The following is a 56,764-nucleotide window of genomic DNA, read 5'->3' as shown; positions in this document are numbered from 1 at the left end:
GAGTGAAGTGGCGATTGGGCTCTACCCCTGTTCGGCCTTTGAATCTCGGTGTTCGCGCCCGAGCAGGATATAGAAGGCTGGTAACACGAAAATCGTAAACAAGGTCCCAATACCTAGCCCAGCGCTGATGGTGAGGCCGATGGCAAAGCGACTTTCCGCCCCGGGGCCGATAGCCAACAGCAACGGCACCATCGCGACGATCAGCGCCGCCGACGTCATGATAATCGGACGCAGGCGGATAGAAGCGGCTTCAATCACGGCATCAACCTTGTTAAGCCCGTTCTCCTTCTGCAGCTGATTGGCGAATTCGACAATGAGAATGCCGTTCTTGGAGACCACGCCGATCAGGGTGATCAACCCCACCTGGGTGTAGATATTCATGCTGGCGAAGCCAAGCACGATGAATGCCATGGCGCCGGCCACTGACATCGGTACCGACACCAGAATAATGAACGGATCTCGCCAGCTTTCGAACTGCGCGGCAAGCACCAAGTAAATGACCAGCAGCGATAGGAAGAAGGTCACCATCAGGGCACTGCCCTGGGTGGCCTGCTGCCGGGTCTGGCCGGTGTAGTCGTAGCTGAAGCCTTGGGGGAACACCTCGGCGGCAGTTTGCTCCATGTAATCCATGGCAGTACCCATGGCAACACCAGGTTTGACCACCCCCTGCAGCGTCAGAGAGTTCTGCTGGTTGAACTGGGTTCGGCTGGAAGGCTCCACATCGTGTGTAAAGCTTACCACGCTACTCAGTGGCACCAGTTCACCGCTATCGGTGCGGATCTGATAGTCGTTCAGCTTCTTTTCATCCAGACGGAATTGCCGATCCACCTGAGGAATGACCTGATAGGAGCGCCCTTCCATATTGAAACGGTTGATGTAACCGCCGCCCAGCATGCTTGAAAGGGTCTGGCCAACGTCCTGCATGGATAACCCCAAATCCGCCACGCGGTCCCGGTCCACATCGATACGGGTAACAGGCCGGTCGAAGTTAATGGATTTCTGCAGGAACATGAAGTTACCGCTACCCATTGCCGTGCCAAGCAAGTCATCGGCCACCTGATTGAGCTGCTCGTAGCTGTTACCCGTCGAAATCACGAACTGGAACGGCAGGCCTCCACCTGAGCCCGGCAGTGCCGGAGGAGGGAATACCGCCGTTTGTAAGCCTGTGACCTTTCTCAACTCAGCATCCAGCTGGGGCTGCACCTCAAACTGAGACATCTCCCGCTCGCTCCAGGGCGCCATCTTGAAACCGCCGAACACGGCGTTCGGGCTGGTAATCCCGATGATCATGAAGTCTTCTTCATAGCCGGGTAGCGTCGACATGCGGTTCTGGGCCTCGGCCCCTTCCTCTTGCAGGTAATCCAGCGTTGAGGTCTGCGGCCCTTGTCCCTGATAGAAAAGAATGCCCTGGTCTTCCGTGGGCGCCAGCTCGCTTTGGCTCATGGTTACCATGAAATAGATAGAGCCAAGCACCACGACCGCAAAGAACACCACAACGGATTTGGTCTGCATCAGCGATCTCAAAACCGACTTATAGCCATTGGCAAGGCCATTGAAAGCGCCTTCCACCAGCTTCTCAAACCGGCCGGGATTGCCATGAGGCTTGAGCACCTTGCCCGACAGCATAGGCGACAGAGTCAAGGCGACAATCCCGGAAATCACCACGGCGCCGGCCAGCGTAAAGGCGAACTCCGTGAACAGGGACCCGACGAGCCCCCCCATGAAGCCGATCGGCGCATACACCGCCACCAGCGTGGTCGTCATGGCGATAATGGGCACCGCCATTTCACGGGCGCCGTTAATCGCCGCATCAAAACGGGACTCCCCCTTTTCGATGTGACGATGGACGTTTTCCACCACAATGATGGCATCATCCACCACCAAACCGATGGCCAACACCATAGAAAGCAGCGTCAGCAGGTTCAGGGAAAAACCAAACGCCAGCATAAAAAAAGCAGCCCCCACCAGGGAGAGCGGGACGGCAACCGAAGGCACAATGGCCGCTCGAAGGGAGCCTAAGGAAAGAAACACCACCACCAATACAATGACCAGAGCCTCTAACAGTGTCTTGATCACTTCGTTGATGGAGTCTTCGATGAAATCCGAGGCGTCGTACGCCAGGCGCACGTTTAGCCCCGACGGCAATTGGCGCTCGATCTCTGGCAATTCCTCTTTCACTAGCCCCGCCACGGTCAGCGGGTTTGCGCCAGGCGCCAGCTCAATCGCGACATAAGTCGCCGGCTGTCCTTTATACAAGGCCAACTGATCGTAGGTCTGGGAGCCCAGCTCGACCCGGGCAATATCCTGAAGGCGAATCTGGGAGCCTTGGTACTGCTTAACCACAAGGTTGCGGAACTTGTCTGGATCAGCAACATCCGTGTTGCTTGTCATGCTGATTTCGGTGTAGGTACCTTTGGTATTGCCGACCGCGGCCTGATAGTTGTTGGCGCGCAGTTTGGCCACCACTTCTTGGGGGGTCATATCCACGGCCGCTAAGCGTTCCGGGTTCAACCACACCCGTAAGGCGAACGTTCGCCCTAACAGTCCCGCCTTACCCACACCGGCAAGAGCCTGTAATTTTGGCTGTACGACCCGAGTGAGGTAGTCGGTAATCTGTGGAACCTCCAGCTCCTCACTGTAGAAGGCGATGTACATCAGCGCCGTGGAATCCCCTGTGGTAGAGGTGATCACCGGGTCCTGAGCTTCGGCTGGCAGCACGTTACGCTGGCTAGCGACCTTGGCCTGAATTTCTGCGAGTGCCGCATTGGCATCGTAGTTCAGCTCCATCTCCGCCTTGATGGTGGAGGTACCCTGGGTACTGGTGGACGTCAGGTAATCAATTCCGCTGGCTTCAGCGATAGCCTGCTGCAAGGGGGTGGTGATAAAGCCTTTAATCAGGTCTGAACTCGCCCCCGGGTAAGCCGTTGTCACGGTGACGGTGGTGCTTTCCAGCTTTGGATACTGGCGGATTTCCATGTCCATCGCCGCCCTTATCCCTAACAGAAGGATGAGCAAGCTGACCACCGTCGCGAGCACCGGACGGCGGATAAAGATGTCAGTGAATCGCATTACTCAGATGCCTCCTGCGGTTGCTCATCTTCCTGTATCTCGACCTTCTGGCCGACGCGTAGACGAAGCAATCCCTTAGCCACCACCGTTTCACCCGCCTTCAAGCCAGACAGCACCGCCGCCCGCGTGTCACGGGTTTCACCGGTGGTGACGGTGCGCCGGTTGACGGTCAGTTCTCCGTTGTCATTTTCTTCGATCACGAACACGTAATCGCCATAGGTGTTATAAGAGATGGCCGTACGCGGCACCGTGATAAATGTCTCATCCTCTGGCTGTCGCGTCTCGATGGTGGCAAACATGCCCGGCCGCAGGCGTTTCTCAGGGTTATCCACCGTGGCACGAACGCGCACGGTGCGGGTTTCAGGGCTGACCGAGGTATTAATGGCGCTGACGCTGCCTGCAAATATCTGCTCTGGAACCGCCGCGACCGCCACGCCCACCGCGTAGCCCGTCGCCACATTGGGTAAATCTTTTTCCGACAAGGTATAATCAACGAAAATTGGATCCAGCATGTTGATTTCCACAATCGGAGTGCCGGTAGAAATATACTCTCCCTGATCCACCATGCGGATACCCAGCGTGCCGTCAAACGGCGCCCGAATAATCTTCTTGTTAAGCTGTGCTTCCGCTTCGTTCACCCGAGCCCTGGCCGCGTCAAAGTTGGCCTTAGCTTCGTCGTACTGGGATTGGGAGACGGCATTCTTCGCCAGTAGATTGGATATCCGTTGGAAGTCCTGCTCCGCCAACTGGGCTTCGGCTCGACGAGTGCGTAGAGCGGCTTGATCAATTTCCGAATTCAGCCGAACAAGCACATCCCCCTTATTGACGACATCACCGGAGTCGAAATTGATCTCCTCAATGACACCGGGTAGCTCATTCGCCACCTCGATACCGTTCACGGCTTCGATACTGCCCACGGCCTTGATGGAAGGCGTCCAGCTTTCCGTTCTGGCCTCGGTCGCGGAGACTTGGATAGGGGCCTGGGGCTGAGACTGTTGCTGTTGCATCTGGCCAGACTGGTAAAACTTGTAGCCAAAGATGCCTCCTAACACGACACCAAGGAAAATGATGACAATCAGAAAGCGGAAAGCAATGCGCATAATGTAAGTCCTGTCACTCCGTAACAAGTGATGCAAGTTTCAAAAGGTAAAAAGCGGATCGTCGACGGGCATCAGCCCTCGCGCTGTGGGCGTTGTCCAATATGGGTCACGCTGCTTTCGCTATCTTCGGGCAGGGTGAACTCCACGCTCTCGCCTTCCAGCCACGCATTAACCTCTTCAAGTGCGGCGACATCGAGCGTGCCCGCTTGTTGGCGCAGGGTCAGCAGGTTAATCACATAGTCATAGCGGGCGCTGGCGTGGTCAGCGATCGCATTGTACAAACTTTGCTCAGCGTTCAAGACATCGACGATATTGCGCGTGCCCACTTCATACCCCGCCCGGGTGGCATCCAGCGCGCTCTGGTTAGAGACGATGGCTTGTTTTCGCGCCTCAACGGTAGCCACGTCATTACTCACTTGGGTAAAGCGCGAGCGTACTTGCTGTACGGTTTCACGACGCTGATCCTCGAAGTCGTACTGGCTGGCTTCGAGTAAGAAGGTGTTTTCCTGAATCGTCGCGGTGGTGGTCCCGCCGGTATAAAGCGGGAGCGAGGCGCGAACGCCTACCTGGCTATCGGTGTTATAGCCCGACGTGCCATCGGCGTCGCTATCGGCATAGTTATAGTTGGCAAAGGCATTGACCGAAGGCAGGCGCTGCGCCTCGGCCAGCGCCAACCCACTACGGGTTAGCTCAACGCCGGCTTGGCTTGCCAGTACAAGCGGGTTGTTCTCAACGGCAAGCTCTACCCAGTGCTGGCGATCATTAGGCGCAGGCGTCTTGACGGGCATCGCCTCGCCCAGCGCCTTGATGCTGTCGTAGCGCTCGCCGGTTAAACGCTCTAGGGCTTCAAAGCGCACTTGTAGGTCGCTCTCCGCGGCAATGCGGGTCGCGCGCGACTGATCATAGGCTGCTTTGGCTTCTTCCACTTCGGTGATGGCGATCAGCCCGACGTCAAACTGCTCACGTGCCTGCTCAAGCTGACGCCCAATCGCGCGCTCCTGCGCCCGGCGCGCTTCAAGCAGCTCATAGGCGCGTAAAATTTCAAAATAGGTGGAAGCGACATCAATCAATAACTGCTGCTCGGTAGCGGCCAGTTCATACAGCTGACGATCGATCTGGCGCTCCGCCCGCTCCACCTCGCGCGTGGCGATGGCATCAAATAGCGCCTGGGTCGCTTCAAGCGATACGCTGACGCTATTGATATTGTCATCGATGGCCGCTGGGGCAAATGCCGGGTTCGATACACGCTGACCGCTCGTCTGGCTTTCGTAAGTACGGCTATGGGCCACACTGCCGGTGGCACTGACTTGCGGTAATAGCGCCCCTTTTGCCGCTTCGCGCGCCGACTCCGTACTGCGAGTGACCAAGCGCGCCGAACTAAGCGCCGCGTTATGATTCAGCGCATCCTGGGTAATCGTGAGCAAATCCGCCGACCAGGCGGGGGCTCCCCAGGTCGCTGCCACTAGGGTGGGCAAAAGCGTACGTCGCCACCAAGCGCCTTCGCGCGTCAATGGAAGAGCAGAAGGAAGTCGCAGCATGTCATCATCCTCGTTAATGATCCGTCGTCAGGCACAATATACATACATTGTCGCATGTTCATAAGCGCTTGCCAGGGCCTTGTGTGTTTTTGCACGTTTTTTACCCTATAACGTCTGCCCGCCAACTACGCTATGCTGCAATGCAATACCTACGATATTGCCCCACCAGAATAGGAGCCGCCCTTTATGGATGCCGTTGCCATTGTCCCCGTGGATTCGCTCGATATCGCCGTGCGCGTCTGGCACCCTGATGCGCCGCATACGGTGATCGCCTGGCACGGCCTGGCACGACACGGCGGCGATTTCGAGCAGCTTGCTCGCCTGCTCGGCCCCAAGTGGCGTGTGCTGGCGCCCGACACGCCGGGGCGCGGGCTCTCCAGCTGGTCTTTCTACCCCGCCCAGGAGTATTTATACGCTCACTATATGAAAGTAGCACTCGCGGTGCTGGATCACTTCCAGCTCGATAGCGTGCCTTGGGTCGGTACTTCGATGGGCGGGCTGTTAGGCATGCTCCTCGCCGCGGACAGCGAGGCCGCCCCCCGGTTTCAGTGCCTAGTGCTCAACGACGTTGGCCCGGAACTTGAGCCGCAGGCGCTCGCGCAGATGGCCACTTATTTCGCCACCTTGAAGCGCTTTAGTACATTTGCCGCGCTAAAAGAGGCGCTCAAGGAAAACTATCGGGGGTTTGGTATCGATCAGGAGAGCGAGTGGGACGCGATGGCCACCGCCAGCGCTAGGCGTCTGCCCGATGGCGCCTGGACGTTTCATTACGACCCGCGCATCGGCGAGCAGTTTATCCACGACACGCCGCGGGATATGTGGTCGGACTGGGCCCAAATCCGCTGCCCTTTGATGCTGATTCGCGGCGAGCAGTCACCGCTCATCACGCCTGAGAGCGTGGAAAAAATGCGCCAAGCACAGCCGGAGATGACCACGCTGGAAGCGCCCGGCTGCGGCCATGCGCCCATGCTCAACGTGGAGAGCCAAGTCACACCACTGCGGCACTTTCTTGAGCACCACGTCCCCGAAGCAAAGGCCAGCTTATGGCAGCGGTTGACCGAGCGCATAAAGCAGCGCTAACCCGACAGTTTGGCCACACAGCGCTCCACGCCGCGGCGATAAGCACCGCCAAACAGCAACAGGTGGTTGAGTAGCGGGTAGAGCTGAAACAGCGCTTCGCGCCTTGGCCAGTCGGCCGGGGCGTGGCCATTCCAGTAGGCCTCGAAAAACGCCTCCCCCGGGGCGCCAAACAGTGTCAGCATGGCAAGATCCACCTCAGGTAAGTGGTAGTAGACGGCAGGATCGATCAAGGCGGGGCCACTCGGCGTATAGAGGACATTTCCCGACCAGAGATCGCCGTGAACCAAACGGGGGGCCGTATCCGGCAACCACGTCTCTAGCGCCTCGGCAATGGCCTCGATACGCCGGCGCAGCGGCTGATCGAGCAATCCCCGCTCATGGCAGGCCGCGCTGAGGGGCAGCAGCCGGCGCTTTCGCTGAAAGTCCCGCCCATCGGCCAGCGGCGCGTTGGGTTGCGGGGTATGGCCACAGGCATTGTCTTGGTGCCAGCCGTGCTGCTCGCCGTGGTGTGCGTGTAGCGCACGCAAGCCCTCGCCCAGCGCGGCGCCGTCGCTTCGCCCGGACGGGTTTAGTGCCTCCATCACCAGCCACTCTCCGGCTTGGCCGAGCACGTCAGGGATAACCAGCGGCGTTTGCGCGGCTTTTAACGCCTGAAGCCCGTCGGCCTCGCCCTGCAAGCGCGTGGCGGCGTCGTGTTTGACCACCACCGTGCCTTGGCGCGTTTCAAGACGGTAGACAGCGGCCATATCGCCGCCGCTAAGGGCTTGAAGATTGCTTACCGGCGTCAGCTTCTTTTCTTCCAGCAGGCTCTGTAAGCTAGGGGGAATGGATGGAGACGTTGGCATAAATCAGGAGGCTCCCATGTATAAACTTGCCTTTTTTGTTCCCGTCGAGGACGCCGCGCAGGTGAAGGAAGCGATCTTTGCCACCGGCGCCGGGCGCATTGGCGACTACGAGGCGTGCTGCTTTGAGACCCGCGGAACGGGGCAGTTTCGCCCCCTCTCCGGTGCCAACCCCTATATCGGTGAGCCTGGGGCGCTGGAAACCGTCGACGAGCTCAAGGTCGAACTGGTCTGTCAGGACGACCTGATTAATGAGGCCGTCGCGGCGTTAAAGCGGGCCCATCCTTACGAAGAGCCCGCTTACGAGGCATGGCAGCTGGCGGATCTGTGATCACGCCCCCCTCAGGCACTGCCAAAATAGCGCTCACGATCTTCCGGGGTGACCGTGCCCGTGTGCAGAGGGAAGTGCCCGCTAGGGCGGTCCTGGTAAAAGTGGCGCAGCGTTTGCTCAATCGTCGGGAACGCCAGCGCCTCCCACGGGATTTCATGCTCCTCGAACAGCGCCACCTCTTCGCTCTCCGCCCCGGCGCCAAAATCGCCGAGCAACTCAGCGCGGAAAATCATATAGACCTGATTAATGTGGGGCAGGTCGATCAGCGTGTATAGGTTCGCGAGCGAAACCTCGGCGCACGCCTCTTCCAGCGTTTCCCGAGCGGCCGCCTGTTGGGTGGTTTCGGCGTTCTCCATGTAGCCCGCGGGCAGCGTCCAGTACCCCTTGCGCGGCGCAATCGCCCGGCGGCACAGCAGCACTTTACTGCCGCTGACGGGCAACGTACCCGCGACGATGCGCGGATTTTGATAGTGCACCGTACCGCAGGCATCACAGAGATGGCGCGGACGGTCGTCCCCTTGCGGGACGGCAAAACGGACTTTCTCACCACACTGACTGCAAAAGTTCATCGCGCGCTCTCAACAGGCCACAACAGAGGTCAACGCTTGACGCCAACACCCGCTGCTGATTAAAAAGAAAGAAACCCAATGGAATGCCCATGTTAGAGAAACTGCGTGAACGGCTGCAACACCACACGCCTCAACGCTTGAGTCACTTGCCGTTACCCGAAGCGGCGGTGCTGCTGCCGATCGTGACCCGGGATGCCCCTACCCTGCTCTTTACTCGCCGGGCCAGCCACTTGAACACCCACAGTGGCCAGGTGGCGTTTCCCGGCGGCAAGCGCGAGCCACAGGACCCAGACCTTTACGCCACGGCGCTGCGCGAGGCGCAAGAAGAGATTGCGCTCGCGCCTCGCTTGGTGCAATCTCTCGGCCGTTTGTCGGATGTAATCTCGCTGCACGGGATTCGCGTCACGCCCTGGGTAGGGCTGATCCCGCCCGATCTGCCACTAGAAGCCGACCCGAATGAGTTAGACGCCATTTTTGAAGTGCCGCTGACCTACTTTTTTGAAGATCAACGCACCCATACCGACGTCATTACCGTCGACGGAGTCGTGCATTATGTGCCCAGCTACCGCGTCGATGGCCACATTATCTGGGGCCTTTCGGCCATGATGCTGGTGGAACTGCTTGCTGAAGGCTTTGGCATGCCGATAGACCTTTATCAGAAACCACCCGGCGCCCTGCATCACTACCCGGAACGCACCTCGTCACCCCGTACCATGCCTAAGAGAAACCGCCCGTCATGACGCCGACCACTTTATCCTCAGCGGCACTTTTTAGCCCCGCGACGCTCAACGCGCTCGCCGACGCTCTGGTCGAACAGGGCTGGTTCGTGGGCCAAAACGTCATCGATGCTAAGCTGTGCCACACCCTGCATCACGAGCTTGAGCAGTTGGCGCACCACAACGGCCTGAGCGAGGCGGGTATCGGACGGGGGAATGCGCACCATCTGCGCAAGGATATTCGTGGTGATGCCATCCGCTGGCTGAATCGCGAAAGCGACGCTCAGCGCCACTATCTGGCCGGCATGGCAGAACTTCAGCAGACATTGAACCAGGCGCTATTTTTAGGGCTGTTTGAATACGAAGCGCACTTCGCCCACTACCCTGCGGGCGCGTTCTATCAGCGCCACGTCGATAGCTTTCGCGGCCGCGCCAACCGCGTGGTATCAACGGTGGGCTACTTGAACCCTGAATGGCCCGCCGACGGCGGCGGCGAAATGGTCATTTACCACCCGGAAGACCCCGAGCGCGAAGTCGCCCGCGTCGTCCCCGAAGCCGGCACCTTTGCCTGCTTTCTCTCCGAGACCGTGCCCCACGAAGTGCTGCCTACCCGTACTGCCCGCGCCAGCATCGCCGGGTGGTTTCGCCGCAACGCATCGCTCGGTGGCATTCTCGACCCGGCGCGCTGAGCCATGGATACCCCGGAAACCTTGCGCGCCCGAGTAGAGGCGCTGGAGGCGCGCAACACGGAGCTGGAAGCACAAAAGCGCCACTACCAATGGCTCGCTGAAAGCACCACCGACTTGATTTCACGCCATGCGCGCGACGGCACCTTTCTTTACGCCTCCAACGCCGCGCGCGAGTTACTTGGCTATGAGCCCGAGGAGTTGATCGGCGTCTCGGCGTACCAGCTTTTCCACCCCGCGGATTTAAGCGACCTACTCAATAAATCGCCCCGGGTTTACTATCACAATGGCTTTTATCAGCAGACCTACCGCTTCCGGGCGAAAAGTGGTCGCTACGTGTGGTTTGAAACCACCAGCCGCACGCGTCGCGACCCCAAAACTGGCGAGCTGATCGATATTTTGAGCGTTTCGCGCGATGTGGGGCGGCGCATTCAAGCCGAGGCGCACCGCGAACGCCTCGCTCAGGTGGTGGAGTCGAGTTCGGATTACGTCCTTTTTGTCGGGGCGGACCAGCACATTTTCAGCGCCAACGAGGCGGCGAGGCGCCAGTTTTCCCTGCCAAGGGAAAATCCCCACGCCCCGCTCAGCCACGTCTATACCGCTGCCTCACTTGAAGTGTTGGAACAGGTCGTGATGCCCGCGGTCACCCGCTACGGCTCCTGGAGCGGCGAGCTGGAAATGCGCGGTCGCGCCAGCCATCTACCGGTGCTCAGCGTGGTGCAGGCCCATCGTGGGCGCGGCGCCGAGCCGGGCCACCTTTCCCTGCTCAACCACGATATTCGGCTGCGTAAGGCGGCCGAAGAGCAGGCAAGGCGCCATCAGGAGCAAATCGCCCACGCTAACCGCTTGGCCACGATGGGAGAGTTGACGTCTAATATCGCCCATGAGCTCAATCAACCCCTCGGCGCCATGGCCAACTACGCCAGTGGCGCGCTGCTACAGCTTCGCACCCACCCCGAACAGCCTGCCCACCGCTTGGCACACCCGCTTGAGCAGATCGACCAGCAGATCCAGCGGTTGGCGAAGCGGCTTCGCCATATCCGCACCTTCGTTCGCAAAGGCGGTACGCAGTGCCGACCCGTGGCCCTTTGCGAGGTCATCGACGCGGCCTGGTCGCTGTGTCAGTGGCAGTACCAGCAGGCGCGCGTGCAGTTTCTGCCGGTGCTGCCGAACACGCCGGTATCGGTCAGCGCCGACCCCGTAGCGCTAGAGCAGGTCATCGTTAATTTACTGCTCAACGCGCTGGAAGCCAGCCGCCACCAGCACGACGCCAACCGCGTGCAGTTGAGCGCCGAGGTCAAAGAGAAGCGTCAGGTAGCGCTGCATGTCGATGATCAAGGGCCGGGGGTTCCTCAAGCGCAGCGGGCGACTATTTTTACCGCCTTCCACTCCACCCGCGCGGAGGGCTTGGGCATGGGGCTGGCGATCAGCCGCTCGCTCATGGAGGCGATGGGCGGGCAGCTTAGCGTGAGCGAAAGCCCCCTGTTTTGCGGCGCGCGCTTTACCGCTACACTGCGCAGCGCTTCCCCTTAACCGCCGGTTGGAGAACACATGCCCAACACCACCCCCGCCACCATCGCGATTGTCGATGACGATCAGGCGCTACGCGACTCGCTGGCGTGGTTGCTAGCCTCCGTCGGTTTGGAGGCGCAAACGTTTGCCGACGGCGAGCGGTTTTTAGCCGCGCCGGTCACTTGGCAGGTCGTGCTGCTGGATGTGCGCATGCCGGGGCTCAGCGGGCTGCAAGTCCAGCAGCAGCTCGCCGATCACGGCCAAAGCGCCCCGGTCATCATGATGACCGGCCACGGCGATGTCCCCATGGCGGTGGCGGCATTAAAAAACGGCGCCTTCGATTTTATTGAAAAACCGTTCAACCACCAGCAGCTCATCGATAGCGTGCAACAAGCGCTTGCGCTCGCCCAACAGCGCAAGCAGCGCGATCTCTCAATGGCAGCGCTACACGAGCAGTTCAACGCCTTACGCCCCAAAGAGCAGCTCATCGTCAAGTATGTGGCCGAAGGCATGACCAGCCGGGAAATTGCCACTCAGATGGCGCTGAGCAGCAAAACGGTGGAAGTTTATCGCCAGCGGGCGATGAAGCAGCTTGGCGTCACCAATGCCGCCGCGCTGGTCCGTTGTGCCGTGGCGCTTGGCGTGGTAGCCCCCTTGAACGCCACGCCGCCGCCTTAACGTCGCGCTTTAATCGTTGGGGAAGAAGGGGTTAAAGCGCTCAACGGTCTCCTCGATCGACTCTTCCACGCGCTCTTGGCTAGCCTCTTCCGTGGTTAACTCTTCCAGCATATCAGCGCTATCTTCCGGCGGTGACACATCCAGCAGCGGCTCCGGTGGTGCATCCGCCGCGAGTTCGTCCATACTACGCTCACCACGCTCTTCGGTGGCTTCGCTCAAGTCGATGTTGATCTCGACGCGGCGGTTTTGCGCCCGCCCTTCGGCCGTCTCGTTGGTCGCGCGCGGCTCGGTGTCGGCAAAGCCTTGTACCAACAGACGATCCGGGGCTAATTGTTCATTTTGCAGCAGAAGATTGGCCACCGAGGCGGCGCGCATGGCGGAAAGATCCCAGTTACTTTCAAAGCGCGCCGTGTTGATCGGCACGTTATCGGTGTGCCCCTCAATCGCCACCGTACCTGGCAACCCTACAAAAATTTCCGACATATCCGCGAGCAGCTCGGCAAACGAAGGCGTCACGGTATCCGAACCCGACATAAAACTGCCCCGTTCCTGAATGCGGATCACCACCCGAAAGCCATCGACCTCGACGCTGGTCACTTCGCTATTGCCGGTGTCCTCTAGTAAGGTGCGAATCTCTTGGGCCACTTCTAGCGTTTGCTGACGGCGCTTAGCCTCCAAGATTTGCCGCATGGACTCCAAGTTTGGCTGCTCTTCCATGGTGCGCTGGCGGATCTCATCAAGCAGCGTGCGATCCGGCACGGCCGGCGAAAACTGATCCAACGCCGCGCTAGTGCCTTTGGGTATTTGCTGAGCCTCTATCTCACGCTGCACGCCAAACGCCTTGGAGAGCTCCCCGGCAATCGTGCGAAATTTTTGCGCATCCACCTGCGAAAACGAAAGCAGTAGCACAAAAAAGCACAATAGCAGCGACATCAGGTCCGCATACGTGACCATGTAAGATGGGACATTACTCTTCTTAGCCATGAATCACGCCGACTCTTCTGAGCCGCGCTCGCCGGCATCGTCGTCTCGGCTACGCCGCTCGGGGGGCAAGTAAATCGTCAACATTTGCTCTAGTACGCGGGGGTTTCTATCGCCCTTGATCGCCAGCAACGCATCGATCCAGAGCTGCTGCATCTTGGCTTCCTGGTTCATCCGCAGCCAGAGCTTGTCGGCAATGGGTAGCGCGATCATGTTGGCGATCATGGTGCCGTAAAGGGTGGTGAGCAGGGCGACAGCCATGGCCGGGCCGATCATGGAAGGGTCGTCCATGTTGGCGAGCATCTGGACAAGACCCACCAAGGTACCGATCATCCCCATCGCCGGGGAGACTTCCCCTAACGCGGAGAAGACACGCCCGCCGGCTTCGTTGCGTTCCAGGGTCAGTAGGCGCTCCTTGCCCATCATCTCTTGAATCATTTCCGCGGTAAAACCATCGGCGAGCATCTGCAGCCCTTTGGCCAGAAAGGGGGAGTTGACATCCTGCCCCTCCAGCACCAAAAGCCCCTGCTTACGCGAAAGCTTGGAAAGCTCTACCAGCTCGTCAATGCTCTCTTGGGTATTAGGCAGCTGAAATTTAAACGCGCGAGCAGCCGCCTTAAAGGCGAACTTAAACTGCGTAAGGGTAAATTTCGCCATGACGACAAAAAAACTACCGCCGACGACCAGTAACAGCCCGGTGGGGTTGATAAACACTTCAGGGGAAGTGCCTAAAGCCACCGCCAAGCTTACCAGTACGGCGGCTCCCAATAGTCCTATGAGTGTGGCGAGATCCACGGCAACTCCTGAAAAATGTAAGCGTCTGAAACCGATCGTTGGTAGCAGACCATAGAGCGAAGCGTAGTGCGCGTCAACGCTCGTCAGTTAAAAGCCTTAGTCATTTATTACCACTTGGCGTTCAGCGTATCGCCAATTCGCAGCATGCGCCCTTCGCCCTCGCTGAGCGTGGCATTTTGGCCGAAGTGCGCTCCTTTAAGATGCGGCTGTGTATTTAACTCAAGCAGGGTTTTCAGTGGCTGAGCCGTCTCGGCAATCTCTGCCGTTTGTTGGTCAATCGTGATGATTTTGCAACGTTGGCACGGCTTTCTTAGGGAGAGCACCACATCATCGGTCATTAGGCTCTGCCAACGATCCTCCTCCCATGCCTTCGTATGGTGCACGACGATATTGGGCCGAAAGCGCTCCATGGGCACGGGCGCTTCCCCATTGGCCCTCAAGGCTTCATTGAGCACCGCGAGCGACGCGGTATTGGTGATTAAAAACGGATAGCCATCGGCAAAGTAGGTGTGAGCGCTCGACACGACCGGGCGGGTAAACGCCGTGGCAAAGCGCGCAAGCGTCAGCCCCTCGGCGTCTTGGCCCAGCGCGGCCGTAAGCCAACGGCTGACGTCATCACTCTCTAAAAACGCCTGACACGTATCCCCCCAAACACTTACGTCATATACATTGCTTTCCGGCTCGGCCAAGGGGACATAGCAGGGTGCGACGTTAGGATGCGAAAGTACCAGCGCCTCATACGTTAGCGCGACCGCCACCGTGGCCAGCGCCGGCAGCTGGCGCTGGGTGACAAACTGTCGATGCTTGTCCACCCACATCCAGCGTCGATCCCACGCCAGACCATGCGCGTGGACCTGCGCTTGGGTCAACGCAATCCCTTTTAGCGACTTCACCGGATAGCAATAAAGCTTCTCAATGTGCATCGTGGCTCCCTGGCTTGGCAATGACACGCTTTACCAACAGCGGGCCAAAGATTTCAAAGATAATGGTCGACGTAACCACCGTGGCGACGATCAGCTGACCTTGATCAGGAAAGCGTTCAGCGGCGAGTAGCGCCATCCCCATCGCCACCCCTGCCTGCGGCAGTAACGCAAGGCCAATATCCGCTTGCAGGTGGCGCTCGCGAACCGCCAGCACGCCCAAATATCCCCCCGCATAGCGCCCGATACTGCGCAGCACAATATACGCGGCCACAAGCCCCAATGCCGTACCCAAATGGGCCAGGTTGAGGCTCGCGCCAGCCAAGACGAAGAAAAAGACCAAAAACGGCCATTCGATTTGCTCTATCTCGCTAAAGGAGCGCCTATGGTGCGAGGAGACATTGACGATCACAAACCCTGCCACCATTGCCGTTAAGAGCGCCGATACGTTGAGATAACTGGAGAGCCCCGCCATTAAAAGCATCAACGCCAGCGCTTCTGCCTGTGTGGGTCGGCCTGGCTTTAGTCGCCCGGTAAGCCACGCCGCGGGCAACCCTAGCGCCACTCCCAGCAACACAGCCCCGCCTAGCTCCCATAGCGCGTGCACGATAGACGCTCCACCGCTGGTCGCCCCGACCCAGCTAAGCACCGCCATACACAGGCCAAACACAATAATGCCCCAGGCATCGTCGATCGCCACGATGCCCAGCGTCACCCGAGCAGCAAGGCTATTTTTCCCGCTCTCTTGAATCGCTTCGCTTACCGCAGCAGGGTCGGTGGCCACGGAAATAGCCGCTAATGAAAGCGCCAAGGCAAAGGAGTAACCCAATAACCAGAGACCCGCAAATACCGTCACCAGCGAGCCAGCCACCACTGCCGCAGAGAGGGCGAAAATCAAAGGCCCTGTCGATTTAAGCCGAGACAGCGTCAGTTCACCGCCGAGCAGAAACGCCACCATCACCAGCGCTAGATTAATCAGCGGCTCGCGCAGCCCGTTTAGCGGCTCGGCATCACCTCCCAACATCCATTGCTGTATTAGCGCGTAGCCGACCCCGACCAACACCAGCAAGGAAATGCGGGGCAGCGCCGTTCGCCGCGAGATGGTATCCACCACAATACTGAGCGAAAGCAAAACGCCCAAAATGAGCAGCGTCCAGGCGCTGGTACTAATACTCTGGCTCTGCTCACTGATATAGGACCATAGCGCCTGCATTAAATCACCACTCCCTGTCTGGAAACTCATCACCCGGCATCACGGTTAAAAGGTTATGGTGGCAGAAGCGAAAACCGCCCGCCATGTCTACTGGCTTAGCCACTAGTACAGAGTTATTGCAGTTCGTTACTTAATGGCACACCACCCGATCACCCTGAGTGTTGAAGGGGATAGGGTGATGTGCTGACGCTGATATGTCCTTCGACAGGCCCAGGACGAACGGAAATATCAGAGGCCATCGCACCAACATTGTGTTGTGCGTTAACTGCGGTAGCCCTGGCCACTAGTAGACGCCACCTATTAGCGTGCTAGGCTTAAGGCACTGATAGCCAATGCGTCATAATAGGAGCACCGATATGAGCGAAGAGAGCTACACGCCTCCCCGCGTCTGGAAATGGGAACCGGGTAACGGCGGTAAATTTGCCAATATCAACCGCCCCGAAGCCGGCCCCACCTACGACGAGGCGCTGCCCGAAGGCAAGCACCCGCTACAGCTCTACTCGCTGGCCACGCCCAACGGGGTCAAAGTCACCATCATGCTGGAGGAGCTGCTGGAGCGCGGTATCAACGATGCCGACTACGACGCCCACCTGATCCAAATCACCGAAGGCGAACAGTTCAGTAGCGGCTTTGTCGAGGTCAACCCCAACTCCAAGATTCCCGCCCTGCTCGACAAGAGCACCAACCCGCCGCAACGCGTGTTTGAGTCCGGCGCTATTCTGCTCTATTTAGCGGAAAAATTTGACGCCTTTCTGCCCAAGGAGAGCGCCAAACGCACCGAGTGCCTCTCGTGGTTATTTTGGCAGATGGGCAGTGCGCCACTGCTTGGCGGAGGGTTTGGCCACTTCTACGCTTACGCCCCGGAGCCAATGAAATACCCCATTGATCGCTTCACTCTGGAGGTAAAACGCCAACTCGACGTACTCGACCGTCACTTGGCGGAAAACCGCTACATGGCCGGCGACGAGTACAGCATTGCCGATATGGCGATCTACCCCTGGTATGGCGCCCTGGTACTAGGGCGGCTCTACGATGCCGCCGAGTTCCTTGAAGCGCACACCTATACCCACGTCAAACGCTGGGCAGACGACATCAATATCCGGCCAGCGGTTCAGCGCGGGCGCATGGTCAACCGCACTTGGGGCGAGCCCGAAGAGCAGCTACATGAGCGTCACGACGCCAGCGATTTCGAGCATAAAACGCAGGATAAAATCGGCACTCAGGATGAGTGACGACATGGCAGATCGTTAGTCAGAACAGCTAAGTCAGATAAGAAGAGGCGGCGCCGTTTTTGGCCCGCCTCTTTTTTATTCACGCGATTAATGAACGCGGGCTTAGAAGCTCGGTTTACGCTTCTCGACGAAAGCACTCATGCCTTCGGTCTGCTCGTCGCTGGCAAAGCAGAGCGCAAACAAAGAGGTCTCTAATGCCAAGGCGCTGCCGAGGTCTTGGTCCATGCCGTCGTGAATCGCTTGCTTGGCACCGCGCACTGCCATTGGGCCGTTGCCCATTAGCTGCTTGGTGAGCTCATCGGCGTAGGCTTCAAGCTCGGCTTGCGGCATCACCCGGTTGACCAAACCAATGCGCAGCGCCTCGGTGGCGTCAATCTTGCGCCCGGTGGTGCAAAGGTCCAGCGCCATCGCCGGACCCACGCGGCGCGGCAAACGCTGAGTGCCGCCAAAACCGGGAATAACCCCAAGCAGGACTTCCGGCTGGCCGAAGATAGCGTTATCGCTGGCTACCGCCCAGTCGCAGGCCAATGCCAGTTCGCAGCCGCCGCCAAGGCAAAAGCCATTGACCAGCGCGACCACCGGCACCGGCAGCGTTTCCAGACGCTTGATGGTGCGCAGGGCTTGCCCGGCGAAGGCGCGCGCCTCTTCCGGGGTTTTTTCGCGCATCTCGGTAATGTCCGCGCCGGCGACGAAGGACTTCTCGCCCGCGCCGGTGATCAACACCGCCCGCAGGCTCGGGTGCGATTCCAGCTCGGTGAGCTCTTTCTCCAGTGCGGTCAACACCTGGCTGTTAAGCGCGTTTAGCGCCTGGGGACGGTTGATCGTCAGGCGGACCACGCCATCGTTATCGACTTTCTCAATCACGGCTTCGCTCATGGGGGCTCCCTATTGTTCTGAAAACACCTGTTCTGAAAAGACCTGCTCTGAAAGCATCGGTTCTAAACAAGCGATTGTTAAAAGCGGTTAAAGCGGTTATTGACCACCCAACCCTAGCGAACGCTTGGTTGGGTGGCAATCACTTCTTTTGTCGAGCGTGGTGAACACCCACATCCACCGCCCACGAGGTTATTCGTAGACGTGGAAACCGCGCCCGCTTTTGCGGCCCAAGTAGCCCGCATCCACCATGCGCTTGAGCAGTGGACAGGGGCGGTATTTGGGGTCGCCAAAGCCCTCCTGCAGCACTTCCATGATCGCCAGGCACACATCCAGACCGATCAAGTCCCCCAGCGCCAGCGGCCCCATCGGATGGGCGGCACCCAGCTTCATCGCCTCGTCCACCGCCTCGGGCGTTGCCGCGCCCTCCTGCACCAGAAACGCCGCTTCATTAATCATCGGCACCAGCAGACGGTTGACGGCAAAGCCGGGGGAGTCGCCCACCGGCACCGCGGTTTTGCCCAGATCGCGGGCGAGCTGCTCAATCCGCTCGACGGTGGCGTCACTGGTCTGCTCGGCGCGGATGACTTCGACCAGCTTCAACACCGGCACCGGGTTGAAAAAGTGCATGCCCACCACGCGTTCGGGTCGCTCGCAGACCGCCGCCAGGCGCGTCAGCGACAGCGACGACGTGTTGGAGGCCAAAATAGCGTCGCTGCTGAGATGGCTTAAATCACGAAATAGTTTCTCTTTGAGTCCCGGCTGTTCGGGCGCGGCCTCCAAGATAATCGCGCAATCCGACAGCGCCTCTAGCGCGGTAGAGGTGTTAAGCCGTTCAAGGGCCGCGGTTTTATCTTCCTCACTGATTTTTTCCTTGGTGACAAGCTTGCCAAGGCCCTTGTCGATACTCTTCTGCGCGCGGGTCAGCTGCTCGTCGGCGACATCGTAAAGCCGCACGCTAAAGCCGCTGGCGACCACCACTTGGGCGATTCCCTGGCCCATGGTGCCGGCACCCACAATACCAATTATCGTCTCGCTCATGGTTGGCTCCTGTTTATTCACTGCGACGAAGAGGACTGATTGCGCGCTTCTTCGCGCAGCACGAATTTCTGGATTTTGCCCGTGGAGGTTTTGGGCAACTCACTGAACACAATGGTCTTGGGCACTTTGTAGCCTGCTAGCTTCTCGCGGCAGTGGGCGATAATGTCCGCTTCGGTCACTTCACCATAGCCCACTTTCAATTTGATGAACGCGCAGGGCGTCTCGCCCCATTTTTCGTCCGGCTTGGCGACAACGGCGGCCTCCTCCACCGCCGGGTGCGCGTAGATCGCATCTTCCACTTCGATGGTGGAGATGTTTTCACCGCCGGAGATGATGATATCTTTGGAGCGGTCTTTGATTTCGATGTACCCATCCTTATGCCACACGGCTAGATCGCCGGTATGGTACCAGCCGCCCTCTAGCGCCTGCTCCGTGGCGGACTTGTTTTTCAGGTACCCCTTCATCACGTTGTTGCCGCGCATCAGGATTTCGCCGATGGTTTCGCCATCTTTCGGCACCGGCTCAAGCGTGTTGGGGTCGGCGACGCACAGGGCTTCGAGCATGTGATAGCGCACCCCTTGGCGGGCTTTGAGCTTGGCGCGCTCTTCAAGCGGCAGCTCGTCCCACGCGTCATGCCAAGCGCACACGGTGACCGGGCCATACACTTCGGTCAGCCCGTAAACGTGGGTCACTTCGATACCCAGCTTCTCGACGCCGGAAATCACCGAGGCCGGCGGCGCCGCCCCTGCCGTGGTCACTTTCACCACATGGTCGAAATCGCGCTTATCTTCGGCGGGTAGGTTAACCAAGCCATTGAGCACAATCGGCGCGCCGCTAAAGTGGGTGACCGTTTCATCGGCGATCAACTGCATGATTTTCTTGGGGTCCACCTTGCGCAGACAGACGCTCACCCCGGCGTTGGCAGCGATGGTCCACGGGAAACACCAGCCGTTGCAGTGAAACATCGGCAGTGTCCAGAGATAGACCGGATGGTGCGGCATCGCCCACTCAAGGATATTACTCACCGCGTTCAGGTAGGCGCCGCGGTGGTGATACACCACGCCTTTGGGCTTGCCTGTGGTGCCCGAGGTGTAGTTGAGCGAAATCGCCTGCCATTCGTCCTCGGGGAGCTGGTAGGGATAATCCGCGTCGCCCTCGGCAAGCAGCGCCTCGTACTCCACCTCACCGATACCCTGGGTTTCGCCGACAAACTCCAGATCAGCGACATCGATCAAAAGCGGCTGGGTTGGCAGTTTGGCCACCGCCTCCTGGATGACCCCAGCAAACTCCGGGTCGACCAGTACCGCCTTGGCCTCGCCGTGCTCCAGCATGTAGCTGATCGCCTCGGCATCCAGGCGAATGTTCAGGGTGTTGAGCACGCAGCCTGCGAGCGGCACGCCAAAATGCGCTTCAAACATCGCTGGCACGTTGGGCAGCATCGCCGCAACGGTATCCCCCTGGCTCAGGCCGCGCTTTTGCAGCGCGGAGGCAAGTTGCCGGCAGCGCGCAAAGGTCTCGGCCCAGGTGCGACGCGTGCTGCCGTGTACCACCGCCGGGTAATCGGGGTAGACCGACGCCGAGCGCTCGATAAACGTCAGCGGTGACAGCGGGACGTGATTGGCCTGCGTTTGGGGCAGGTCCTGCTCAAAGATAGACGACATAGTGACCTCATATAGCGGTGATGGCGATAGGGCGCCCAGTGAGTGACGGTTAGTGGCTGACGGCTCAGTCTTAAAAAAAGTCGCTTAAGCACTGCATACCGGCGTCAATCACGGCGCGCTGAGCGCGCCCTTCGGGCAGCCACTGCTTGATGACGAAATCAGCGCTGACGAGCTTTTGGGTATAGAAGGGGTCGTTTGAACCCTCGTCGATCGCCGCCTGGGCTTTTAGCGCGGCCTCACCCATCTGCCAGGCGCACAGCACATGCCCGGCCAGGCTCAAAAAGGGCGTGGCATAAGCCTGTACTGCGTCCTGCCCGATCTCTTGGCCCTGCCCCAGCACCACCGCCATGGCGGCACGCAGGTCATCGCCGCCGGCGGCGAGCGCCTCTCCCAGTTGAGCGAAACGCGGATGGTCTTTAAGCTTTTCAGCCGTGGCGTTGACCTCATCGATGAGCGCGGTCATCGCCTCGCCGCCGTCGCGGGTCAGCTTGCGTCCGGCGAGATCGAGCGCCTGGATGCCGTTAGTGCCCTCATAAATCGGGGCAATCCGAGCATCGCGCAGCAGTTGCGCGGCGCCGGTCTCTTCAACGTAGCCCATCCCACCGTGGACCTGAATGCCCAGCGAGGCAATCTCGACCGCTTGATCGGTGGAGAAGCTCTTGATCACCGGAATCAACACATCGACCCGCGCCTGCGCATCGCGGCGTGCGTTCTCCGACTCGCCGTGGCGCGCGGTATCCATCTCCGCGGCGCAGGTCCCGCGGCGCAGGTCAGCGCCAGCGCACGCAGCGCCTCGGTGCGCGCACGCATGGAGAGCAGCATCCGGCGCACATCCAGGTGATCGCTGATGGCGCAATCCGCCTTGCCCGAGCGCGGGCTGCGGCCCTGAAGGCGCTCGACCGCGTAGGCCAATGCGTGTTGGCAGGCGCGCTCGGCCACGCCGATACCCTGCACGCCGACTTTGTGCCGCGCTTCGTTCATCATGGTGAACATGTGGTTCAAGCCGCGACCTTCTTCACCGACCAGATACCCAATCGCCCCCTCTTGTTCGCCGAAGCTCAGGGTACAGGTGGGGGAGCCGTGGATGCCCAGCTTGTGCTCAATGGAAGCGCAGGTGACATCGTTACGCTCGCCCAGCGAGCCATCCTCGTTGACCAAGAATTTGGGGACCAGAAACAGTGAAATGCCGCGGTTGCCTTCCGGCGCGTCGGGCTTACGCGCCAGCACCAAGTGGATGATGTTTTCGGCGGCGTCGTGCTCGCCCCAGGTGATGTAGATTTTCTGCCCGCGAATGCGGTAGTGGTCGCCTTCGGGGGTGGCCTTGGTGCGCACCTTGGAGAGATCCGAACCCGCCTGGGGTTCGGTGAGGTTCATGGTGCCGGTCCAGCTGCCTTCGACCAGCTTGGGCAGGTAGGTGGTTTTTTGCGCGTCACTGCCGTGGTGGGAAAGCGCCTCAATCGCGCCGGCGGTTAGCATCGGGCAGAGGCCGAGTGCCATATTGGCACCGTGGAGCATTTCTTGCACCGAGCTCGCCACTACTTCGGGCAGGTTCTGTCCCCCGAGTGACTCAGAGACGCCGATGCCGTTCCAGCCGCCTTCGACGTAGGCCTGATAGGCCTCAGCAAAACCCGGCGCCGTAGAGATGCTGCCGTCACCGTGGCGCGTGGTGCCATGTTTGTCGCCAACGTCGTTGAGCGGCGCCCAGACATCGTTGGCGAGTTTGGCCGCCTCTTCCAGCACGGCCTCAATCAAATCCGGCGAGGCTTCTTCAAAACCAGGCAAATCGAGCGAGCGGTGCGCTAAAAGCTCTTCCAATACAAAGCGCAGATCGCGCACGGGCGCGGCGTAGTAGTTCATACGAGGCCTCTAGGGGGAAATTGTCGTGGCAATAGGAAATTATCTACTCGCGATAGTAGATTCCCTATACACCACGTGCCATTCCCCCAAAGTCGAAGCCCCGCTCTGTTTGCGCTTTTTAGCGCTGAGGGCTCACCGTATGCTTTTTGTCGCTGTCATCGTCGTAATACGTCACGTGGCTCTCATCTTCCGCCGGCGGGCCGACGATTGGCTCGGCCACCTCCACATCCGGCACCGCATCAGAGAGGTCTTCAAGGTGCTCATGCTCCAAGGCGCCTTGCACCAACTCCTCGGTCACCACAAGCTCGGCCCCCGCCGCCGACATGGGGGTTGTCGCGGTAAAGGGCGCCACCGGAATAGGTGCCGGACGCACGCTACGCCGCCAAGCGAAGAACAGCACAAAGGCGAGGCTCAAACCACCAAACGCCCAGAAAAGACCATCGTCACCGACCACCGTCATCACCGGTGAAATCATCAGCGGGCTCACGGTCGAGCCGATGGCGTTAATCAGCAAAAGCCCCTGGCTCATGCGCACCAGCGCCCCGGCGGGCGCACGGTCGGCCGCGTGACTCACCGCCACCGGGTAAAGTGCAAACACCCCGCCGCCAAGCAGAAACAGCAAAACCGCCAAAAGCCCCAAAGAGAGCGGCAGCCACAGCATGGCCGCCGAAATCAGCACACAGAACGCGCTGATCGCGATCAGTACCATCTGGCGGTCATGGCGATCCGACCAGCGACCAATGGGGTACTGCAGCAGCATGGCGCCGAGGATCACCACCGCCATCATCTGCCCCACCTGCGTCACGCTCATGCCGATACGCTGCAGATAGAGCGGGAGCAGGCTGTAGGCGGCGGCCACCACCATGCCCGAGCCCAAACTCCCCATCACCCCAGTAGGCGTTAGCATGATCAAGCGATGCGGCGGCAGCGGCTCGGCGTGCTCAATCAGCGGTGACACACGCGGAATCATCGCCATTGGCAGTACCGAGAGCGAGGCCAGCATGCCGATCACCATAAAGGGCGCCGTCTCGCCCATGCCGCTGACGACGCCGAGTAACAGCTGCCCAATCACGCCGGCGGCGTAAAGCGAGATCATGTAAAGCGCGAGCAGCCGCCCGCGCGACTTCGCATCACCCGAGGTCAAAAGCCAGCTTTCAATCACGAGATACACGCCAACGGTCGCCCAACCGCCGATCAAGCGCAGCGCAAACCAGGCCCACGGGTCCGACACAAGCCCTTGCAGCAGCACGGTGACGGCTACCAGCGAGGCAAAACTGCCATAGGCGCGAATATGGCCGATGCGCAGCAGCAGGCGATCGTTGAACATCGCCCCCAGCGACAGGCCGATGAAGTAGGCCGACGACACGATACCGATCATCGTCGCCGACTCCCCGGCCGAGTCCAGGCGCAGGGTGATCAGCGTCGACAGAAAACCGTTGCCGATCCCGAGAATAAAGAGCCCCAACAGGGGCGCCAGCGCTATGGCCAGCATTTGGCGAGACATCGCGACCTCATTTCTCCACTTTTTATAGGGCTGCCGGGCGAGGGCGGCGCGCAATTATTGCCCTGGACGAAGGAAAGTCAATGTTTTTGCATGATCACCGTGTCGGGGCCAGGAAATTCCACCGCAAAGCCGTTCTCCCGCGCCCACCAGCGAAACGTCGACTCGCTAAAAAATACCACGTGGGTAGGGTCTTGAATGTAGTGCCAGCGGGCAAAAGCGGTTGGGTCTTTTACGCGTTTGGTCATCAGCCCCAGATAGCCGCCGGGAGGCAGGCGCGACGCGAGCATGGCCAGCACCTCACCCGGCGCCGACAAGTGCTCCACGACCTCGGTCGCGGTAATAAAATCGTAGCGATCATTCAAGACCGACGTGTCGGGCGCGTAGAAAGGGTCGTAAATGGCCATTGGGTGGCCCGCCTCCTCGAACATCAGCGAAAGCGTCGGCCCCGGGCCCGAACCAAAATCCAACCCCCGCGCGCCGGGAAAAAGCTTTTCGTTCAAGGGCGTCAACAAACGCCCCAGAAAGCGCCGATACCCCGCATCCAGCGGGGAGTTCTCGTGGCGGTCGTAGTGGGCTTTCTCCTCGTCCGCGGATAAATGCCACGGTGGGGGCACAAAAACCAGCGCACACGTGGCACACTGATAGTAGTGACGCACGCACTGAGGGCGCTGATCGCAGTGGTAAAGCTCGCTTGTCGGGGCAAGGCATAGCGGACAGCGCCACATCATCGTATTCTCTCGGTAAATATCACACATTAAGGATTGTGGCATGCTCTCAGGTCTGGATCATCTTGTCGTTACCGTGACCGATATGGCCCGCGCGGTGGATTTCTATTCGCGCGTGTTAGGGCTCGATGTGCGCTATCGCGACGCCCAGCGGGTCGACTTGATGCTTGGCGATACCGCGCTGCGGCTCCATCAAACCGATACCGATATTGCGCCTATCTCGGCCACCCCCACCCCCGGCAGTCTCGACTTATGCCTGCGCTGCCAACTGCCCCTCTCCGAGTTCAAGCAGCACCTTGATGTGCTAGGAGTGGAGATTGAATTGGGTCCGGTCGATCGCCAAGGCGCCACGGGGCCGATCGAGTCGCTCTACCTGCGCGACCCGGATGGCAACCTACTGGAAATTTCACGCCCGGCGCGCTAATGCCCCGCTGTTAATGTCCAAGCACGCAAGTAATGCCAAGTACCGCACGGCGCGTTATCATAGCGCGCCCAATGCCATCAACGAGCACGTACCAGGGATAAAACCGTTATGCGCCAGGGTGCAGAGAATGAATCGCCCATCGAGGGCGAAATTATCAATGAATCGGGCAAAGGGCCAGACACCACCATGGCCATGGTGGTCTACGCGCTCTATCTCGCCAGCTTTGTGGTCGGCTTTACCTCGCTGGTCGGCGTCGTCATCGCCTATGTTTACCGCGGTAAAGGCCCCCACTGGCTAGACGAACACTTCCGCTACCAGATCCGCACGTTCTGGATTGGCCTTCTCTTCGCCACGCTCTTTTCGCTTTTGACCTTCGTGCTGATCGGCTTTCCGCTGCTGTTAGCCCTGGCGGTGTGGTTGATCGTGCGCTGTGTTAAGGGCTTTAAGGGCCTGCAGGAGAAGCGGGCACCGAGCAACGTGGATACCTGGCTAATCTGATCCATGGCCTCCTCTGATAACGCTCCCCAACGCGCGCTCTCGCGGTTCTCTCGCGCCGGCGCGATCGCTTGGCTTTGGCGACGGCTCGCCCGCTGGCCGCTGGCGCGGCTATGGTGGCTGGCGAGCCGGCTGGGTCCGCTGGTGCACCGTTTTAGTCAGCGTGAGCGCTCGGTGACACAGATCAACCTGAAAGCGGTCTACCCGGAGCGCAGCGAAAGCGAGCGCCAGCGCCTAGCCCGTGAAAGCCTTTGCCACTCCACGGCGACGATGCTTGAGCTAGGTCACGCCTGGATGGCGCCGCCCGCGCGCGTCGAGGCGAGTATTCTCGCCGTGCACGGCCGCGACAAGCTCGACAGCGCCCGCGCCGAGGGCCGCGGGGTGATCGTGCTGGCGCCGCACTTTGGTAACTGGGAGGTACTCAACTTCTGGCTCTCAAGCCACTTCCCTTTTACCGCCATGTACGAGCCGCCCAAAATTGCCGCGCTAGACCCGGTGATTCGCGAGGGCCGCGAGCGCATGGGCGCAACGTTAGTACCGACGAACTCTCGGGGTGTCGCGGCACTGCTCAAAGCGCTCAAACGCTCCGAGGCCATCGGTATTCTGCCCGACCAGGAGCCTAGCTGGGGCAGCGGCGTGTTTGCGCCGTTTTTTCATCGCGACGCCTACACCGGCACCCTTCTGCCCAAGCTGGTTGCGCGCACCCAGGCACGGGTGGTCACCGGAGTGGCCAAGCGCGTTCCTGGCCAGGGCTTTGAGATCCATTTTCTCGATGCCGACGCGCGCGTCTATAGCGCCGACGATGCAACCTCTGCCACCGGCGTCAACGCCTGTGTCGAAGCGGCGATCGCCCTTGACCCGGCGCAGTACCAGTGGGAGTACAAGCGCTATCGCAAAGTCGTCGAGGAGCAGCAAAAGCGTCCCGATTATCGCGATTATCGCCTTTATTAATGCGAGTCCTCTATGTCGAACAATGATGTGTCCAACACCGATGGCGCACGCGCATCCACCCGCACGGCGCAAATCCTGTATGCGCTCTATCTGGCGGGAATCGTCACCGCCAACATTACCCCGATCATTGGCGTGGTGTTCGCTTACGTCTACCGCAAAGAGGCTGCCCCCTGGCTGGCCGAGCACTATCGCTACCTGATCCGCACGTTCTGGATAGGCGCGCTCTATTTCTGTCTCGCTTTTACCTTGAGCGTGTTACTGATAGGAGCACTGATATGGCCTTTGCTGGCTATCTGGCTAGGCGTGCGCTGTGTGACCGGCTGGCTCGCCCTGCGCAAAAACGAACCACCGGCACGCCCCGGCAGTTGGCTGTGGTAGCGCCTTTTGCCCGCACGGATCACGCCTTGTTGAATCACACCTCGCCATCCGGGCGGGCGTACACATCGTCCAAGCGCTCGATATCGTCCTCTCCTAGATACGCCCCGGACTGCACCTCGATCAGCTCTAACGCGATCTTGCCGGGGTTCTCTAGCCGGTGAACGGCGCCGATAGGGATATAGGTAGACTGATTTTCGCTCACCCAAAAGACCTGATCGTCAAGCGTCACCAAGGCCGTGCCGCTCACCACCACCCAGTGTTCGGCGCGGTGGTAGTGGCGCTGGAGTGACAAACGCCCGCCGGGCTTCACGCTAATGTGCTTCACTTGATAGCGCTCGCCACGCTCGACCGTCTGAAAATGCCCCCAAGGGCGATGCACCCGCGCCGACTGCTGCGCCTCCACGCGCCCGGCGTGAGAAAGCGAAGCGACCAAAGTCTTCACCTCCTGGGCACGCTCACGGTGCGCCACCAATACGGCGTCGTTGGTCTCTACCACCACCAGATCGTCCACGCCCAGGGTGGCGACCAAGCGCTGCTGCGCCACCACCAGCGAGCGATGCGTGTCATGAAGCTGCGCATCACCCTGAGCGACATTGCCCTCGGCGTCTTGTTCGCCTGCGGCCCATAAAGCGTCGAAGCTGCCGATATCGCGCCAGCCCGCGTTCAGCGCTACCACGGCGGCCTTTCGGCAGCGCTCCATCACGGCAACATCGATGGACACGGAAGCGGCTGCCTTAAACGCGGCCTCGCCCAAGCGCAGAAAGTCCAGGTCACGGTGGGCGCCCGCCACCGCCGCTTCGCACGCTGAGACCACGTGCGGCTCATAAGCGGCAAGCTCGGCCAGGTAGCGTGACGCCTTGAACAGAAACATGCCGCTATTCCAAAGCGCTCCCTGCGCGATCAATTCGCTGGCGCGCTCGGCATCGGGTTTCTCGCGGAATGCCGCAACGCGATAGCCACCTTCCAGCGTTTCACCCCGGCAAATATAGCCATAGCCCGTTTCCGGATGGGTGGGGACAACACCCAGCGTCACCAGATAACCGGCCTCGGCGAGCGCTTCGGCCTTCGCCACACTACCTTGAAACGCAGAGAGATCTTCGATGACATGGTCGGCGGGCATCACCAAAAGCAGCGGGTCGTCGCCGTTTTGCTGCGCCAACAGCGCCGCGCTGGCCGTCGCTGGCGCGGTATTGCGCCCCTCCGGCTCCAACACCAACGTGACGTGGTGCTCGCGCACCTGCTCAGCGAGCAAAAAGCGCTGCGCATGGCCGCCAACGATCATTGGCGTCGCCACGCTTACCCCCTCCAGCCGCTTAAGCGTTTGTTGCAACAGGCTAGTGTCTCCGAGCAACGACAGAAACTGCTTGGGCATCTGCTCGCGCGATAGCGGCCAAAGGCGGGTACCGCTGCCGCCGCTTAAAATCACCGGCTGTATCATGGTGGACTCTCTCGTCTGGGGGCAGAAACGGGGACAGCAAAATCAGCGTGCAGCCAGCGACGAAGTGCGTCCATACCGGCAATCTCGTCCTCTGAATTCACCGATGGCGGCCGCGTACCCGGCACGAAGCCCCGTTCGATAAAAGGCTCCACTAGCGCAGGGTCGGCGCTGATCACATGTACCGGCACGGCGGCGCTGGCGTTTTCGCCAGTGATTAAAGGCGCGGGCTGATGATCGCCCATGATGATCAAAAGCGTCTGCTCATCCGCCACGCGTTCAGCAAAGCGCCCGGCCACGTTCACCGCGTAGTCGACTGACCAAGCGTAGTGGTCGCGGATGCGTTCCAGGTCTTGCCACAGCACATCGGGCGGATCGCCGGCATTTTCCCACGGTGCAAAAACCCTGCCGTCGCCCACCAGTGACCAGTCATCGAGCACGGGGAGAATCGGCGTCCAGGGGGCATGGCTTGAAATCAGCGCGATCTGCGCGAAGTGCGGGCTGTCATCCAGCAAATGGCGTGCGGTGTAATCAAGCGTGTATTGATCCGGCATGGTCACCCAGTGCAGCGGCGGCCCGGCGTAGGGAAGATCCTTGGCGGCGTAAATCGCATCAAAACCGTAGGCCTCCCCCTCCGGCCAAGCGCGGGTAATCGCCGGCATCACGCTCAAGGTGCGATGCCCGGTGGCGTTGAAATCATCCACCAGGGTGCCGTGCTCGCTCTCCAGCAACAGCCGATACCACATTTGATTGTCCACTTCCCGCCCGCTGAGCGCCGTTGCGTGAGCAAGCCACGATTGCCCGCCGCGAATGGGCGCGCTTAAAAGCCCGGAGGCGACATGGATACCCTGCGCGGTAAGCCTTGTCTGCCACTTTTCAAGCGTCGGGCGCAGCGCATCGCGATAACGCGGATTTTCGATTGCCGTCACGCCGTAGGACTCGACGAAGGTAAGCAGCACATTGCGCCCTAAAAGGCCGGGTAGCGGCCTGACCGGCAGCGGCGATTGCGCCAGCGTCTGGGCGAAATCCTGGCGGGCGGCGTGGGTCTGCGTCACTTGCTGCCACTGGAACATCGTGGTGTTGATCATCGGCACCCGGGCAAACGGCACGAGACGCTGCCCGTTGAGTTCCAGCACGATCAAAAGCGCCGCAAGCCCCGCGCACCCCAGTGCCACTTTGCCGCGTGTTTCCCGCAGTGAAAAAGCCCGCCTAGGCAGCAGCCAGCGTCCCGCTATCACCAAAACGCCCATAAAGAGCAGAATCGCCGCGCCCATTAGACCCAGTGCCGCCAGTTGGCCTACATTACCCTCAAGCAGATGAAACACCGAGCGCAAAAGCGGCAGATCAAGGTAAAGGTTGAAAGAGCGGCCAAAGGCAGTGTAAGTCGCCGCGTCGCCGATATTGGCCACGCTCACCAGCGCCAGCCACGCAAGCCACGCCCCCACGGCCAAGCGACGCCAAAGGCCGCGCGGCAGCAGGAGCAGCACCGGCACGGCAAGCCAAGGCTCCCAGGCAATCAGCCGAGCGTCGATGTCGTTAAACCGCCACCAGAGCGGCGCCACCAGCAGCACGTTGAGTACAGCGATGCTTATAACTAGCCGTCGCATGGCACTGTGAACCTGAATGAATCCCAAACGGGCATAAAAAGCGTCCTATCTGATCAAAAACGGCACTGGAAAACGCGTCCATCGTGTACTGTAATAAATATTCGTACAAGTATTGTTTAATTTACTTCCTGCCCTTTCAAGGAGCGCCCGTGCTAAAACGCTTACTGACGTTAGGATGGCTGATGGTGAGCGCAAGCGCACTGGCCGAGCCCAGCGCTAGCGAACTGAATCGCTGGCTGGATAGCGTGCGTCAACGCGCCGAGACGCTGGCCGCACAGCCCTACGCCCCACCCAAGAACGCACTGCCCGAGGCGCTCCGGACACTCGATTACGACACCTACCGCCAGATTCGCTTTGACCCCACGCGCGCCTACTGGCGCGATGATAGCCGCTTCTCTTTGCAGCTCTTTCATCGCGGCTTTCTGTTTCCCGACCCTGTCACGTTACATATCATAGAGAACGCAAACGCCACCCCGCTTGCCTTTGATCCGGACGATTTTATTTACGAAGGCAAGGCCGCAGCGCTTGAAACAGCCGACTTACGGGACGCGGGGCATGCGGGCTTTCGCCTGCACTACCCGCTCAATACGCCCGACTATCGCGATGAGTTCGCGGTGTTTCTAGGCGCCAGCTATTTTCGCCTCGTCGGTCGCGATCAAGTTTACGGCCTCTCCACCCGTGGGCTTGCCATCGATACCGCCCTTTCTGGCGGCGAAGAGTTTCCCGCGTTTCGTCAGTTCTGGCTCTTCAAGCCCGACCCCGACGACACCGCCGTGCATATCATGGCGCTGCTGGATAGCCCATCGCTCAGCGGTGCGTATCACTTTCGCCTCGCGCCCGGCCACCAAACCCGTGTTGATGTGGATGCCACCCTTTATGCCCGCGCCAACGTGGAAAAGCTGGGTATCGCCCCACTGACCAGCATGTTTGCCTACGGCGATATTAGCCGCCATCGCCCGGATGATGTGCGCCCCCGCGTGCACGACTCCGAAGGGCTTTTAACCCACACCGGACAAGGTGAGTGGATCTGGCGGCCGCTGAATAACCCGCACCGCGTTCGAGTGTCGGCGTTTTTGGACGATCACCCTAGGGGCTTTGGGCTAATGCAGCGCGAGCGTGATTTTGACCGCTATCTGGACGCAGAGGCCCAGTACCATCGCCGCCCGAGCCAGTGGGTCATCCCCGAAGGGGATTGGGGTCCGGGACATGTGGAGCTCGTAGAGCTACCCTCCCCAGATGAGACGCACGATAACATTGTGGCGTACTGGGTCGGTGCGACGCCGCTTAAAGCGGGCGAAACCCGCCATTTTCGCTACCAAACCCACACACGCACGCTCCCCCCGAGCGACCCACTGCTAGCGAAGGTGATTCGCACGCGCCAAGGTAGCGCCGCAGTGCCCGGTGAGGCCAACTCCCCAAGCGCCGATCAGCGCCAGTGGGTGGTCGATTTTGCCGGGGGTGAGCTCGCGAACCTCAGCGCCGATCAAGCCGTCGACGTGCGACTCGAAACGCTAGTCCCTGAAACGCTCTCTCCTGAACAACACGATGATGTCATCCCATGGGTGCAGGTCAAAGCCCTACCCGACCACCGCTGGCGCGCCACTTTTCGCGTTAATCCCATCGCGCTGCCGATTGATGTGCGCCTTGCCTTGACGTTAAACGGAGAAACCATCAGCGAAACCTGGAGCTACGTGATCGACCCGCCGCCCAAAGCAGGAGCCGAGGATGCCTAGCGCGCCCGCCGCACGATGCCTATCGGAGCAGCGCCCACCGTGGCCTCGCCTGCGCTGCTGGGGCCTGGCAGCGCTGGTGCTGACGACCGGTGCATTGGGCTTTTGGGCTATGTTAGGCGTTACCAGTGGCCTCGCATGGGGGTTTAAGGCCGTATTGATGACGCTGTTCGTGCTGACGTTCACCTGGGTCGCGCTCGCCTTCTGGAGCGCGCTGTGCGGCTTTATCCTCTGCCTGACGCGCCGCGACCCGCTAACGCTTGCGCCGAACGAAGGCGTGCCCGAAACCCTGGCAGCGACGCCCTTTTGCCGCACAGCGCTCATCATGCCGATTTTTCAGGAGCCCCCGGAGGCCACCCTGGCCGGACTCGAAGCGAGCTGCCGCTCCCTGCTCGCGCAGCCGGCTGGCAACCACACGTCGATCGCCGAGCGCTTCGAGGTGTTTGTGTTAAGCGATACCCAAGACAAGCACGCCGCTACCCGCGAAGCCGCGCATGTCGCCGCGCTCCAACGTCGTCTAAAAGGCCAGCTCTCTCTCCATTACCGCCGCAGGCCCAACAACCATGGGCGCAAGGCGGGCAACATCGCCGATTTTTGCCGCCGTTGGGGGCGGCGCTATGACTATTTTGTCGTGCTGGATGCCGATAGCATCATGGGCGGCGCGACCCTCTTGCGGCTGGTCAGGCGGATGCAGCATCAGCCCGAGGTGGGGCTTATCCAGAGCGTGCCGATTCCAGTGGGGCAAGTCACCCTGTTTGGGCGCTTGGTGCAGTTCGCGTCCGCCCTTTACAGCCCGATGTTGGCCGCCGGGCAGAGTTTCTGGCAGGGCGACACGGCCAATTATTGGGGCCACAACGCCATCGTGCGCACGCGCGCCTTTATGGCGAGTAGCGGCCTCCCCACACTGCCTGGAAAACCACCGCTTGGTGGCGAGCTGTTAAGCCACGATTTTGTCGAGGCAGCGCTTATGCGCCGCCATGGCTGGAAGGTCTTGCTGGATACGCAGGTAAGTGTCGCGACCGCTCAATCTGAAATAGCGCAAAGCTTTGAGGCGATGCCCAGCAATTTACTCGATTTCGCCAAGCGCGATCGGCGCTGGCTTCAGGGCAACCTGCAGCACTTGCGGCTATTAAACGGCGCCGGGCTACACCCCCTAAGCCGATGGCACTTCTTTTTCGGCGCTTTCGCCTACCTGGCCTCTCCCGTCTGGTTGGCACTGCTCGTCTGCACCAGCGTATTGATCGCTTATGTCGCCATGACCGACGCCGCAGCACTTTACGCCACGCCTCTGTCGCTGGGTCTGCTCGGCACGACGCTGGCCATGCTGATCGCCCCCAAGCTCATGGGATTGGCACTTGCGCTGCGCCAAGCGCCTAACGCCTTTGGCGGCCGAGCCCGGTTAATAGTGAGTGCGCTGCTGGAGATCGGCTTTGCTGCCCTGCTCGCCCCGCTGATGATGGCGTGGCATAGCCTGTTTATCCTCGCTATTTTGCGCGGGCGGGCGATTGAGTGGCACACCCAACCGCGAAGCGAGCGCTCGCTGAGCTGGCGTGAAGCGTGGCGGCACACCCGGGGTGTCACCTTGGCCGGCGGCGGCTGGATGCTCGTTTTAGGCATTTTTTCACCGACGGCTCTGACGTGGTTCGCGCCGGTGTGGCTTGGGCTTATCGCCTCACTGCCGCTGGTCAAGGCGACCAGTAGCGTGCGCCTCGGCGAGTGGTTCGCGCGCCGGCAGCTACTCGCGACGCCCTACCTTCCACAACCCCGTTTTCAAAAACACGGTCAAGGCGGTGTGCCGGTACTCGACGCCTATGCGCGGCACTTGAAAGCCGCCCATGCGCGCCCCCAACCGCCGGCTTGCTCCCCCCGCACTCCCCCGCCGGAGCAGCCGGGCGAGATGCCTATCCAGTCCTTTGTGCGTTTTACCCGTCCAGCACAGCGCACGCCCGCTTCACCACTAAAGGAGCCGTATTGATGCTCGCGTTCCTAAAACAGCGCGGCTTAAGGACCGTAGGCATCGCGCGCTCGCTGATCATTTACTGGCGCCCCGGCCGCCAAAGCGGGCTTAAAGCCCTCTATCGGCCTTTTGTGCCGCCGGGCTCGCTCGCCTTTGATATTGGCGCTCACCTGGGGGATCGCAGCGCGGCGTTTCACGCCCTTGGCGCCCGGGTGGTGGCACTGGAGCCACAGCCGCTGCTCGCGCATTGGTGCCGGCGGATGGTGGGTCGCCACATCACGCTGCTCCCCTTGGCGGCCGGGGCAGCGCCCGGTTATGCCGAGCTCGCCGTCAGCCCGGCCAACCTGACCGTCTCAACACTGGCGGATCAGTGGCGCGAGCAGATTGGCCAGCATAACCCAGGGTTTGCCCACCTCAACTGGGCCGCAAGCGAGCGCGTGGCGGTCACCACCCTCGATGCGCTGATCAGTGAGTATGGCGAGCCGGCGTTTATCAAGATCGACGTGGAAGGGTTTGAAGCCGACGTGCTGGCCGGGCTGAGCCGAGCAGTGGCGGCCCTCTCGGTGGAGTTTGTCGCCGGCGCGTTGGACGTTAGCCACGCCTCTGTCGAGCGTTTAAGCATTCTGGGTGACTACCGCTACAACTGCGTCGCCGGCGAACAGCGCCACTTTCAGTGGGCACAGTGGAAAAGCGCCGCCGAGATCCACGCATGGCTAAAAAATGGGGCCGACGGGCTCGCGTCGGGGGATATCTACGCCTGTCGCGTCGATCATGCTTTACTCAAACACTCATCCATTTCATCCGTTTAAGGCCCACGTATGCACGTTGATTGGCAACACCTTACCGCCCCCGAACTCACCGCCCTTGTTGACCGCGACCCGGTGGCCGTCTTGGTGCTCGGCGCCACGGAGCAGCACGGTGCCCACCTGCCGTTAAACACGGATACCACGATTGGTCTTGGCCTGCAGCACGCCATGTGCGACGCCCTCGCGAGTGAGGTCACGGCGATATGCCTGCCCGCTATGGCCATTGGCGCCAGCGACGAGCACACAAGCTTTCCCGGCACGCTGAGCCTGCCCGCCTCGCTTGCCATCGCAACGCTTGAGGCCTACGGCGAGGGCATCGCCCGGGCGGGCATCAAACGGTGGGTACTGATCAATAGCCACGGCGGCAACAAAGCCGTGATGGACCTTGCCGCGCTAACGCTGCGCCGCCGCCACGGCATGCGCGTGGTCAAGGCCACGTATACCCGCTTGCCGCCGCTGCAGGGCGCGCTCGATAGCGATGAGTTGCGCCGTGGCCTGCACGGCGGGACGCTGGAAACGGCGATGATGCTTCACCTAGCCCCTAAGCAGGTCAAGATGCAGCACACGGTGAACGCGTTAACCCAGCCGCCGACGCCTGGCGCCTTGGTTGGCCCCGAGGGGATAGCACCCTTTGCCTGGCTCGCCGAGGATCTCTCGCCCAGCGGCATTGCCGGCAATGCCACTAAGGCCACCCCGGCATTGGGCGAGCGGTTGGTGCGCCACTACGGCGGCTTGCTCGCCCAAGTGGTGGAAGAGACCGCGCGGCTTCCGCCGCTGGCTTGACGCCGCCCGCTTACCCATTGGGTCGGGCGCCATGGATGACATCGCGCAGGGCATCGTGAAGATAGTGCCCCGAACGGTTCGCTTTGGCGGTGAGATAGCGCTGGTTCTGGTCGGTCACGCTGCCGTAAAGCGCTTGCCGGGCGACCACCTCAATACCGCCGTCGCGCAGCGCGGCCATTTTCAGCGGATTATTGGTCAACAGCTGCACCTGGGTAATGCCTAGGGCATTGAGCATATCCACCGCGACGCCGTAGCGGCGCTCATCGTCGCCAAACCCCAATACCTGATCGGCATCCACGGTATCCAGGCCCGTATCCTGCAGCGTGTAGGCGCGTAGTTTGTTGGCAAGCCCGATACCGCGCCCCTCCTGCGCCAGATAGAGCAGCACCCCGCCGCCCATGGCGTTGATTTCCGCCACGGCGTTGCGCAGCTGATCGCCGCAGTCGCAGCGCAGGCTCCCGAACAGATCGCCGGTCAAGCAGGCCGAATGCAGACGGATCGGTACCGGCGTGTCTGCATTCTCCACCGCGCCGATCACCACGGCCACGTGCTCGCGCAGCCCATCGGGCTCGCGAAAGAGCACAAATCGCGACGCTTGGGCGTTCTCCAGCGGGATATCCGCTTCGCTGACGCGCTTGAGCATTCCCGGCGCCCCATGCAACGCCTTTAAAGCGTCGTCGGCATCCAAGCGTAGAAGCTCGCCCCGCGCCACTTTGGCATCGATAGCCGCTGCTGCTGCCGGCGGCCCTGTAGATCGGAAGAGCGTCGTGTAGGGAAAGAGTGTAGATCTCGGTGGTCGCCGTATCATTAAAAAAAAAAAGAGAGATGGTGTTGGCGGTGCTGGGTATAGTGAGGCTCGGCCGGCCCCGCCGCGGAGAGCCCGCTTAGGCGCTGTTTTTCGCCTTTTGGCTCAGCGACAGCCAGGGTATGCAACTGGGCCGAACTCATTTCGGCTGCCAGGGGAAGCCGCGCCGCCTCGGCGCTGAGCGAATGCCCCATGGCCGCTAAGCGGTGGCGCGTTAAGACCAGCGCCGGGCGCGAGCCCGATAGCTCAGCCAGTGTTGCCACCGAATCGCTGCCCTCCAAGGCTTGCACCAAAAGCGGCGTTGAACCGGCGTGGATCACCACCGGCAGCCCACGACGAATATCAAAAATGGCGCGTTCAATGTGGTACATAGAAGCTTCCTCGCTTTTTATTCGGACTCGCCTTCTGTTCAAGAGAGCACTTCAAATGAGCACTTCACAAGCGCCGTGCTGGTAATCGTGCGGCTTGCACGGCCGCTGGTAGACACGCATGATGAGGCCATCTCGCACCGCACGGAGGCGCCATGACCGACCCTAACGCTACGCTCAAAGACACCCCGACGCCCGCCACCGATCAGCTTGACTGCTTGGCCCCGCTGATGTCGCACCCGGAGTGGGTCATCGCTCAACTGGGGCAGAGCCTGGATGGGCGCATCGCCACCGAAAGCGGCCACTCGCACTACATCAACGGCCACGAAAGCCTGGTGCATCTGCACCGTTTGCGCGCCCTCTGCGATGCGGTCGTCGTGGGCGCGGGCACCGCCAGCGCGGATAACCCGCAGCTGACCGTGCGCCACGTTCAAGGGGCGCATCCGCTGCGGGTGATTCTCGACCCGCGCGGGCGCGTGCCGCCAACACTGACACTTTTTCAGGACGACGCGGCCCCCACGCTGCACCTGGTGGGGCCTGACGTCTCGCTTCCCGCGCCGGCCCCGCATGTTCAACGCCAGTCGTTGCCCCTGATGGCTGACGGGCAGTTTCCGCCGGCGGCGGTGATCGCCCACCTGCAAGCCCAAGGCTATGCGCGCATACTGGTGGAAGGCGGCGGGGTGACCGTCTCCCGCTTCATTGAGGCCGGCGTGGTGGAGCGCTTGCACCTGCTGGTGGCACCGCTGCTGATTGGTTCGGGCCGCCCCGGCCTTGCCATGACACCGATCGATACCCTGGCCTCTGCCCTGCGCCCGCGTGCGCGACGCTTCGCCTGTGGGGATGACACCCTGTTTGACCTCTGCCTGAAAAGCCGTTGAAGGACGCGTCAACGCCCCGCTCGCCCCAGACTCCACCGGCGTTGCCCGGCGACGCCGAATCAGCGCGACCCAAAGCCCCGGCAGCGTCGCCAGCAGCACGATCACCCCGTACGCCAGCGACACCGCCACGCCTTGGCTGGGGGCCAACCCGACCCACGCCCAGACGCTGGCGGCAGTGCCTTCTCGTAGCCCCCAGCCCGCCACGGAGAGCGGAATCAGCATCGAGAGCAGCAGCGGCGGCGCCAGCGCCAAGAGCATGCTCGCCGGCAGCTCGACGCCGATCGCCCGGGTCGCGCAGAGCATCACCAGGGCGTAGCTGAACACGATCATCAGCGACGACGCTAGCTGCCAGGCCCACACACGGCCCTGCCAGAGCCCGCGCTGAATATCCGCCCAGAGCGCGCGCACCCAGCCGGGCAAGCGCAGCCGTTCGGGTATGAAAGCGGCGGTTAGCCCCACGCAGAGCGCTACACTCCCCACGCCAACCAAGAGCCAAAGGTAGCCGCTTGGCCCTAATGCCGCGTGCCATAGCGGCGAGCTGACTAGCGCCAGCAGCGTTAACAGCCCCACGGCTAGCTGCCCCGAGGCGCGCTCGATAATCACCGCGCGCCAGGCGCTACCCTGCTGGGCTGTCTGCTGCGCGTGACGCAGCGCCCGCCCGGCATCGCCAAGCACGCCGCCGGGCAGCACTTGATTGATGAAAAGCGCCAAGTAGTACTCGGCCACCGCGTAACGGTAACGCAGCGGCACGCCAATCAGCCCTGCGGTTAGCCGCCAGCGCCACGCGCACAAGAGTACCTGGAGAACGCTGAGGGCCAGCCCCGCCAGCAGCCAGGGCAGCGAAAACGCCTGTACTTCGGCCATTATCGCGCTGGGGTCAAGCAGCAGCGCCACGGCGATCAGCACGAAGGCGCTGATCGCCAGCCGCTTCACGGCGGCGGTTGGTAGCGCGCGACTCATCATGCCGCTACCCATGCGCGGGCCTCGCCCACAGGTCGCGATGATCGACGAAGGCGCCGATTTCACCGGCGTCTACCTGGGCTAGGCGCGCTGCGCGCCACGCCTTGATCCACTCGTGCTGCTGCGGTGCCTGCTCAAGCGCCGCCTCCGCCCAGCCATTGATCAGCGGATACAGAAGGGTTATGTGCTCATCCTGGCCCGCCTTTAGCCGCCAGGGTGAAGCCGCCTCTTCCACATAAAAACCCGCGGCATCGAGGCGCTTTACCAGCGCCGCATGCGCCCGGCCGCCGAGTGCGGCACCGAAGCCTTTATCGCGCTGCTGGTGAGCGTTAAAAAGCGCCTGGATAGTTGCATCCTCGGCGTCGTTATGCGGCGTGCCACGCGCGTCGGTCAGGTGCCAGTCGCCGGTCACGCTTAGCGTGAAAAAAAGCGCCTGCCGGTGTGTCGCACAGTGCTCTACCAGCACGTCGAGCCACTCGGCAGAGACCAGATCCAAAAGCGCCGAGGCGCTGATCACATCCGCCTGCGCGGGCCAGTTCAAGGGCAGCTCGGTGAGCGAGCGGGCCGATGTCTCCAGCGTGACCGACTGGCCGTCGCGATCGCATAACCGCTGGCTGCGCTGACGTGCTTGTCGCAACAGCATGGGGTCGTGGTCCAGCAGTTGCCAGTGCTGCGGCCCGGGAAAGTGCGGCGCGAGAAAACAGACGTTGCTGCCCCGGCCGCAGCCCAGATCCACCAGTTCAAGCGGTGTCTGCTTGGTGGAAAGCCATGCTGCCGCTGCCTCCACTAAGTGCTGGCTACGCGCCTCGGCGTCTACCGGCTCGCGCAGGGTGAGCCAGTCGGCGGTGAAGTGGCTACCGGGTGCGGCAACGCCCAGCAGACGGGCAAACTGCTCGCCCGCCGATTGCCAGTCGTTGAGGTGTTCGCGCGCGGTACTCGCCCCTTGGCGAAGCTTGCCGCGCAGCGCGGGGTCGGTTAAAAAGCGCTCTAGCGCGGCGGACAGGGCATTAACGTCCCCCGGTGGCACTTTCATCCCGGCGGCGTCGGGGAGGGTATCGTTCAGCGCGCCGCCGGTGGTGGTGATGACCGGCAGGCCCCTTGCAAGCGCCTCGGTGATCACCATACCGTAGCCCTCGTACCAGGCGGGCAGCACCAGGGCATCGGCGCGTTGGTAGGCGGCTTCAAGCGCGGCGTCGTCGCACTCGCCGTGTAGGTTAAGCCTGCCCTCAAGCCCCTGTTCGCCTATCAGCATCGTCACACGCTGAGCAAACGCCGGGTCGCGCTCGGTGCTGCCGTAGCAGTCGCACCGCCACTCAAGATGCGACAGCGGCGCCAGCGCTTGCGCCAAGAGATCCTGCCCTTTACGCGGCACCAGGGTGGCCACACAAAGAAAACGCACCGTTGCGCCATCATTGGGCTCACTCAAGGGTGCGGGTGCCACGCCGGGCTCCACCACACCGATTTCCGGCAACGTCACCGCGCGATCCACGGCGAGTGTGGCCAGGCGGCGCTTCGTGAAGGGGCTGGTCACGATAATGCGCGCAACCGTCGCGAGCGCGGCCACTTCACTGTAGTGGAACTGGCGCTGCCGGGCGGGCGAAAGCCCCTGCTCGTCGCCTAGCGGGTGGTGTACTAACGCGGTGATATCCAGCCGCTGATGATGTTGTGCCACCACCTCGGGCAGTGCGCCCATGGCCAGGCCGTCGATCACCACGCGGCTATCGTCTGGCTGAGCAGCCAAGGCGGCGTTCAGTGCTTGGCGGGCGGTCGTGTCGGCGTCGGGGAAGCGCCCCTCAAGCCCGACCACGTCCACCTGCCAGCCGGCCTCGCGTAGCGCCTGAGCGATATGCGCATCGTAGAGATAGCCGCCGGTGCGCTGGTTCGGGTCACCGGCCACTATCACGCACAGGCGCTCGCTCACAGCGCGCCCTCGAAGCTTGCCCAGGCGATATGCGACTCATGGAGTTTAACCTCTAAGCGCTCGATGCCGGTGGCCGTCTCGCCCAGCGCCCCCTGCTTAATCGCCGCGGCAATACGGTCAAAAATCACCTTGGCCATGAACTCGGTGGTGGTGTTGTGCCCTTTAAACTCGTCGACTTCGTCCAGGTTGCGGTAGTTGTAGTCGGCCAAGATGGCTTTCAACGCGTCACCCGCCAGGCCAATATCGATCACTAGGCCGTCGCTATCGAGCGTGGGGCGCTGGAAGGCCACGTCGACCACGTAGGTAGCGCCGTGCATCTGCTGCGCGGGGCCGAAGGTTTCACCCTTGAAGCTATGGGCAATCATCAGGTGGTCACGAACGCAAAGACGGTACATGAAAACTCCTTGTCTCGATCGAGCGAGCGCGTCGCTTTTTATGACGGCTCAATAACGTATCCGATGGCAGAGCACGCCGCTGTCGGGGGCAAAAATATCGGCGGCAACGTTGGGCAGTGCCGCAAAGCTTGACTCACCGCTGATGAGCGCATCCAACGCAGGGTCTGCTAATAAGCGTAGTGCTAAGGTAAGGCGCCTTTCAAAACTCCACCTTGGCTGTTGATGCGTGGGCAGCCGCCCGACTTGGCTGGCGCGTAGGGTCAATCGCTGCGAATGAAACGCACCGCCAAGCGATACGGGCACGCTGCCTTCGCCATACCAGCTCATTTCGATAATGCGCGCCTCCGTCCCGGCCAGCGCAAGCGCCGTGTTCAGCCCTTCGCTGTGGCCGCTGGCGTGAATGACGAGGTCCCGGTCGGCGTGCGCGTTGGCCGGCAGCGCAAAGGGGAGTTCGAGGGCGTCGGCTAGCGCCTGGCGCTTAGGGTCGATATCCACCAGCTGCACCTCGGTGCCGATGATGCGCCGACAGAGATACGCCGTCAGTGCCCCGACCACCCCGGCGCCGATCACCGTGATGCGCTCGCCTGGCAGCGGGCTTGCATCCCATACGCCGTTGATAGCAGTCTCCATGTTGGCGGCGAGAATGGCGCGCTCGGCCGGCGTGCCCTCGGGCAGCACATGCACGGCACTGGCGGGGACGACATAGCGGTCCTGGTGCGGATAGAGACAAAAGACCGTCTTCCCTTTGAGTGCCGCCGGGCCGGCGACTACCTCGCCCACGCTGCTGTAGCCGTATTTTACCGGGGCGGGGAAGTCGCCCTCCTGAAACGGGGCGCGCATGCGCCTCTGTTCGGAGACCGGCACGCGTCCGTGAAACACCAGCGCTTCGGTCCCACGACTGATGCCGCTATAGCGCGTTAGCACTTCCACCGGCGCTTCGATATCGGCCCGTTGCAGCGGCGTCTGGCGCAGCTCCCCTTTACCGGGCGCGCTCAGCCAGAAAGCCGTGGCATCTTGATTTGCCATGCGTCATCCTTACTGTATCTGCGGATTTAAAGGTCTCTTCAATACCTATCACTCTACTCGACAACAGCACCATCTTCTACAAGAATGGTACATAGCAGCAGTATTGCAACAGCTTTTATCATTTTATCGCCGGGAGCGACCCGATGTTCCTGTACCGCCCTACTCCCTCCACCTTAACGCTCTCCAAGCGTCTCTCTACCTTGGCGGAGGTCGTCGTAGGCGGCCTGGTCTTGCTGCTGTTAAGTTACGCGTTCCCTCGCGTCATTGAAGGCGCGGAGCAGCGCGCGCTCGCGCTCTTGATCTATAGCGTGATCGGGGTAGGCATCGTGCGCTTCTGGCCGCTCGGGGCGCTCGGGTGGGCCAACCGGGTGACGCTACTGCGCGGCGTGCTGGTAGCCCTGGTCGCCGGCGGGCTCTCGGCCGAAGCCACGACGCTGGCGCAATGGCAGTGGCTGGGTATCGCCACTGCCGCCCTGCTGCTCGACGGGGTGGATGGCTTTATCGCGCGCAAAGCCCACTGCCAATCCGCCTTCGGCGCCCGCTTTGACATGGAGATGGACGCGCTGTTGATTCTGCTGCTTAGCCTTGCGCTGATTTCCCACTCAGGGCTTGGCCCGTGGGTGCTGCCGATTGGTGCCATACGCTACGCCTTTGTGGTGGCAGGCGGGGTCTATCCGTGGCTGAAAGCACCGCTTTTTGCCAGCCGGCGGCGCAAAGCGGTGTGCGTTTGGCAAGTCAGCGCCCTGCTGCTGGCGCTAACGCCGATCACCTCCAGTGAGACGGCGGCGATACTGGCGCTTAGCGCGCTCTTCACGCTGGTTTACTCCTTCGCGGTGGATGTGCGCTGGCTCTATCTTAGGCGCCTCTCTTAGCGCGGCTGGCACGCTCTCTGCATAGCGCTCTACCGCTACTTCCCTACAGCGAACGCCCGCCTCGCGTTATCGGAGAGACCATGCCGCAGCCTCTGCCTGTTATCCCGTCCCCTACCACCGCACTTGACGCGCACGCCTTCCAGGCCCGCGCTCACCGTCACTTACGCCGGCTCTACGGCGAGCGCGCCGATGAAGTCCTGCGCCGCTTGATGGTGCTTCTTGAGCACCAGGCGCCACCAGCGGAGACCCAACCCGACGCACCGCTTTGGAGCGAGCGCGACCAGTGGCTGATCACCTACGCCAACAGCGTGCTTGATGGCGATACCCCACCCCTTGCCGTGCTCGCGGACTGTCTCTCCACGCACTTGCGCGACACCTTCAGTGGCGTACACTTGCTGCCGTTTTTCCCCTGGAGCAGCGACGACGGCTTCTCGGTGATTCATTACCGCGAGGTCGACCCAGCGCTCGGCGGCTGGCAGGACGTGCGTGCGCTTTCCCGCTATGGCGATCTGGCGGTCGATCTGGTGCTGAACCACGTCTCGCGGGAGTCGCTCTGGTTTGTCGATTACCTCTCGGGCAGCCTGCCCGGGCGCGACTACTTCATCGAAATGGACCCGGCGACCGACCTTTCCGCCGTGGTGCGCCCGCGAAGCACGCCGCTTCTGGCGCCCATCGCCACGCGGCGCGGCACCCGCTACGTCTGGGCGACGTTTTCCGAGGACCAGATTGATCTCAACTTCGCCAACCCCGACGTGCTGCTGGAGTTTGTCGGTATTCTGCTGTTCTATTTGCAGCAGGGCGCCCGGGTGATTCGCCTGGACGCGATCGCCTATCTGTGGAAAGAAGTCGGCACGCCGAGCATTCACCTGCCACAAACCCACGAAATCGTGCGCCTGCTGCGCGCGGTGGTGGACCACGTCGCCCCTGGCACGCTGCTGCTGACCGAAACCAACGTGCCCCATGAAGAGAACATCAGCTATTTCGGCGCCGACAAAGCCCATTTGGTGTATCAATTCCCGCTGCCCCCGCTTCTGCTGCACACGCTGACCAGCGGCGAGGCGGGCACCCTGGCCACTTGGCTTTCACGCCTGCCCGAGTTGCCACCGGGGTGTCGCTTTCTTAACTTTACCGCCAGCCACGACGGCATCGGCGTGCGCCCGCTGGAGGGCATGCTCGCGCCGCACGATATTGAAGCACTGACCGAGTTGATGCACCGTTTTGGGGGCTTTGTCAGCATGCGCCGCCAGCCTGATGGCAGCGACACGCCTTATGAAATCAATATCACCTGGTTTGACGCCATGAAGGGCACGCGGCGGGGCGTGGACCACTGGCAAGTGCCGCGCTTTCTCTGCGGCCAGCAGTTAATGCTGGGGCTGCAAGGCATTCCCGCCGTCTACCTGCATACCCTTACTGGCACGCTGAACGACCTAGAAGGCGTGGAGCGCAGCGGGCGGCTGCGCTCGATCAACCGTCGCCGTTGGCAGCGCGATGAACTAGAGAGGCTTTTGGCCACGCCCAGCACCACCACCCACGACGTCTTTTTTGCGCTCAAGCGTCTACTGGACGTACGCCGGCGGGAGCCTTGCTTTCACCCCGATGCCGCCCAGCGTGTGCTGGAGACGCCCGCGACGCTTCTGGCCTTTGAGCGCGGCCCGCTAACCGATGGCCGCCGCCTGCTGGCGATTCACAACGTGACCGATACCCCGCAGCCGCTCGATGCCCTGGCCGGCGTATTCAATGACAAGCGCTGGGAGGATATCGCAAGCCATGACACTTGGGTGGCGACGGATACCCTGCCGCCCTATGCGGGGCTGTGGTTGGTGGGCAGTTGACGCCAGGCCCGCCACCCTTAGACAAGCTCAGGGTGAGCGGTTAAACATCGCCTTGGTTATCCGCTTCTACCGCCGCGTGCAGGCGCGGCAGGATGCCGGGGATCGCCGCGCGCACGCGGTTCCAGCTGGGGATAAACGGGCGCTCGCCGGGGTTGTCGAGAAAGGCGCTGCCCGCCTCCAGAAGGTTGGCGGCGAAAAGCTCCACGGCGCGCTCCTCGGCGTGGCGATCCAGACTCAGCCCGTTCATCACCGCATCGTGGTCATACGCTTCGATCAAGTCCAGCGCCAGGCGGTAGTAGGTGGCTTTCAGGGTGCGAAACCCCTCCGCGCTAAAGGTGACGCCTTGGGTGGCCAGCTTGCGGTAGAGCGCCTTGGCGATATCCAGGCTCATGCGGTTGAGGCCGGTGGTGGCATCCTCTTCCGATACCGGTTGATGCTTGTGATCGTAGGCATCGGCGAGGTCAACCTGGCACAGCCGTTTGGTCGAGTAGTTGCGATGCACCTCCGAGAGCACCCCAATCTCAAGCCCCCAATCGGCGGGAATGCGGATACCGTCGAGCACCTCCGCGCGCATCGAGAACTCACCCGAGAGCGCATAGCGGTAGCTGTCGAGGTACTCAAGATAAGGCAGCGGACCATGGATCTTTTTTAGCGCACGCAGCAGCGGCGTGACCATCAGACGGGAGACGCGACCGTTGAGCTTGCCCTTCGCGATGCGCGGATAGTAGCCCTTGCAGAACTCGTAGTTAAAGTGCGGATGCGCGACTGGATAGAAAAGGCGCGCCAGCAAACCGCGGTCGTAGGTCAAGATATCGCAGTCATGCAGCCCCACGACTTCGCCCCGCCCCGAGGCCTGAACAAACCCGGCGCAAAACCAGACATTACGCCCTTTGCCCGGCTCGCCCGGCGAGAGCCCCTGGGCTTCCAGCTCCTTATCCAGGGCGCGCAGCCGGGGACCGTCGTTCCACAAAATCCGGTGGCGCTGCGGTAGGCGCGAAAAGAAGTCGCGCGCGTGCAAGAACTGCTTGCGGTCGGCGCGGTCGAGCCCAATCACCACCTCGGACAAATAGGGCACTTGGGCAATGTCGTTGACGATCGCGTTGAGCGCCGGACCTTCTAGCTCTGAGTAGAGCGAGGGCAGAATCAGACTCATCGGGCGGCGCTGGCTAAACCCGAGCAACTCCTCTTCCAACGTTTCTACCGGGCGCCGGGTGAGGTTATGAAAATCGGTGATAATGCCGTTTTGATGGAAGTCGCTCATCGCGTCACCTCCGCCGCCGATTGACTCAGCGCCGCTGGCATTACCCGGCACTCGGCTCGCCCCCACCAGTGGGCCACCCCCTCGGCCCAACCGCTTGGCCCTGTGGCCTCGGTGCGGTAAAGCGCCGCTTGCTGTGGCGCCACTTCAAACCCATGAAAACCACGAATCACCACCGCTTGATCCACCGCTTCGAGCATGGCGACATCGTTGGGCCCGTCGCCTAGCGCCAGCGTTTGCGGCGCTACCCCTCTAAGCGACGCAAAGCGCTCGATCAGCCACTGCACCGCGCTGCCTTTGTGCGAGTGGCCGGTCACGTGCCAAAAACGCCCTCCGCGCACAAGCTGTAACCCATCGCCATCGAGACCCTGGCGCAGCGCGTCGAGCCCCGCGTCACTGCCTTCCCACACCAGCGGCTCGCTGCCCTCACGCAAGCGCGCCAGCCGCGCCTCGAGCTCGGGGAGGCCGGTGAAAGTGCAGAGTGCCTCCAGGGTCATCTCGCTCATGGTGGTGAACGCCATCCCCGGCGTATCCGCCAGGCGCCCGCGCCAGACGTTGAGCCGCTGACGAATAAAGCCGATATCCACTCCCAACGTTTGAATCGCGAGCCCGTCGCGACCGAGCTGGCGATCTAGTCGCGCGTGGCACCAGTCGCTAGGCAGCCCCACCACCGCGCCGTTTTCAGCGATAAAAGGCGCGCTTTCCAACCCCAGCGCCACGCGCAGCGGCAAGATCTCGCTGCGAGTTTTGCTCGTCACCGGAATCACTGGCACGCTCTGTGCTTTAAGCCGCGAAAGCCAAGGAATCGCCGGCGACCAGTCGTAGCTGTGATGATCCAGAAGCGAGCCATCTAAATCGGTAAACAGTAGGCGCGCGGGCGGCGAGGCACTCGCGGCGGTAGTGGGCGTTTTCATAGAAGGCATAGCAGCACCTGCAGCAGAGAGGGAGCGCATTGCGAAAGCGTTAACAAGCCAATGCATAGTTCGTGCCAATCAAAGCTGCCCTCGTGTTTTGAAGAAGCCATGGCGCTGATAGAGGCACCCCTGCACACGCGGCGCACCCCACAAGAGCCCTCTTTCGCACCAAAGAAGTGCATCAATCCGCGTGGCTCGACACTGCTTCCTACGAGGCAGGCATGTTAACCTAAGGTCGAACTTTAGGCTGAGAGTCCCACGCATGATGACGCAGAGTGAGCCACAAACGATTCTTCTGGTGCCCACCAGCGAAGGCGCGGGCTTAACGTCCGCCTGCCTGGGGCTGATTCAAGCGCTAGACACCATCGGTTTAAAGGCGGGTTTTTTAAAGCCGTTCATGCAGGATGAGCTTAACGGCCCGGGACCAGACCGCTCGACCGCGCTGGTGTCGCGCACGCTCCACCAACGCCCGCCGTCACCGATTTCCCAAGCGCGCCTGGAGCGTTTGCTGCGCGATGACCATATCGATGACTTGATGGAAAGCGTCATCGAGCTTTACGACCAGGTGACCCATCAGGCCGAACGTGACGGCACCGCGCTCGATTTGGTCGTGGTGGAAGGGGTCGTGCCCACGACGCGCACCACCTACGCCACCCAGACCAACACCCAACTGGCGCACGCACTCAATGCGCGCATTATCCTGGTCGGCACCGGCGACCTTGAAGCGCCGCAGCGGCTTGCTGAAGAGCTGGATATGCACGCCAGAAACTTCGGCGGCATCAGCTCCTCGCGCACCTTGGGCTGCATGCTGATGCGCATGCGTAACCTCCCCTATGCGCAAGACGATACCCAGCTGGGTGATGCGACCGCCGCCCCGGGTGCCATCAAACCACAACTAGAGGCGCCGGTGCTTGAGGAGCTTCGCCGCCACTCGCCGGCGCTTGCCACCGAGCGCTTCCACCTAATTGGCGTGGTGCCCTACAGCAGAGCGCTTAGCGCCCCGCGTACCATGGATGTGGCCCGGGCGCTCAATGCCACCCTGCTCAATGAAGGCGAAGCGGCACAGCGGCGGGTGTTGTCAACCAGCCTGTGTGCCCGCAGCGTTGCCAACGCACTGCATGTCTTCAAGCCCGGCAGTCTGGTGGTGACCTCTGGCGATCGCGATGACGTGGTGCTGGCCGCCGCGCTCGCCACCATGAACGGCACGCGTTTGGCCGGTGTCTTGCTCGCCAACGGCTATACGCCCAACGCCGATATGATCGAGATGTGCCGCCCGGCCCTGCGCACGGGCCTGCCGGTGCTCTCGGTAGAGACCAATAGCTTGGACACGGCGACCCACCTGAGTCAGCTCAGCGCGGAAATCCCCGTGGATGATTTCGAGCGCGCCGAGCGCGTGGCGCAGTTTGTCGCCGCGCATATCGATTTAGACTGGCTCAAAGACACCCTCAAAGATCACCTTAACCGCGGCTATACCCGCCGCCTGTCGCCGTCGGCATTTCGCCACCAGTTGGTGAAGCTCGCTCAGCAGGGCCACAAACGCATCGTCCTGCCGGAAGGCAACGAGCCGCGCACCATCGAAGCGGCGATTATCTGCCAGCGCCGCGGCATCGCTCACTGTGTGCTATTGGGTAACCGCGAAGAGATCGAGAACATTGCCCACCACCGCGGCCTGACGCTGCCCGATGAACTCACGATCATCGACCCCGAAAGCACCCGAGCAAGCTACATCGAACCGATGGTGGCGCTGCGCCGTGGCAAGCTCAACGACATTACCGCGGATGCCCAGCTGCATGACAACGTGGTGCTGGGCACCATGATGCTGCAGCTCGACGAGGTGGATGGCCTGGTCTCCGGCGCCGTTCACACCACTGCCAATACCGTGCGCCCGGCGTTTCAGCTGATCAAGACCGCTCCCGAATACCGCCAGGTGTCGTCGATCTTTTTCATGCTGCTGCCCGAGCAGGTCGTGGTGTACGGCGATTGTGCGGTCAACCCCGACCCGGACGCCGAAACGCTGGCCGAAATTGCGCTGCAAAGCGCTCGCTCCGCCGAGGCGTTTGGCATCGAGCCCCGGGTGGCGATGATCAGCTACTCGACGGGTGAGTCGGGCAGCGGCGCGGACGTGGAGAAAGTGCGCGAGGCGACACGCATCGCCAAAGCGCGCGCCCCTCACTTGGCGATCGACGGCCCGCTGCAGTACGACGCCGCCGCCATTGAGAGCGTGGGCCAACAAAAAGCGCCTGATTCACCCGTGGCGGGTCGCGCCACCGTGTTTGTGTTCCCCGACCTCAATACCGGCAACACCACCTACAAAGCAGTGCAGCGCAGTGCGCGGGTGGTCAGTGTCGGCCCCATGCTGCAAGGCTTGAACAAGCCGGTGAACGACTTATCCCGCGGCGCCCTGGTGGACGATATTGTCTACACCATCGCGCTTACCGCGATTCAGTCTTCGCAGCAGCGCGCCTAGACAGCTACGGTAATCACAACAACAATTCGATACAGCGAAGGATATTTCCCATGACACTGCTAATGAGCCTGGTCGGCATGGTGACGCTGATTGCCATTGCGCTGCTGTTTTCCTACGACCGCCGCGCCATTCGGCTACGCACCGTAATCGGCGCTTTCGCGATTCAAGCGGGCATCGGCGCCTTTGTGCTCTACGTGCCCATCGGGCAGAGCGTGCTGCAAGCGATCTCTAGCGGCGTCAGCCAAGTGGTGCTATACGCCAACGACGGCATCGAGTTTCTGTTCGGCGGCTTGGCCAACGTCGAGGAGGTGGGCTTTGTGTTCGCGATCAAAGTCCTGCCGGTGATTATTTTCTTCTCTTCACTGATCGCCGTGCTTTACTACATCGGCATTATGCAGTGGGTGATTCGCCTCCTCGGCGGCGCGCTGCAGAAGGCACTCGGCACCTCGCGCACCGAGTCGCTCTCGGCCACGGCGAATATCTTTGTTGGCCAAACCGAAGCGCCTCTGGTGGTGCGCCCCTTTATCGCCCGCATGACCCCCTCGCAGCTCTTCGCGGTGATGTGCGGCGGCTTGGCGTCCGTGGCGGGCTCCGTGTTGGCGGGTTACGCAGCACTGGGTATCCCCATGGAGTATTTGGTCGCCGCTTCGTTCATGGCGGCCCCGGGTGGGCTTCTGTTCGCCAAGCTGATCATGCCGGAGACCCAGGAGCCTGCCGATAGTGTCTCCCGGATCGAGGAGGAGCAGGAGCAGAGCGCGGACAAACCCAGCAACGTGCTCGATGCGGCGGCCAACGGCGCCACCTCAGGGCTTAAACTAGCCGCCAACGTCGGGGCCATGCTGCTCGCCTTTATCGGCCTGATCGCGCTGCTCAACGGCATGCTCGGCGGCATCGGCGGCTGGTTTGGCATGGCGTCATTAAGCCTTGAGCTGATTCTAGGCTGGCTCTTTGCGCCCTTGGCGTTTTTGCTCGGCGTGCCGTGGGAAGAAGCCACGCTTGCCGGTTCGTTTATCGGCCAAAAACTCGTGATCAACGAGTTTGTCGCCTATATCAACCTTGCCCCTTACCTGGATGGCGAGCAGGTGGTGGCGGCCACCGGGCAGGTCATGACGCCCCACACCATGGCCATTTTGTCCTTCGCGCTATGCGGTTTCGCCAACCTGTCGTCGATTGCCATTCTGCTCGGCGGCTTGGGGAGCATCGCGCCTTCCCGCCGCCATGAAATCGCCCGTTTTGGCCTCAAGGCCGTGCTGGCCGGAACGCTCTCGAATTTGATGTCGGCCACCATGGCCGGCTTTTTCCTCGCCCTAGGCGGCGCCATCGCTTAACGGGCGTGACGTTTTGATTGTTAGGTTTACACCATACAGAGATACCCCATGACCGCTTCGATTAATCTTCCCCAAGCCGCGCGCCAAGCGCTTTCGCTGATGGATCTCACCAGCCTTAACGCTGACGACACCGACGGGACCATTGAGTCACTGTGCCAAAAAGTGAAAACGCCCTTCGGCCACCCCGCCGCGGTATGCGTCTACCCGCAATTTATCGTGACCGCGCGGCGCGCCCTGATCGCCCACAAGCTCAGCGGCGAGGTCAAAATCGCCACCGTGACGAACTTCCCCGATGGCGGTGACGACATTATGGCGGCTGCCCGCGCCACCCGCGAGGCCGTCGCCTCGGGCGCCGATGAAGTCGACGTGGTGTTTCCCTACCGCAGCCTAATGGCGGGCGACGAGGAGACCGGCCTGGAGCTGGTCGAGATGTGCCACGCCGCCTGCGGAGGCCAAGCGCTTTTGAAAGTCATCATCGAATCGGGCGAACTCAAAGCGCCCGCGCTGATCCAACGCGCCAGCGAGTTAGCGATCGAGGGCGGCGCTGACTTCATCAAAACCTCCACCGGCAAGGTCGAGGTGAATGCCACGCTCGAAGCCGCCGAGATCATGCTCAACGCGATTAAAGCGAGTGGCAAAGAGGTCGGCTTTAAAGCCGCCGGCGGCGTGCGCACGACCGTCGAGGCCGCCGCTTATCTGACCCTGGCAAGCGACATCATGGGCGAGCAATGGATCACGCCGAAGCATTTCCGCTTTGGCGCCTCAAGCCTGCTGGACGACCTGCTCGCCACACTCAGCGGCAGCCCCATGGCATCCCCGCAAGGAGGGTACTAATGGCACACACACTGCTCCCTCAAGAGCTGATTCGCTTAAAGCGCGATGGCGGGGAGATCAGCGCCGAGGAGATGACCGCCTTTGTGCAGGGCATTGCCGATGAGCGCATCAGCGATGCCCAGATTGGCGCCTTCACCATGGCGGTGTTTTTAAACGGCATGAGCCGCGAAGAGGTGGTGGCGCTCACCACCGCCACCCGCGACTCTGGGCAGGTAATGCAGTGGGATCTCCCCGGCCCGATCGTGGACAAGCACTCCACCGGCGGCGTGGGGGATCTGGTATCGCTGGTGCTTGGCCCCTGGGTCGCGGCCTGCGGCGCGTTCGTGCCGATGATTTCCGGTCGTGGCCTGGGGCACACCGGCGGCACGCTGGATAAACTTGAATCGATCCCCGGCTACAATCCCTACCCCTCGCCTGCGCGTTTTGGCGAGGTGGTCAAATCCACCGGCGTGGCGATCATCGGTCAAACCGGCAACCTCGCCCCGGCGGATAAACGCCTCTACGGGGTACGCGATGTGACCGCCACGGTGGAGTCGATCCCGCTGATCACCGCCTCGATTCTGGGCAAAAAACTGGCCTCGGGCCTGGATGCTCTGGTGATGGATGTCAAAGTCGGCAGCGGTGCCTTTATGCCCACGCCGGAAAAATCCCGTGAGCTTGCCAAGAGCATTGCCAATGTCGCCACTCAGGCCGGCACCCCGACCACGGCGCTTCTTACCGACATGAGCCAGCCGCTCGCCCCCTGCGCCGGCAACGCGGTGGAGATCGTCGAGACTCTGGCGCTGCTGCGCGGTGAGCGTTCCGACAGCCGCGTGATGCAGGTGACCCGCGAGCTGGCGGTGGAAATGCTGATCGCCGGCAAGCTGGTTGCGGGTCGCGAAGAGGCGCTCGTTAAGCTTGAGTACGCGCTGGCCTCAGGTGCCGCCGCCGACGTGTTCGCCCGCATGGTGCGCGAGCTTGGCGGCCCGGCCGATTTTATCGAACGCCCGGCGCATTACCTGGCCACCGCCCCGGTGATTCACGCCGTGTATCCCGAGCAGAGCGGCACTGTCCAGCGCATCGATACCCGCGCGGTGGGCATGAGCGTGGTGGAACTCGGCGGCGGCCGCCTGCGCAACGACGCCCGTGTCGATCATCGCGTGGGCTTTAGCGACATTGCCGAAATTGGCGCACATGTCGATAGCCAGCGACCGCTAGCGCGTGTTCACGCACAAAGCGAAGACGCCGCCGCCCGCGCCGCCGCCCAGCTACGCGCGGCGGTTACCCTGGGCGAGGCGCCCGCGACCGCCGACACGCTGCTGCAAGACACCTTCCGAGGAGACGCCTAATGCGCCGCGCGATTGTTGTAGTCCTGGATTCGTTTGGTATCGGCAGCGCCCCGGACGCCGCGAAGTTTGGCGATCAGGGTGCCGACACCTTGGGCCATATCGCCGCCGCCTGCGCCCGCGGTGAGGCCGACAACGCCGAGCGCTCAGGCCCCCTGAAGCTGCCCAACATGGCGGCACTGGGACTTTTTCACGCCCACCGCGATGCGACAGGGAGCGTCGCGGACGGGGTGACGCTGCCGGATACGTTGACAGGCGCGTACGCCCACGCCAAAGAGATCTCCAGCGGTAAGGACACGCCCTCCGGCCATTGGGAAATCGCGGGGGTTCCGGTGCGCTTTGACTGGGGCTACTTTCTCGACAAAACCGAGAGTTTCCCGGCGGATTTGCTCGACAAGATTGTCACTGAGGCAAACCTCCCCGGCGTGATCGGCAACTGTCACGCTTCCGGCACCGAGATCATTGCCCGCCTGGGCGAAGAGCACATTGCCACCGGCAAGCCGATTGTGTACACCTCGGCGGATTCAGTGTTTCAGATTGCCGCTCACGAGGAGCACTTCGGCCTTGAGCGGCTTTACGCCCTGTGCGAGACCGTGCGCGAGCTCCTTGAGCCCTACAACATCGGCCGCGTCATTGCCCGCCCCTTTATGGGGGAACACAGAGACGAGTTCGCCCGCACCGGCAACCGCCGCGATTTCAGCATCGAGCCGCCCTCTCCCACGGTGCTGCAAAAGCTCGCCGAGGCCGGGGGCGAAGTGGTATCGATCGGCAAAATCGCCGATATCTACGCCCACTGCGGTATCACCCACAAGGTGAAAGCCAGCGGCCACGACGCGTTGATGGAGGCCACGCTCTCCGAGGTGGCGCGCACCGCCCCTGACGCTCATAATCGTGCGACCATGATCATGACCAATTTTGTCGATTTCGATTCGCTCTACGGCCACCGCCGGGACGTGCCGGGCTACGCCGCCGCCCTTGAGCACTTCGACGCCCGCCTGCCGGAGCTTCTCGCCGCGCTCGACGATGACGATCTGTTACTGCTCACCGCCGACCACGGCTGCGACCCGAGCTGGGAAGGCACCGAACACACCCGCGAATACGTGCCCGTGCTGGTATCTGGCGCCGGTTTCGCGCCCGGCCCCTTGGGCGAGCGCGCTACCTTTGCCGATATTGGCCAAACGCTCGCCGATTTCTTCGCGCTTTCCGCCATGGCCGATGGCGACAGCTTTTTATCGCATGCCGCATAAACCGCGCCACTGTCCACTAATCGCGTAGAGGAGACTTTAGATGGCCACCCCCCACATTAACGCTGCAAAAGGCGATTTTGCCGATACCGTGCTGATGCCAGGCGACCCGCTACGCGCTCAGTACATCGCCGAGACCTACCTGGAAGACGTTCGCCAGGTCAACGATGTGCGCAGCATGCTGGGCTACACCGGACGCTATCAGGGCCGTAAGATTTCGGTGATGGGCCACGGCATGGGGATTCCGTCGGTGTCGATCTACGCCAAGGAGTTGATTACCGATTACGGCGTTAAATCGATCATTCGCGTGGGCTCCTGTGGCGCGGTGCGCGACGACGTCAACGTGCGCGACGTGGTGATTGGCATGGGGGCCTGCACCGACTCCAAAGTCAACCGCATGCGCTTTAACGACCATGACTTCGCCGCCATTGCCGATTTTGACCTGACCCAGCACGCGGTGGCGGCGGCCGACGCGCAAAACGTCCCGGTGAAAGTCGGCAACATCTTCTCGGCGGACCTGTTCTACAACCCGCAAACCGAGATGGCCGAGTTGCTCAAGCGCTATGGCATTGTTGGCGTGGAAATGGAAGCGGCAGGTCTCTACGGCGTGGCGGCGGAGTTTGGCGCCCGCGCGCTGACTCTCTGCACCGTCTCCGACCACATTTTAAAAGGCGACTCGCTTTCAAGCGCTGAGCGCCAAACCACCTTCAATGACATGATGACCATCGCGCTGGATACGGTGCTGCGCGACGACGCCGCTTCCGCCTGAGTGGCCAACAGCGAGGAAAGAATATGACGCACCCCGTCGATCCGGTACTGGTCGAAACACTGCTGAAAACGCTGGGCAATGCCTACGCCCCCTACTCCCACCACCCCGTTGCGGCGGTGATGGAGAGCCCGGACGGCCAGCGCTTCGCCGGCTGCAACGTCGAGGTGGCCCATTACAAAGGAATTTGCGCCGAAGCCTCGGCGATTGCCGCCATGGTGAACGCCGGACAGCGCGCGCTTAAGAGTGTCTACGTGATGGGTCCCGGCGAGCACCTATGCACGCCCTGCGGCGACTGTCGCCAGCGCATTCGTGAGTTTGCCACACCCGGTACACGCATCATTGTGCTCTCCCATCAGGGGGAGACCCTCAAGACGTACACCATGGAAGCGCTGCTGCCCGATGCCTTTGGCCCAGAGAACTTGCCGCCGCGCTAAACAGCATGTGGTCAGGGTGGCCTAACCGTCCTAATATTCGTATTCTTACACGACGTTTTTACTGCGCCGTTTTTTGCGAGACAGCGCCAACTTGGCGCTGTCTCGCGGACTTAATCACGATCAGGAGAGTGCCATGGCCGGCCTGCTGCAAAACGTCGACCCCGACGGCTTACTGGAATATTCCGTGGTCTACACCGACCGCTCGCTCAACCACATGTCGCAGCAGTTTCAGGGTGTCATGCGCGACATTTCCGCGACGCTAAAAGAGGTGTACAACGCCCATAGCGCCGTGATCGTTCCCGGCAGCGGCACCTTCGGGATGGAAGCCGTCGCGCGTCAATTTGCCGTGGCGCAGAAGACCCTCGTGATTCGCAACGGCTGGTTTAGCTACCGCTGGACGCAGATCATCGAAATGGGCCGGCTCACCGACCAGCATACGGTACTAAAAGCGCGCCGCCTTGACGCGGATAACCCGCAGTCGCCCTTCCAGCCCGTTCCCGCTGAAGAAGCGGCCGAGCGCATTCGCGCCGAGAAACCCGCGGTAGTGTTCGCCCCCCAGGTAGAGACCTCGGCGGGCATTCTGCTGCCGGATGACTACATTCGTACCGTGGCCCAGGCCACCCGTGAAGTGGGCGGGCTGTTCGTGCTCGACGCCATCGCCGCCGGCACGCTGTGGGTGGATATGCAGGATTTGGGCGTGGACGTACTGGTAAGCGCGCCGCAGAAAGGCTGGAGCGGCTCGCCCTGCTGCGCCATGGTGATGCTCTCCGAACGCGCCACCGAATGGCTCAAGGAGACCCAAAGTAACAGCTTCGCCTGCGATTTAGGCAAGTGGCACAGCATCATGCAGGCCTACGAGAACGGCGGCCACGCCTATCACGCCACCATGCCCACCGATAGCCTGCGCCGCCTTCGCGACATCATGCAGGAGACCCGCGAATACGGTTTCGCCAAGGTGAAAGCGGAGCAGCAAGCGATTGGCCGTGAAGTCCGCGCCATGCTCAAACGCCAGGGCTTTGTGAGTGTCGCCGCCGAAGGGTTTGAAGCGCCCGGCGTCGTGGTGTGCTACACCGACGACAGCGGTATCATGGGCAAACTCGCCCAGGCGGGGGTGCAAGTCGCGGGCGGCGTGCCGCTGATGTGCGATGAAGGCGAGAACTTCCAGACCTTCCGCATCGGACTATTCGGCCTGGATAAACTGCACCACACAAAGCGCAGCGTCGAGAGCCTAGAGCGGGCCATTGAGAAAGCGCGCTAGCGATTAATCAGGATCGGCGTCATTCGGTTGGCGTTTGGCGTTCTCCTGGGTCTCCATGCCGCTTTTGAGCTCGTGCGTTAGCGGGTCGTAGTTGGGCCGCAGCTCATCTTTGACCGTGCCGCTCCAAAGCTTGGAGCCGACAAAATAGCCGGCACGCCCGATCACGTGCGCGGCCACCGGTGCTGTCAAAATAATAAAGATGATGATGGCCAGAGCGCGAGCCGCCACCGCCACCTCGGCAAAGTGCATGGCCACCGCCAACATCATGAACGTCACACCCAGCGCGGCGGCTTTGGTGGTCGCGTGCATGCGCGTGAGCAGATCCGGCAGACGCAGCAGGCCAACCGCCGCGAGCAGAATCAAAAGCGCCCCCAGGATGATTAACGT

General features: G+C 61.6%; 50 protein-coding genes and 2 pseudogenes (2 of these 52 cut by a window edge). 27 read left to right on the top strand and 25 right to left on the bottom strand.

Annotation, left to right across the window (positions count from 1 at the left end; all coding sequences use genetic code 11):
* Nucleotides 1-6, top strand: the 3' portion of a protein-coding gene (locus BQ9846_RS01960; protein WP_075878933.1) for a TetR family transcriptional regulator. It extends 618 nt beyond the left edge of the window; only the last 6 of its 624 coding nucleotides appear in the window; its start codon lies beyond the left edge, outside the window; the stop codon is at nt 4-6.
* Nucleotides 7-21: 15 nt separating this feature from the next.
* Here the strand turns inward: BQ9846_RS01960 and BQ9846_RS01955 are convergent, their stop codons facing one another.
* The 3 genes from BQ9846_RS01955 to BQ9846_RS01945 all read right to left on the bottom strand — a co-directional run bounded on the left by BQ9846_RS01955 (nt 22) and on the right by BQ9846_RS01945 (nt 5,707).
* Complete coding sequence (locus tag BQ9846_RS01955; RefSeq protein ID WP_075878932.1) at nt 22-3,069, bottom strand: efflux RND transporter permease subunit; 3,048 nt, start codon at nt 3,067-3,069, stop codon at nt 22-24.
* Nucleotides 3,069-4,169 carry an efflux RND transporter periplasmic adaptor subunit gene (locus BQ9846_RS01950; protein ID WP_075878931.1) on the bottom strand — a complete coding sequence of 367 codons (1,101 nt, stop codon included), beginning with the start codon at nt 4,167-4,169 and terminating at the stop codon, nt 3,069-3,071. Before BQ9846_RS01950 ends, BQ9846_RS01955 begins: the two co-directional genes overlap by 1 nt.
* 71 nt (nt 4,170-4,240) lie before the next feature.
* Complete coding sequence (locus tag BQ9846_RS01945; protein WP_075878930.1) at nt 4,241-5,707, bottom strand: TolC family outer membrane protein; 1,467 nt, start codon at nt 5,705-5,707, stop codon at nt 4,241-4,243.
* Nucleotides 5,708-5,893: 186 nt separating this feature from the next.
* On the opposite strand from BQ9846_RS01945, the gene BQ9846_RS01940 reads away from it, so the two are divergent.
* Nucleotides 5,894-6,787 (top strand): alpha/beta fold hydrolase, encoded by an 894-nt coding sequence (locus BQ9846_RS01940; RefSeq protein ID WP_075878929.1) that lies wholly within the window; start codon nt 5,894-5,896, stop codon nt 6,785-6,787.
* Here the strand turns inward: BQ9846_RS01940 and BQ9846_RS01935 are convergent.
* Nucleotides 6,784-7,632, bottom strand: a complete 849-nt coding sequence (locus tag BQ9846_RS01935) for a fructosamine kinase family protein (protein ID WP_075878928.1) — start codon at nt 7,630-7,632, stop codon at nt 6,784-6,786. The two genes, BQ9846_RS01940 and BQ9846_RS01935, sit on opposite strands and share 4 nt — an antisense overlap.
* Before the next feature lie 16 nt (nt 7,633-7,648).
* Here BQ9846_RS01935 and BQ9846_RS01930 point away from each other — a divergent pair, with 16 nt between their 5' ends.
* Nucleotides 7,649-7,960, top strand: a complete 312-nt coding sequence (locus tag BQ9846_RS01930; protein ID WP_075878927.1) for a YqfO family protein — start codon at nt 7,649-7,651, stop codon at nt 7,958-7,960.
* A gap of 11 nt (nt 7,961-7,971) precedes the next feature.
* Here BQ9846_RS01930 and BQ9846_RS01925 read toward each other — a convergent pair whose 3' ends face one another.
* Nucleotides 7,972-8,529, bottom strand: coding sequence for an NUDIX hydrolase (locus BQ9846_RS01925; protein WP_075878926.1), 558 nt, complete (start codon nt 8,527-8,529; stop codon nt 7,972-7,974).
* Between the two features lie 89 nt (nt 8,530-8,618).
* Here BQ9846_RS01925 and BQ9846_RS01920 point away from each other — a divergent pair, with 89 nt between their 5' ends.
* From BQ9846_RS01920 to BQ9846_RS01905, 4 genes are read left to right on the top strand one after another with little or no spacing between them, the layout of a single operon-like run.
* On the top strand, nt 8,619-9,269 hold the full coding sequence (locus BQ9846_RS01920; RefSeq protein WP_075878925.1) for a CoA pyrophosphatase: 651 nt from the start codon (nt 8,619-8,621) through the stop codon (nt 9,267-9,269).
* Nucleotides 9,266-9,934 carry a 2OG-Fe(II) oxygenase gene (locus BQ9846_RS01915; protein ID WP_075878924.1) on the top strand — a complete coding sequence of 223 codons (669 nt, stop codon included), beginning with the start codon at nt 9,266-9,268 and terminating at the stop codon, nt 9,932-9,934. The genes BQ9846_RS01920 and BQ9846_RS01915 overlap by 4 nt, the downstream gene beginning before the upstream one ends.
* Nucleotides 9,935-9,937: 3 nt before the next feature.
* Nucleotides 9,938-11,464 (top strand): ATP-binding protein, encoded by a 1,527-nt coding sequence (locus tag BQ9846_RS01910; RefSeq protein WP_075878923.1) that lies wholly within the window; start codon nt 9,938-9,940, stop codon nt 11,462-11,464.
* Nucleotides 11,465-11,482: 18 nt separating this feature from the next.
* The gene (locus BQ9846_RS01905) at nt 11,483-12,121 is read left to right on the top strand and encodes a response regulator transcription factor (protein ID WP_075878922.1); all 639 of its coding nucleotides are present in this window, start codon (nt 11,483-11,485) and stop codon (nt 12,119-12,121) included.
* 9 nt (nt 12,122-12,130) lie between these two features.
* Here BQ9846_RS01905 and BQ9846_RS01900 read toward each other — a convergent pair whose 3' ends face one another.
* The 4 genes from BQ9846_RS01900 to BQ9846_RS01885 all read right to left on the bottom strand — a co-directional run bounded on the left by BQ9846_RS01900 (nt 12,131) and on the right by BQ9846_RS01885 (nt 16,060).
* Nucleotides 12,131-13,105: a flagellar motor protein MotB gene (locus tag BQ9846_RS01900; RefSeq protein ID WP_083651441.1), complete on the bottom strand. Its 975-nt coding sequence runs from the start codon at nt 13,103-13,105 to the stop codon at nt 12,131-12,133.
* Between the two features lie 3 nt (nt 13,106-13,108).
* Nucleotides 13,109-13,897: a MotA/TolQ/ExbB proton channel family protein gene (locus BQ9846_RS01895; protein WP_075878920.1), complete on the bottom strand. Its 789-nt coding sequence runs from the start codon at nt 13,895-13,897 to the stop codon at nt 13,109-13,111.
* 107 nt (nt 13,898-14,004) lie between these two features.
* Complete coding sequence (locus BQ9846_RS01890; protein WP_075878919.1) at nt 14,005-14,820, bottom strand: MOSC domain-containing protein; 816 nt, start codon at nt 14,818-14,820, stop codon at nt 14,005-14,007.
* The gene (locus BQ9846_RS01885; RefSeq protein ID WP_202403021.1) at nt 14,810-16,060 is read right to left on the bottom strand and encodes a cation:proton antiporter; all 1,251 of its coding nucleotides are present in this window, start codon (nt 16,058-16,060) and stop codon (nt 14,810-14,812) included. The genes BQ9846_RS01890 and BQ9846_RS01885 overlap by 11 nt, the downstream gene beginning before the upstream one ends.
* A 326-nt stretch (nt 16,061-16,386) precedes the next feature.
* On the opposite strand from BQ9846_RS01885, the gene yghU reads away from it, so the two are divergent.
* Nucleotides 16,387-17,262 carry a glutathione-dependent disulfide-bond oxidoreductase gene (yghU, locus tag BQ9846_RS01880; RefSeq protein ID WP_075878917.1) on the top strand — a complete coding sequence of 292 codons (876 nt, stop codon included), beginning with the start codon at nt 16,387-16,389 and terminating at the stop codon, nt 17,260-17,262.
* Between the two features lie 102 nt (nt 17,263-17,364).
* Here the strand turns inward: yghU and BQ9846_RS01875 are convergent, their stop codons facing one another.
* The 6 genes and pseudogenes from BQ9846_RS01875 to BQ9846_RS01850 form a co-directional block, all read right to left on the bottom strand.
* A complete protein-coding gene (locus tag BQ9846_RS01875; RefSeq protein ID WP_075878916.1) occupies nt 17,365-18,138 on the bottom strand; it encodes an enoyl-CoA hydratase-related protein in 774 nt (257 codons plus the stop codon).
* Between the two features lie 189 nt (nt 18,139-18,327).
* Nucleotides 18,328-19,176 carry a 3-hydroxybutyryl-CoA dehydrogenase gene (locus BQ9846_RS01870; protein WP_075878915.1) on the bottom strand — a complete coding sequence of 283 codons (849 nt, stop codon included), beginning with the start codon at nt 19,174-19,176 and terminating at the stop codon, nt 18,328-18,330.
* Between the two features lie 17 nt (nt 19,177-19,193).
* Nucleotides 19,194-20,837 carry an acyl-CoA synthetase gene (locus BQ9846_RS01865; protein ID WP_075878914.1) on the bottom strand — a complete coding sequence of 548 codons (1,644 nt, stop codon included), beginning with the start codon at nt 20,835-20,837 and terminating at the stop codon, nt 19,194-19,196.
* A gap of 70 nt (nt 20,838-20,907) precedes the next feature.
* Nucleotides 20,908-22,694 (bottom strand): annotated as a pseudogene (locus BQ9846_RS01860) (acyl-CoA dehydrogenase).
* A gap of 118 nt (nt 22,695-22,812) precedes the next feature.
* On the bottom strand, nt 22,813-24,198 hold the full coding sequence (locus BQ9846_RS01855; RefSeq protein WP_075878913.1) for an MFS transporter: 1,386 nt from the start codon (nt 24,196-24,198) through the stop codon (nt 22,813-22,815).
* Between the two features lie 77 nt (nt 24,199-24,275).
* On the bottom strand, nt 24,276-24,926 hold the full coding sequence (locus tag BQ9846_RS01850; RefSeq protein WP_075878912.1) for a class I SAM-dependent methyltransferase: 651 nt from the start codon (nt 24,924-24,926) through the stop codon (nt 24,276-24,278).
* 40 nt (nt 24,927-24,966) lie between these two features.
* On the opposite strand from BQ9846_RS01850, the gene BQ9846_RS01845 reads away from it, so the two are divergent.
* The 4 genes from BQ9846_RS01845 (at nt 24,967) to BQ9846_RS01830 (ending at nt 27,171) form a co-directional block, all read left to right on the top strand.
* A complete protein-coding gene (locus tag BQ9846_RS01845) occupies nt 24,967-25,347 on the top strand; it encodes a VOC family protein (protein WP_075878911.1) in 381 nt (126 codons plus the stop codon).
* A gap of 108 nt (nt 25,348-25,455) precedes the next feature.
* On the top strand, nt 25,456-25,845 hold the full coding sequence (locus BQ9846_RS01840) for a DUF4870 family protein (RefSeq protein ID WP_075878910.1): 390 nt from the start codon (nt 25,456-25,458) through the stop codon (nt 25,843-25,845).
* Between the two features lie 3 nt (nt 25,846-25,848).
* Nucleotides 25,849-26,793, top strand: coding sequence for a lysophospholipid acyltransferase family protein (locus BQ9846_RS01835; RefSeq protein ID WP_075878909.1), 945 nt, complete (start codon nt 25,849-25,851; stop codon nt 26,791-26,793).
* A gap of 12 nt (nt 26,794-26,805) precedes the next feature.
* The gene (locus BQ9846_RS01830) at nt 26,806-27,171 is read left to right on the top strand and encodes a DUF4870 family protein (protein ID WP_075878908.1); all 366 of its coding nucleotides are present in this window, start codon (nt 26,806-26,808) and stop codon (nt 27,169-27,171) included.
* Nucleotides 27,172-27,205: 34 nt separating this feature from the next.
* On the opposite strand, the gene BQ9846_RS01825 is transcribed toward BQ9846_RS01830, so the two are convergent.
* Nucleotides 27,206-28,609: a mannose-1-phosphate guanylyltransferase/mannose-6-phosphate isomerase gene (locus BQ9846_RS01825; protein ID WP_075878907.1), complete on the bottom strand. Its 1,404-nt coding sequence runs from the start codon at nt 28,607-28,609 to the stop codon at nt 27,206-27,208.
* Complete coding sequence (locus BQ9846_RS01820) at nt 28,606-30,213, bottom strand: LTA synthase family protein (RefSeq protein WP_075878906.1); 1,608 nt, start codon at nt 30,211-30,213, stop codon at nt 28,606-28,608. Before BQ9846_RS01820 ends, BQ9846_RS01825 begins: the two co-directional genes overlap by 4 nt.
* 149 nt (nt 30,214-30,362) lie before the next feature.
* Here BQ9846_RS01820 and BQ9846_RS01815 point away from each other — a divergent pair, with 149 nt between their 5' ends.
* Genes BQ9846_RS01815 through BQ9846_RS01800 form a run of 4 tightly spaced genes read left to right on the top strand, consistent with a single transcriptional unit; the run spans nt 30,363 to nt 35,489 of the window.
* Nucleotides 30,363-31,946, top strand: coding sequence for an OpgD/OpgG family glucan biosynthesis protein (locus tag BQ9846_RS01815; RefSeq protein WP_328585363.1), 1,584 nt, complete (start codon nt 30,363-30,365; stop codon nt 31,944-31,946).
* The gene (gene mdoH / locus BQ9846_RS01810) at nt 31,939-33,918 is read left to right on the top strand and encodes a glucans biosynthesis glucosyltransferase MdoH (RefSeq protein WP_075878905.1); all 1,980 of its coding nucleotides are present in this window, start codon (nt 31,939-31,941) and stop codon (nt 33,916-33,918) included. Before BQ9846_RS01815 ends, mdoH begins: the two co-directional genes overlap by 8 nt.
* Nucleotides 33,918-34,709, top strand: a complete 792-nt coding sequence (locus tag BQ9846_RS01805) for an FkbM family methyltransferase (RefSeq protein WP_075878904.1) — start codon at nt 33,918-33,920, stop codon at nt 34,707-34,709. Before mdoH ends, BQ9846_RS01805 begins: the two co-directional genes overlap by 1 nt.
* 9 nt (nt 34,710-34,718) lie before the next feature.
* Nucleotides 34,719-35,489, top strand: coding sequence for a creatininase family protein (locus BQ9846_RS01800; protein WP_075878903.1), 771 nt, complete (start codon nt 34,719-34,721; stop codon nt 35,487-35,489).
* Nucleotides 35,490-35,499: 10 nt separating this feature from the next.
* Here the strand turns inward: BQ9846_RS01800 and ribA are convergent, their stop codons facing one another.
* Entirely contained in the window at nt 35,500-36,201 is a 702-nt protein-coding gene (gene ribA / locus BQ9846_RS01795) for a GTP cyclohydrolase II (protein ID WP_235818884.1), read from the bottom strand.
* Between the two features lie 616 nt (nt 36,202-36,817).
* Here ribA and BQ9846_RS01785 point away from each other — a divergent pair.
* Nucleotides 36,818-37,540 (top strand): RibD family protein, encoded by a 723-nt coding sequence (locus tag BQ9846_RS01785; RefSeq protein ID WP_075879452.1) that lies wholly within the window; start codon nt 36,818-36,820, stop codon nt 37,538-37,540.
* A gap of 87 nt (nt 37,541-37,627) precedes the next feature.
* Here the strand turns inward: BQ9846_RS01785 and BQ9846_RS16865 are convergent.
* The 4 genes and pseudogenes from BQ9846_RS16865 to BQ9846_RS01765 form a co-directional block, all read right to left on the bottom strand.
* Nucleotides 37,628-38,500 (bottom strand): annotated as a pseudogene (locus BQ9846_RS16865) (lysylphosphatidylglycerol synthase transmembrane domain-containing protein); the annotation flags it as partial.
* Nucleotides 38,501-38,507: 7 nt separating this feature from the next.
* Complete coding sequence (locus BQ9846_RS01775; RefSeq protein ID WP_075878901.1) at nt 38,508-40,421, bottom strand: glycosyltransferase; 1,914 nt, start codon at nt 40,419-40,421, stop codon at nt 38,508-38,510.
* A complete protein-coding gene (locus BQ9846_RS01770) occupies nt 40,418-40,816 on the bottom strand; it encodes a 6-pyruvoyl trahydropterin synthase family protein (RefSeq protein WP_075878900.1) in 399 nt (132 codons plus the stop codon). Before BQ9846_RS01770 ends, BQ9846_RS01775 begins: the two co-directional genes overlap by 4 nt.
* Before the next feature lie 48 nt (nt 40,817-40,864).
* A complete protein-coding gene (locus BQ9846_RS01765) occupies nt 40,865-41,842 on the bottom strand; it encodes a zinc-dependent alcohol dehydrogenase (RefSeq protein WP_075878899.1) in 978 nt (325 codons plus the stop codon).
* Nucleotides 41,843-41,985: 143 nt separating this feature from the next.
* On the opposite strand from BQ9846_RS01765, the gene BQ9846_RS01760 reads away from it, so the two are divergent.
* Nucleotides 41,986-42,714 carry a CDP-alcohol phosphatidyltransferase family protein gene (locus BQ9846_RS01760; protein WP_075878898.1) on the top strand — a complete coding sequence of 243 codons (729 nt, stop codon included), beginning with the start codon at nt 41,986-41,988 and terminating at the stop codon, nt 42,712-42,714.
* A gap of 80 nt (nt 42,715-42,794) precedes the next feature.
* Nucleotides 42,795-44,546: a sugar phosphorylase gene (locus BQ9846_RS01755; protein WP_075878897.1), complete on the top strand. Its 1,752-nt coding sequence runs from the start codon at nt 42,795-42,797 to the stop codon at nt 44,544-44,546.
* Between the two features lie 40 nt (nt 44,547-44,586).
* On the opposite strand, the gene BQ9846_RS01750 is transcribed toward BQ9846_RS01755, so the two are convergent.
* Together BQ9846_RS01750 and BQ9846_RS01745 are read right to left on the bottom strand one after the other, a co-directional pair.
* Nucleotides 44,587-45,807, bottom strand: a complete 1,221-nt coding sequence (locus tag BQ9846_RS01750; protein WP_075878896.1) for a glycosyltransferase family protein — start codon at nt 45,805-45,807, stop codon at nt 44,587-44,589.
* Nucleotides 45,804-46,727 carry an HAD-IIB family hydrolase gene (locus BQ9846_RS01745; RefSeq protein WP_075878895.1) on the bottom strand — a complete coding sequence of 308 codons (924 nt, stop codon included), beginning with the start codon at nt 46,725-46,727 and terminating at the stop codon, nt 45,804-45,806. Before BQ9846_RS01745 ends, BQ9846_RS01750 begins: the two co-directional genes overlap by 4 nt.
* A gap of 253 nt (nt 46,728-46,980) precedes the next feature.
* Between BQ9846_RS01745 and pta the strand changes: the two genes are divergently transcribed.
* The 8 genes from pta (at nt 46,981) to BQ9846_RS01705 (ending at nt 56,377) form a co-directional block, all read left to right on the top strand.
* A complete protein-coding gene (gene pta, locus BQ9846_RS01740; RefSeq protein WP_075878894.1) occupies nt 46,981-49,185 on the top strand; it encodes a phosphate acetyltransferase in 2,205 nt (734 codons plus the stop codon).
* A gap of 50 nt (nt 49,186-49,235) precedes the next feature.
* The gene (locus tag BQ9846_RS01735) at nt 49,236-50,513 is read left to right on the top strand and encodes a NupC/NupG family nucleoside CNT transporter (RefSeq protein ID WP_075878893.1); all 1,278 of its coding nucleotides are present in this window, start codon (nt 49,236-49,238) and stop codon (nt 50,511-50,513) included.
* Between the two features lie 48 nt (nt 50,514-50,561).
* On the top strand, nt 50,562-51,347 hold the full coding sequence (deoC, locus tag BQ9846_RS01730; protein WP_075878892.1) for a deoxyribose-phosphate aldolase: 786 nt from the start codon (nt 50,562-50,564) through the stop codon (nt 51,345-51,347).
* On the top strand, nt 51,347-52,675 hold the full coding sequence (gene deoA, locus BQ9846_RS01725) for a thymidine phosphorylase (RefSeq protein WP_075878891.1): 1,329 nt from the start codon (nt 51,347-51,349) through the stop codon (nt 52,673-52,675). The genes deoC and deoA overlap by 1 nt, the downstream gene beginning before the upstream one ends.
* Entirely contained in the window at nt 52,675-53,919 is a 1,245-nt protein-coding gene (locus tag BQ9846_RS01720) for a phosphopentomutase (RefSeq protein WP_075878890.1), read from the top strand. The genes deoA and BQ9846_RS01720 overlap by 1 nt, the downstream gene beginning before the upstream one ends.
* Before the next feature lie 40 nt (nt 53,920-53,959).
* Nucleotides 53,960-54,685: a purine-nucleoside phosphorylase gene (deoD, locus tag BQ9846_RS01715; RefSeq protein ID WP_075878889.1), complete on the top strand. Its 726-nt coding sequence runs from the start codon at nt 53,960-53,962 to the stop codon at nt 54,683-54,685.
* 23 nt (nt 54,686-54,708) lie between these two features.
* Nucleotides 54,709-55,119 (top strand): cytidine deaminase, encoded by a 411-nt coding sequence (gene cdd / locus BQ9846_RS01710; protein WP_075878888.1) that lies wholly within the window; start codon nt 54,709-54,711, stop codon nt 55,117-55,119.
* A gap of 133 nt (nt 55,120-55,252) precedes the next feature.
* Nucleotides 55,253-56,377: an aminotransferase class V-fold PLP-dependent enzyme gene (locus tag BQ9846_RS01705; RefSeq protein ID WP_075878887.1), complete on the top strand. Its 1,125-nt coding sequence runs from the start codon at nt 55,253-55,255 to the stop codon at nt 56,375-56,377.
* A 3-nt stretch (nt 56,378-56,380) separates the two neighbouring features.
* Here the strand turns inward: BQ9846_RS01705 and mnhG are convergent, their stop codons facing one another.
* Nucleotides 56,381-56,764: the 3' portion of a monovalent cation/H(+) antiporter subunit G gene (mnhG, locus tag BQ9846_RS01700; RefSeq protein ID WP_075878886.1), read on the bottom strand. Its footprint extends 21 nt past the window's final position; only the last 384 of its 405 coding nucleotides appear in the window; its start codon lies off the right edge, out of view; it ends in the stop codon at nt 56,381-56,383.

Source organism: Vreelandella massiliensis (assembly GCF_900155385.1).
Classification (GTDB): Bacteria; Pseudomonadota; Gammaproteobacteria; order Pseudomonadales; family Halomonadaceae; genus Vreelandella; species Vreelandella massiliensis.
This window is presented reverse-complemented; position numbering and strand designations above follow the sequence as displayed.

Excerpts from the sequence above, each read along its gene's own strand:
- BQ9846_RS01955 (WP_075878932.1), bottom strand. The coding sequence starts at position 3,069 with ATGCGATTCACTGACATCTTTATCCGCCGTCCGGTGCTCGCGACGGTG.
- BQ9846_RS01950 (WP_075878931.1), bottom strand. The coding sequence starts at position 4,169 with ATGCGCATTGCTTTCCGCTTTCTGATTGTCATCATTTTCCTTGGTGTC.
- BQ9846_RS01945 (WP_075878930.1), bottom strand. The coding sequence starts at position 5,707 with ATGCTGCGACTTCCTTCTGCTCTTCCATTGACGCGCGAAGGCGCTTGG.
- BQ9846_RS01940 (WP_075878929.1), top strand. The coding sequence starts at position 5,894 with ATGGATGCCGTTGCCATTGTCCCCGTGGATTCGCTCGATATCGCCGTG.
- BQ9846_RS01935 (WP_075878928.1), bottom strand. The coding sequence starts at position 7,632 with ATGCCAACGTCTCCATCCATTCCCCCTAGCTTACAGAGCCTGCTGGAA.
- BQ9846_RS01930 (WP_075878927.1), top strand. The coding sequence starts at position 7,649 with ATGTATAAACTTGCCTTTTTTGTTCCCGTCGAGGACGCCGCGCAGGTG.
- BQ9846_RS01925 (WP_075878926.1), bottom strand. The coding sequence starts at position 8,529 with ATGAACTTTTGCAGTCAGTGTGGTGAGAAAGTCCGTTTTGCCGTCCCG.
- BQ9846_RS01920 (WP_075878925.1), top strand. The coding sequence starts at position 8,619 with ATGTTAGAGAAACTGCGTGAACGGCTGCAACACCACACGCCTCAACGC.
- BQ9846_RS01915 (WP_075878924.1), top strand. The coding sequence starts at position 9,266 with ATGACGCCGACCACTTTATCCTCAGCGGCACTTTTTAGCCCCGCGACG.
- BQ9846_RS01910 (WP_075878923.1), top strand. The coding sequence starts at position 9,938 with ATGGATACCCCGGAAACCTTGCGCGCCCGAGTAGAGGCGCTGGAGGCG.
- BQ9846_RS01905 (WP_075878922.1), top strand. The coding sequence starts at position 11,483 with ATGCCCAACACCACCCCCGCCACCATCGCGATTGTCGATGACGATCAG.
- BQ9846_RS01900 (WP_083651441.1), bottom strand. The coding sequence starts at position 13,105 with ATGGCTAAGAAGAGTAATGTCCCATCTTACATGGTCACGTATGCGGAC.
- BQ9846_RS01890 (WP_075878919.1), bottom strand. The coding sequence starts at position 14,820 with ATGCACATTGAGAAGCTTTATTGCTATCCGGTGAAGTCGCTAAAAGGG.
- BQ9846_RS01885 (WP_202403021.1), bottom strand. The coding sequence starts at position 16,060 with ATGAGTTTCCAGACAGGGAGTGGTGATTTAATGCAGGCGCTATGGTCC.
- yghU (WP_075878917.1), top strand. The coding sequence starts at position 16,387 with ATGAGCGAAGAGAGCTACACGCCTCCCCGCGTCTGGAAATGGGAACCG.
- BQ9846_RS01875 (WP_075878916.1), bottom strand. The coding sequence starts at position 18,138 with ATGAGCGAAGCCGTGATTGAGAAAGTCGATAACGATGGCGTGGTCCGC.
- BQ9846_RS01870 (WP_075878915.1), bottom strand. The coding sequence starts at position 19,176 with ATGAGCGAGACGATAATTGGTATTGTGGGTGCCGGCACCATGGGCCAG.
- BQ9846_RS01865 (WP_075878914.1), bottom strand. The coding sequence starts at position 20,837 with ATGTCGTCTATCTTTGAGCAGGACCTGCCCCAAACGCAGGCCAATCAC.
- BQ9846_RS01855 (WP_075878913.1), bottom strand. The coding sequence starts at position 24,198 with ATGTCTCGCCAAATGCTGGCCATAGCGCTGGCGCCCCTGTTGGGGCTC.
- BQ9846_RS01850 (WP_075878912.1), bottom strand. The coding sequence starts at position 24,926 with ATGATGTGGCGCTGTCCGCTATGCCTTGCCCCGACAAGCGAGCTTTAC.
- BQ9846_RS01845 (WP_075878911.1), top strand. The coding sequence starts at position 24,967 with ATGCTCTCAGGTCTGGATCATCTTGTCGTTACCGTGACCGATATGGCC.
- BQ9846_RS01840 (WP_075878910.1), top strand. The coding sequence starts at position 25,456 with ATGCGCCAGGGTGCAGAGAATGAATCGCCCATCGAGGGCGAAATTATC.
- BQ9846_RS01835 (WP_075878909.1), top strand. The coding sequence starts at position 25,849 with ATGGCCTCCTCTGATAACGCTCCCCAACGCGCGCTCTCGCGGTTCTCT.
- BQ9846_RS01830 (WP_075878908.1), top strand. The coding sequence starts at position 26,806 with ATGTCGAACAATGATGTGTCCAACACCGATGGCGCACGCGCATCCACC.
- BQ9846_RS01825 (WP_075878907.1), bottom strand. The coding sequence starts at position 28,609 with ATGATACAGCCGGTGATTTTAAGCGGCGGCAGCGGTACCCGCCTTTGG.
- BQ9846_RS01820 (WP_075878906.1), bottom strand. The coding sequence starts at position 30,213 with ATGCGACGGCTAGTTATAAGCATCGCTGTACTCAACGTGCTGCTGGTG.
- mdoH (WP_075878905.1), top strand. The coding sequence starts at position 31,939 with ATGCCTAGCGCGCCCGCCGCACGATGCCTATCGGAGCAGCGCCCACCG.
- BQ9846_RS01805 (WP_075878904.1), top strand. The coding sequence starts at position 33,918 with ATGCTCGCGTTCCTAAAACAGCGCGGCTTAAGGACCGTAGGCATCGCG.
- BQ9846_RS01800 (WP_075878903.1), top strand. The coding sequence starts at position 34,719 with ATGCACGTTGATTGGCAACACCTTACCGCCCCCGAACTCACCGCCCTT.
- BQ9846_RS01785 (WP_075879452.1), top strand. The coding sequence starts at position 36,818 with ATGACCGACCCTAACGCTACGCTCAAAGACACCCCGACGCCCGCCACC.
- BQ9846_RS01770 (WP_075878900.1), bottom strand. The coding sequence starts at position 40,816 with ATGTACCGTCTTTGCGTTCGTGACCACCTGATGATTGCCCATAGCTTC.
- BQ9846_RS01765 (WP_075878899.1), bottom strand. The coding sequence starts at position 41,842 with ATGGCAAATCAAGATGCCACGGCTTTCTGGCTGAGCGCGCCCGGTAAA.
- BQ9846_RS01760 (WP_075878898.1), top strand. The coding sequence starts at position 41,986 with ATGTTCCTGTACCGCCCTACTCCCTCCACCTTAACGCTCTCCAAGCGT.
- BQ9846_RS01755 (WP_075878897.1), top strand. The coding sequence starts at position 42,795 with ATGCCGCAGCCTCTGCCTGTTATCCCGTCCCCTACCACCGCACTTGAC.
- BQ9846_RS01750 (WP_075878896.1), bottom strand. The coding sequence starts at position 45,807 with ATGAGCGACTTCCATCAAAACGGCATTATCACCGATTTTCATAACCTC.
- BQ9846_RS01745 (WP_075878895.1), bottom strand. The coding sequence starts at position 46,727 with ATGCCTTCTATGAAAACGCCCACTACCGCCGCGAGTGCCTCGCCGCCC.
- pta (WP_075878894.1), top strand. The coding sequence starts at position 46,981 with ATGATGACGCAGAGTGAGCCACAAACGATTCTTCTGGTGCCCACCAGC.
- BQ9846_RS01735 (WP_075878893.1), top strand. The coding sequence starts at position 49,236 with ATGACACTGCTAATGAGCCTGGTCGGCATGGTGACGCTGATTGCCATT.
- deoC (WP_075878892.1), top strand. The coding sequence starts at position 50,562 with ATGACCGCTTCGATTAATCTTCCCCAAGCCGCGCGCCAAGCGCTTTCG.
- deoA (WP_075878891.1), top strand. The coding sequence starts at position 51,347 with ATGGCACACACACTGCTCCCTCAAGAGCTGATTCGCTTAAAGCGCGAT.
- BQ9846_RS01720 (WP_075878890.1), top strand. The coding sequence starts at position 52,675 with ATGCGCCGCGCGATTGTTGTAGTCCTGGATTCGTTTGGTATCGGCAGC.
- deoD (WP_075878889.1), top strand. The coding sequence starts at position 53,960 with ATGGCCACCCCCCACATTAACGCTGCAAAAGGCGATTTTGCCGATACC.
- cdd (WP_075878888.1), top strand. The coding sequence starts at position 54,709 with ATGACGCACCCCGTCGATCCGGTACTGGTCGAAACACTGCTGAAAACG.
- BQ9846_RS01705 (WP_075878887.1), top strand. The coding sequence starts at position 55,253 with ATGGCCGGCCTGCTGCAAAACGTCGACCCCGACGGCTTACTGGAATAT.